The following is a 55,213-nucleotide window of genomic DNA, read 5'->3' on the forward strand; positions in this document are numbered from 1 at the left end:
GGGACCGCGTGGTTGCGGCGGACTGGGCCCGTGTGGCGATCGAGCAGCCCATCCAGGGCTCGGCCGCCAGGCCGTACGACGTGCTGGCTCTGGCAGGGGTGCCCTGCGCCGGCGCGCCGCCTGGCAGCCTCGCGGCGGCCGTGACGCTGCTGGCCCGCGATGAGCCAGGGCAGGCGCGCGCGGTGCTCGGACGCGCGGCCGGGGCCGCCGGGCCGGCGCATCACCGGTTGCTGGCCACCGCGCTGCTGGCCGTCGCCGAGCACGCCTGCGCGCGGTGGGACAAGGCGGCGGCCCATGCGGAGTACGCCTTCGCGCAGGCGGTGGCGCTCGGGCAGCGGTGGCTGCTGCCGTCCCTGGAGGTGGCCTGCGTGGCATCGCTGGCGGCCATGGGCGAGCACGTACGGGCGCTGACCCACGCCACGGAGGCCGCGGCCACAGCCCGACAGATGGGACACACGATGGGGGAACGGCAGGCCGGCCTGGCCATGGCGCTCCTGACCCCCGGCGAAGCGCTACCCGTACCACCCGTTCTGTCGGCGCCACACCTTCCGCTGGCGCGCCCCCTTCCGCCGCCGCCCTCAGGCGTATCCGGCACTTCTGCCACATCCGAGACGTCCGGGATGCCCGAGGCATCGCGTGCTTCCGGCGTGTCGGGGGTGCCCGGCTTGTCGGTGGTACTTGAAGCGTCCGGGGCGTCGGGAGCCGGGGGCGGTGGCGCAGGTGGAGGCGATTGGGGGTGGGGCGGAGGGCTGGACGTGTTCGTGCCGGACCCGCGGCCCGCCCAGATCGAGGCGCTGGTCGCGGACGGGCGGCTGGAGGAGGCGGAGCGGGCGCTGGCCGCGTTCGACAGCGAAGGGACACCGTACGACGGCGACGGGACGCACGGGCGCGGCGACAGGACGCAGCGGGGCAACGAAGAGCCGCTGTACAACGGCGACCCGGCGCGGCAGAGCAGCCAAGAGGGACGGCGCGATGGCGAAGAGGTGGGGTGGGGCAGCCGAGAGGTGTGGCGGGGTGAGGCCAGGCGTAAGGCTGAGCGGGCCCGGCTCGGTGGGTTGTTGCTGGCCGGACGGAATGCGCCGACCCAGGCCGAGGAGGCGTTCGTGCGGGCGCTCGCGCTGGTCGAAGCGGGAGTGAGCCCGCTGGAGGAAGCACGGGTGCTGCTCGACCTGGGCAGGCTGCTGCGCAGGACGGGCCGGCGCAAGGTGGCGGCCGAACGCCTGTCGGCGGCGCGGGCGATCTTCGAGCGGCTGGGTGCCCGTCCCCTGGCGGAGCGGTGTGGCAAGGAGCTGGAGGCGTGCGGGATGGAGCCGCCCGCCACGGCCCGTCTCGGCCTCACCCCGCAGGAGCTGAGCACCGCCACGCTGGTGGCCGGCGGCCTGACGAACCGGCAGATCGCCAGAGAGCTGCTCATCAGCGTCAAGACCGTCGAGTACCACATCGGCAAGATCTACACCAAGCTCGGGATCAGCTCCAGGGTGGCGCTGGCGGCGAAGCTGACGACCTGACCTGGCCCGGGGCCGGCCCAATACCAGCCCAAATCCGGCCCAAATCCGGCCCGAAGACGGGTCGGGACAGGCCGGGACTGGCTCGGCGACTGGCTCGGGAACGGCCCCGCGCCGGTCCCAACCCGGCCTCGGACCGGCCGGACCGGCCTCGGACCGGCCCCAAACTGGTCCGGGATCCGGCCCCGTCCGGTGATGGGAGAGTTACGGAGAGGGAGGTGACATCGCGGATCCGGATCGGCCACCCGGCCGATGCCTTGATCGGAACCGCATGATCATGAAAGAATTCTTCGACAGGTGTATATCCGGATGTTGGGGGTCTTCGCCCATGATCCGCGAGCCGATCGAGCGGCCTTAGGATGCCCGACGAGCTGGACGAGGCGTTCGAGCTCGGAAAGACATGTGCGACGGCCGCCGAATGCGGCAGGGACCTGCAGCGATGCGCGCAGATGTACACCGGGCTGTTCCCGCAGGCCGTCTTCGGCACGGAGTTCTTCCACGGCCTGACCCTGGCTCACGCGTTCAGCTCGCCCTGGGCCGGCGCCGGCCGGTTGCGGGTGGTCAACCGGGCGGCCCTGTGGGTGCTGGCCGTGGACCGGCACGTCGAGTACACCGCCACCACCCGCGCGCAGGTCGATCGCATGACGCGAGAATGCCTGTCCGTCGCCGAGGGGGCCGTGCCGCGCACGGCCCTCACGCGTTTCCTGGCCGACCTGCGCGACGAGATGACCACCGCAGGAGGGTTCGAGCGGCTGCAGCGGATCTGGCGCGACCAGCTCGCCGACATGCTGGTGGCGATGACCACGGCCTGGGAGTGGCGGGAGCGGCGCGCCGTCCCGACGCTCGCCCGCTACGTCGACAACGCCGACTGCCGGGGCTCCTGCTTCGTGGACCTGTCGCACTGGATCTACGCGGCCGACGACTGGTCGAAGGCGCACCTGGACGACCTGCGCACCGCGAGCAGGCAGGTGCAGCGCTACCTGCACCTGCTCGGCGACGTCGTCTCCTACCGCAGGGACATGAGCTGGGGCGATCTCAACGTGCTGGCGCTGGGCGTGGAGCGTACGGAGGTGACGGACGCGATGACGGAGCTGGCGGGCGAGGCGTGCGAACTCATCGAACGGCTCCGCCTGAACAGCCCGAAGACCGCCTCCTACCTGCGCAGACAGATCGGATTCAGCGCAGGTTTCACCGGTGTTTCGGGCTTTCGGCGGATGCCGTAACGGCCTCGTCTGAATCCATGACAGACAAACTTGACTCTAACCTTGTTAAGGCCGCGAATAACGGGGCGCTGGACGACAAACCGTGACATTTTGTTTCTTGTAAAAGATTGCGGCTTGAGTGGAAAATGTGGCGTTGCTAGGGTGTCTCCGATGCCAGGCATGTGGATCAGCCTTTTCAAAGCGCCTTGACAGGTACCACTGACCACGGCACCTCAGGGGCGGGGTTGCGCATGCGCGGGATAGGTACGGGCGGTGCTGGATGGAAGTCGGTCGCACAGACCGTTGGCGGCTGCCGACAGCGATCAAGATTCTGATCGCGGGCGGCTTCGGCGCGGGCAAGACCACGATGGTCGGCGCCGTGTCCGAAACACGGCCTCTGCGAACAGAGGAGGCCCTGACCCAGGTCGGCACGCACATCGACGACTTATCAGGCGTCGAACGCAAGCTCACCACCACCGTGGCCATGGACTTCGGCCGCATCACGATGCCCAACGACTACATGTTCTACCTGTTCGGCACCCCGGGCCAGGAGCGGTTCTGGTTCGTGTGGGACGAGCTGGCCATGGGGGCGCTGGGCGCCGTCGTGCTGGCCGACACCCGGCGCCTCGACGACTGCTTCCCGGCGGTCGACTACTTCGAGAAGCGCGGGCAGCCGTTCATCGTGGCGCTCAACTGCTTCGACGGCACCAGCCCCTTCACGGTCGGCGAGGTGCGCTCGGCGATCGGCCTGGAGCCGGACATCCCCATCGTGCGCTGCGACGCGCGCCGCAAGGACTCGGGCAGGGAGGTGCTCATCACGCTCGTCGAGCACGCGATGCGCAGAGGAGTCAGTCCCGTCGGGACCATGTCGTGACCATGACCGGCTACCTTTGACCGATGGAGGAGATCGACCGCCGGATCGTCACGCTGCTGGCCCGCGACGGCCGCATGAGCTTCACCGACCTGGCCAGGGAGACCGGGCTCTCGGTCTCAGCGGTTCACCAGCGCGTACGCCGGCTGGAGAAGCGGGGCGTGGTCCGCGGATACGCCGCGATCGTCGACCACGACGCGGTCGGCCTGCCGCTGACCGCCTTCGTGTCGATCAAGCCGATCGACCCGTCCGCGCCCGACGACGCCCCCGAGCGGCTGGCCCACCTGGCGGCCATCGAGGCGTGTCACAGCGTGGCCGGCGACGAGAGCTACATCCTCAAGGTGCGGGTGGCCTCGCCGGTGGCGCTGGAGGACCTGCTGCAGCAGATCCGCGCCTCGGCCAACGTCTCGACCCGCACCACGGTCGTGCTGAGCACCCCGTACGAGCACCGCGCCCCCGCCGTCGCCGGCGACCCCGGACCCGCCCCCGACGGCCAGGCCTGAGCGGCGACCGCTCAGCCCCCCACCCCGGCTACGCCGAACACCTCGTCGCGTACGGCGGCCAGAGCCAGCTCCAGGGCTCCGGCCAGCACCGGGTTGCCCTCGACGCTCGACAGGCGGACCGGGGGCCTGGGGATGGTGAGCGCGTGCAGCTCGTGCTCGACCAGCTCGCGCAGCGTCTCGCCGCCCGGCAGCACGACGCCGCCGGTCAGCACGATCAGCTCGGGGTCGACGACCGAGGTGATCGCCGCTAGGCCCACGGCCAGGCGGGCGGCGACGTCGCGCAGCCCGGCCCTGGCGTCGTCGGCCTGCTGCCCGGTGCCGGCCGCCGCCCGTACGGCGTTGGCGACGGCCTGGCGGAAGCCGCCGCCGCGCACGCCGTACGAGCGCAGCAGTTTCAGCACGGCGGCACCGCCGCTCAGCGCCTGGAAACCGTGGTTGGCGTAGCGGCCGGACTCGCGCGCCGTCGGCGCGCCGGGGATCGGCATGTAGCCCACCTCACCCGCCCCGCCCGTGGCGCCCCTGTGCATCCGCCCGTCCAGCACGATGGCGCAGCCGATGCCGCTGTCGGCCCACAGCAGCACGAAGTCGCGGTGCCCGCGGGCCGCGCCGTGCGCGCGCTCTGCCGCCGCGACCAGGTTGACGTTGTTCTCCACGGCCACGGGCACGCCGAGGCCGGAGCTGAGGGCGGGCACCAGGCCGGGCAGTTGCCAGCCCGGCACGTCCTTCGCGGCGGCGTACCCGAGTCGGCCGGTGGAGGGGTCGACGGCGGCCTGCACGCCGATCACGACGCGGCTCAGGGGGCCGGGCGGGTCGGTGCCGCGCAGCGCGGCCGACAGCCGCTCGACCAGGTCGCCACGCGGGCGGCCGGGGGTCGGCAGCACGTGCTCGCCGACCACCGTGCCGGTCAGGTCGGCCACCCTGGCTTCGATCCGCCCGGGGGTGACGTCGAGGGCGCCCACGTACGCCGCCGCGGGGTTGATCCGGTAGACCTCGGCCGTACGGCCGGGCAGCCCCTCCCTGACCCCGTCCAGCACGACGAGCCCCGCCCGCTGGAGCCGGAGCAGGAGCTGGGAGGCGGTGGGCTTGGACAGCCCCGTCAGCGCGCCGATCTCGGGACGGGTCAGGGGGCCCCGCTCGATGAGGGCGCGCAGGGCGGCGCGATCATTGATGGCGCGTAGCAGACTGGGAGTCCCCGGGACCGGGCCGCTCACGGCATGTCTCCTTCTTCGTCGTTAGGAAACTTTCCTAACTAAATGTGACGATAAAAAGAGCTGTGGCCGCAGGTCAAGGGGCGCGACCAAGACGTGACCGGGGCCAGGGAAAGCCCGGGGAAGGGGGAAAGTGATGAGAGTGCCTCGACAGGCATGCTAATGTCGTCGTTTGTCGTAACAACAAGCAGAATGGCCCGGAGTGTCCCATTAACCACATTAACGGTCAGGCGGCAACTCGTCAAACGGAGCTCGCCAGGGAGCAGACGTACGTCACCACCCTGTACGACCGCCTCGACACCCTGCGTGAACGAACCCAGCGGCAGCTCAAAGAGGTGCTCGCCGCCGGCGCCGTCGGCACGATGCAGAACATGTCCGAGCGCGACGCGTTCGCCGAGATGCACGCCACCCGCCTCGCCCGGCTCTGGGCCGTCGAGCGCGGCCTGGTCTTCGGCCGGCTCGATCACACCGACGAGGGCCGGCTCTACATCGGCAAGCTCGGCCTGACCGACGACGAGCAGCACCGCCTGCTCATCGACTGGCGGGCCCCCGTGGCGCAGCCGTTCTACCGCGCCACCCCGTCGGCGCCCATGGGCGTGACCAGGCGCCGCCACCTGCAGACCAAGGGCCGCGACGTCGTCGGCGTGGACGACGACCTGCTCGACCTCGACTCGCTCACCGACGACGACCGCGCCACGCTCAACGGTGAGGCCGCGCTGCTGGCCGCGCTCGACGAGCGGCGCACCGGCCGCATGCGCGACATCGTCGCCACCATCCAGTCCGAGCAGGACCGCGTCATCCGCAGCGACCTCAACGGCGTGCTCGTGGTCCAGGGCGGACCCGGCACCGGCAAGACCGTCGTGGCCCTGCACCGGGCCGCCTACCTGCTCTACACCCACCGCCAGCGGCTCGAACGCCGCGGCGTGCTCATCCTCGGGCCCAACCTCACCTTCCTGCGCTACATCGAGCAGGTCCTGCCCTCCCTCGGCGAGACCGACGTGCTGCTGTCCACCGTCGGCGAGCTCTACCCCGGCGTCACGGCCACCGCCAGGGAACGGCCCGAGGTGGCCGCGCTCAAGGGCGACCCGCGGATGGCCGACGTGATCGCCAAGGCCGTGCGCGACCGGCAGAAGATCCCCCGCCAGCCCATCGAGGTGACGCTCGGCCGGATCACGCTCACCATCGACCGCCCCATGCTGGAGGCGGCCAGGAACAAGGCCACCCGCTCGCGCCGCCCGCACAACCAGGCCCGCGCCGTCTTCGTCCGCTCGCTGCTCAACGCCCTGGCCAGGCAGCAGGCCCGCAAGATCGGCAAGGGGCTCATCGACGAGGAGGAGCTCGCCGACCTGCGCGAGGAGCTGCGCACCGAGCCGGTGATCAAGTCCGCGCTCAACCGGCTCTGGCCGTACCTGACGCCGCAGCGCCTCCTGCTCGGCCTGTACGGCTCCCCCGAACGCCTCGGCGCCGCCGGCTCCGCCCTGACCCCCGAGGAGCGCCGCCTCCTGCGCCGCGACGGCGCCCGCGCGGGGGAGTGGACCGAGTCCGACGTCCCCCTGCTCGACGAGGCCGCCGAACTGCTCGGCGAGATCGACGAGCACGTGCTGCGCGCCAGCGCGATGCAGGCGGAGGAGGAGCTGGCCGCCGCCCGCCAGGCCGAGCAGAGCGAGCGCGAGGCCGAGATCGCCTACGCCCGCGAGGTCCTGGAGCTGACGGGCCTGTCCGACGTCGTGGAGGCCGAACGGCTGGCCGAGCGCCAGCGCGGCGACGGCCCCTACCTCACCACCGCCGAACGCGCCGCCGCCGACCGCACCTGGGCCTACGGCCACGTGATCGTGGACGAGGCGCAGGAGCTGTCGCCGATGGCGTGGCGGGCCGTCATGCGGCGCTGCCCGACCCGGTCGATGACGATCGTCGGCGACATCGCCCAGACCGGCTCGGCCGCCGGGGCCCGTTCGTGGGAGGAGGTGCTCGACCCGTACGTGGCCGGGCGCTGGCGCCAGGAGCGGCTGAGCGTCAACTACCGCACCCCGGTCGAGCTGATGGCCGTGGCCGCCCGCGTCCTGGCCACCATCGACCCCGCCCTGCGCGCCCCCGACTCCGTGCGCGAGGTGGACGCGCGGCCGTGGGCCGCGCCGCTCTCCGCGCTGCCCGCCCTGGTCAAGGCGGAGACGGACGAGGGCGGCAAGGTCGCCGTGGTCGTGCCCGACGCGCTGCTGACCACCCTCGGCGAGCGGATCGCCGCGGCCGTGCCCGGCACCGTCGTCGTCTCGCCGGGCGCCGCCCGGGCCAAGGGCGCCGAGGCCCTGGACGCGCCCGTCGCGGTCATGGGCGTGACCGACGCCAAGGGGCTGGAGTTCGACTCCGTCATCGTGGCCGAGCCCGACCTCATCGCCGCCCAGTCGCCACGCGGTCCCAGCGACCTGTATGTTGCTCTCACGCGTGCGACACAGCGGCTCGGGGTCGTCCACGAGCGGCCGCTGTCGCCCGCGCTGCGGGACTTGCCAAGCCGCTCGCCGGTGCCCGCTAATGGGCTTTGACCGGCTTTACAGCCACCGGCCAAACATGTCCTACCTGCGAAAACTTGATGTTTCTGCTGATCGGGACACGGTTGACATCTGAGGTGGAGTCGGTAGTTTGCTGCGCAGTCCAGCACGGGACTTGGCCGGTTGGCCGTCTCTGACATCGCCGGATCCTGCGTCCGTGACGGAGTGTGACTTCGTCCACACAGCCAGGTGCAGGGCCGTCGGTCCGTCGAGTCGGGGCACCCCAACCGGGCGGGGGGTTGGACCCGGGACGGGTCCGGGAGCCCAGTAGACAACGGAATTCCGAGCTCGCCGCCGACGAGACGGGTCCGGTCCGAAGGGTTCCCGGGCCCTCTTCCCGTTCTCGTGCGCCGGACCGACATCGCGCCGGGTGATCCCGTTCAGCCACGGGATCACCCCGCCGCTCCGCTTCCGCCCTGAGCCGATAATCCGATCACCCGTGGCGCGCCGGACCTGAGCGCGGCCGCGGGGCGGTAGCGTTTTCGCCAGCAGGCATTGTGAGCGAGCTTCGTGAGCAGGGCTCGTGAGCGGGCTCTGTGAACAGGCTTCGTGACATGGCGAGGAGACCCCGGAGTGGTTCAGGAGACAACGAGCCCACCGCCCGCGGCCGGGCACGCCTCCGACGGGGCGGCGCGGCCGGGCGCGCGATGGGTGCTGCCGGGCCGGATCGCCGCGGCCGTCGCCGGCGGCCTGGCCCTCTTCGCGGCCTTCCCGCCGCTCGGCTGGTGGCCGTGTGCTCCCCTGGGCATCGCCCTCGTCATCGGCTCCCTGTACGGCACCCGCGCCAGGCGGGCGGCCTGGCTCGGCTACCTGGCCGCCGCCGTGTTCCTGCTGCCCGCCCTCGCCTGGGTGCGCACCATCGGCGACGACGTGTGGTTCATGCTGGTCGCCACCGAGTGCTTCTTCTACGCCGCCATGGCCGCGCTGGCCGCGCCCGTGTTCCGGCTGCGGGGCTGGCCGCTGTGGTTCGCCGGCCTGTGGGTGCTCATGGAGTGGGCCCGCAGCCTGGTGCCCATCGGCGGGTTCCCCTGGGCCCGGGTGGCCTTCAGCCAGGGCGAGACCCCGTACACGCCGTATGCCGCGCTGGGCGGCGTGCCGCTGGTGTCGTTCGCCGTCGCGCTGAGCGCCGGCCTGCTGGCGCAGGCCGTGCTGAGCCGCCGCGCCGCCCCGCCGGCCGTGCTGACCCGCCTGGCCGGCTCGTCGGCCGCCGTGCTCGGCAGGGCCGTTCCGGTCGCGCTGGCGCTGCTCGTTCCCGCTCTGACGTTCGCGCTGCCCAGGCCGGGTGACGAGGGCCGCAGCGTCAACGTCGGCATCGTGCAGGGCAACGTCCCGGGCCGGGGCATGTACGCGCTCGGCGACGAGCCCGCCGTCGTGCTGCGCAACCACGCCACCGAGACCAAGCGGCTGGCCCAGGCCGTACGCGACGGCAAACTCCTCAAGCCCGACATCGTCGTCCTGCCGGAAAACTCCACCGACATCGACCCCTACCGCGACGAATACGCCCGCCAGATCATCCAGGACGCCGTCTCCGACGTCGGCGTGCCCACACTCGTCGGGGCCGTCGTCGCGATCGGCAGCGACGAACGCGCCACCCGCAGCCTGGTCTGGGACCCGGTGACCGGGGCCGGTGCCTACTACGACAAGCAGAATCTGGTGCCGTTCGGCGAATACACGCCGTTCAAGGACCTCGTGCTGGCGCTGTGGGATCGGGCGAGCCTGGTCGGCAGGCAGTCGGTCCCCGGCGACAAACCGGGCGACCTGAAGATGGGGCCGGTCACGATCGGCGCGGTCAACTGCTACGAGGTCGCCTACGACGACACCGTGCGCGAGACCGTCCGCGCCGGCGGCACCCCGATCGTCGTGCAGACCAACAACGCCAGCTACGCCGAGTCCAACCTGCCGCCGCAGCAGCTCGCCATGTCGCAACTGCGCGCCGTCGAGCACAACCGGGCCGTCGTGACCGCCGCCACCACGGGAATCTCGGCATACGTGACACCTGACGGTAAGGTCTCCTGGCAGACTCGCGAACTTGTCCCTGACATGAACGTGGTCAAGGTGCCCGTCCGCACGCAGGAAACGATCGCCACCAAGGTGGGCGTCCTGCCCGAATGGGCACTGATGGTGATGGGAGCGGCGGCGGCCGGAGTCGCCGTGTGGCGAGGCAGGCGGCGAGGCGATCGGATGAGGAACGACGGATGATGGAGACTCTCGGCCGGGTGCTCGTCGTCGTGCCCACCTACAACGAGCGCGACAACCTGCCGGCGATCGTCGAACGGGTGCGCGCCGCCGTCCCCGAGGCCCACGTGCTCGTGGCCGACGACAACAGCCCCGACGGCACCGGCGAGGTCGCCGACGAGCTCGCCGACGCCGACGACCAGGTGCACGTCCTGCACCGGCCGGGCAAGCAGGGCCTCGGAGCCGCCTACATCGCCGGGTTCCGCTGGGGCTTGCAGGAGGGCTACGACGTCCTGGTCGAGATGGACGCCGACGGCTCCCACCAGCCCGAGGAGCTGCCCAAACTGCTGGAGGCGCTGGCCGACGGCGCCGACCTGGCCATCGGCTCGCGCTACGTGCCCGGCGGCAAGGTGGTCAACTGGCCGCAGCGGCGCGAGCTGCTGTCCAAAGGGGCCAACATCTACACCCGCGTCATGCTCGGCCTGCCCGTACGCGACGCGACCGCCGGCTTCCGCGCCTACCGCGCCGCCACGCTGGAGAAGGTGGGGCTGTCCGGGGTGGAGTCGCAGGGCTACTGCTTCCAGGTCGACCTGACCCTGCGCACGTCCCGGCACGGGCTGCGGGTGGTGGAGGTGCCCATCACGTTCGTGGAGCGGACGGTGGGCAAGAGCAAGATGAACGGCAAGGTCATGTCCGAGGCGCTGTGGCGGATCGGGCTGTGGGGCGTCACGGGGCTCCCCAAACGCCTCAAGGGCAACCCCAGATCCTGACGGCCTGATCGACGGCGACGCTGGACCACGGCGGCCGACTGCGGGCGCGGCCCGGGACCGGAGCCCGGACTGGAACCCGGGACTGGAAACCCTGGACTGGGTCCGGGATGTCCCTGATTCGTGGGCCATGCCGGAACGCTCGGCGGGTTCCGGGCGTTGTCACTGCTGTAAGGCGCGCGCGCGATGTGCGGAATCGAGGAAACGATGCGGCTGCTGCTCTTCCTGGCTTTCCTGGTCGTCCCGATCCTGGAGATCTGGCTGCTGATCCAGATCGGGTCGGTGATCGGCGGGCCCGCCACCATCGCCCTGCTCATCGCCGACAGCCTCCTGGGCGCCTGGCTGGTCCGCCGCGAGGGACGCCGGGCCTGGCGGGTGCTGCAGGACGCGATCAAGTCCGGCCGCATGCCCGACCGCGAGCTGGCCGACGGCGGCATCATCCTGGTGGGCGGCACCCTGCTGCTGACCCCGGGCTTCTTCCTCGACGTGTTCGGCTTCCTGTGCCTGATCCCGTTCACCCGGCCGATGATGCGCCGCCTGGGCGCGTACTTCTTCGAGCGCCGGATCAAGAAGATGGCCGCCTCCTCGCCGTACGCGGGACTCTTCCCGCCGTCCACCGGCTTCCCCGGCCAGGACGCGGGCCCGTACGCCGACAGAGACGCGCAGGCGGGCGCGCCGCAGGGCGGCCGGGTGGTGCACGGCGAGGTGATCCGCGAGGACCGCGACTCCGCGTCCTGAGGGCCTGTGGGACCCTTATGATCATCGGGTGCGTTCACGGGGTTTCTTATCGATCGTGCTCGTGATCAGCCTGACGGCCGGGTGTGGGGGACAGGCGGCTCCGCCATCCGCTGAGGCGGTGGCCCGGCTGGCGGAAGACTCGGCGGGAGTGCGGATCGCCAAGCGGGTCTGGCTGGACTACGGTCAGGCGATGCCCACACCTCGGGCTGAGGACGACCTCATCGTGCCGGTCGACATCGGCGAATACAGCGAGAGCCGGACCACCGGGGTCATGCGGCTCGGCGTGGATGCCTCCGACCTGACCACGACCTTCCACCGGACCAACGTCCCCGAAGAGCTGAAGGGCCTCGTACCGGACGATCTGTCGTCGATGACGACCAGGGCGATCTCGATCGGCGGCTCCGGCACCTACGAGCATCGGGCCGGCCGGAAGGACGTTCCGGCCGGCAAGACCTGGCTGCACCACAACGGGAGCGGATGCGGAGCGGCAGCGCGCGCCGTCGGATCACTCGACCTGCGGGCGATCCTGTCGCCCGAGGTGCTGCGGAAGCTCACGGCACCCGCTTCCTCTCCCGAAGAGGTCATCGACGGGGTCGCCACCGTCCTGCACGCCGGGAGCGCCCCGCAGAGCGAGTTCGGCGGGCAGGGCCCGGGCGATGACCCCGTCACCCTCGCGGTGCTGCGCGAGCGGTTCCGCTCGGTGGAGGTCTCATGGCGGTTGTGGGTCGGGCCGGACGGGCTTCCCCGCCGGCTCCGCCTTGAGGCGGCCATGCCCGCGGCCGGGAAGGGCATGCCCAAGACCTCCGTGACCGAGATCGACTTCACTGGCTGGGGAAGTGACATCGCCATCGTGCCCCCGCCAGGGGAGCAGGTGCACGAGACCGGCAGTTGCCTCGCCGCGGAACCCCGGTGACCTCCCGTCACGCCCTCCGCTCCGATAGGGAGGACTCAGGGGCACGGGTGGGTTTTCCCAGGCAAGACAAAACCCCCGGGCGGCCGGCCCGGGGGTTTCACCGTGAGAGTAGGTCAGGCGCTCTTGCGACGCTGAGCCCGCAGCACAGCAAGCCGCTCGTTGAGCACCTCTTCAAGATCTTCGATGGACCGCCGCTCCAGGAGCATGTCCCAGTGTGTCCGCGGGGGCTTGGTCTTCTTGGACTCCGGCTGCTCGCCGTCCACGCGGACCGCGGTCGCGCCGCACATGCGGCATTCCCAAGTCGCGGGAATCTCGGCCTCTGCGGCAAGCGGAACCTCGAAATGATGGCCCTTCGGACAGGTGTAGGACACCTCCTGGCGCGGGGCCAGATCCGTGTTACGGTCGTTCTCGTAGCTGGTTGCCCCGAGCCGGGTGCCACGAAGTGCGCGCTCGCCCATGTCTAAATGCCTCCTACAGGGCCCCCTTGCGTGGGGGGTCTGTCTCCCACGGTGTCTAACGCTTGGTACCGTGATGGGATTCCCACCTGCGGGGTGATCCAATCGCGGTTGGCGCCTCGGTTCTTCACATGATCGTCGATCAAGCCCGCACGCTGGGGTTTCGTGTCCGGTCCGCGGCTTTTCCCGCGATCAGCGGGCCCAAGGCGGGCTGTCGCCCATTTTCTGGTAGTAGCGCGCCAAATGGCTTTTGACCCGGTCTACTTCGTCGGCGGGCAGATCGATGCCGCCACGGGCGCCCTGCATGATGTTGCCCGCGGCCATCACGGCACGTGGTACAGCCTTCAGCCGACCGCCGATGACGTCGGCGATCAGCAGCTTGTAACTGCCGAAGTTCCCGGGCTTGTCGCCGTCGTACCAGACGTGGGCGTCCCGGTACGCGGCGTCCGGCTCGTCCTCGGCATCCGCCCAGTCACGCACCCGCTTCTCAGCCGCGTCACCGTCCCACTCACGGTCACGGTCGGCCAAGGGCAGATCTTGGAACCTGGTGACAGTCATGCCCTCCGACTACCCGGTCCGGGTCGGGCAAACGAAGTCCTCGAAAACCTTTGCCAACTCGCTGCCCCTCGGCCCGCAGGCCAGATGCCGACGCGGGTCGGGATATCTGTGCAGGTCAGACGCCCGCGCAGGCCGGGCGTTGGCGGGGCCGGAGGTGTGCGCGGCGGGGCGCTTGTGTGGGCGGGATGTTGGTGTAGGTGAGTCGCGCGGGTCAGCCGCGGGTGCGGGTCGGGCGGTCTGTGCAGTTCAGATGGCTGCGCAGGCCGGGCGCTGGCGCGGTTGGAAGTCTGCGAGGCCGGGCGCTCGTGGGGGCCGGACGCCGGTGTAGGTGAGTTGCCGGTGCGGGCGAGACGCCCGTGCGGGTCAGCAACCCGTGGGGGTCAGAGGCCGGTGTGGACCAGAGGCCGCACGTGGGTTGGACGCTTGCACCGGGTCGGACGCCCCAGGTTGGATGCCTGCCCGGGTCGGGCGCCCGCCCGGGGTGGGCACCCGGGCAGGGCTCACGCCGACACAGGGGGCGACTGGTGCGGGTCAGACGTCGGCCAGGAGGATTGCCGGGTTCTCCACGCAGTCGGCCACGTGGCGGAGGAAGCCGCCGGCGGTGCCGCCGTCGCAGACCCGGTGGTCGAAGGTGAAGGAGAGCTGGGTGATCTTGCGGGCGGTGACGACTCCACCGGTCACCCAGGGGCGGTCGATGATGCGGCCCACGCCCAGCAGGGCCGCCTCGGGGTGGTTGATGATCGGGGTGGAGCCGTCCACGCCGAAGACGCCGTAGTTGTTGAGCGTGAACGTGCCGCCGGTCAGCGCCTGCGGAGACAGCCTGCCCGCACGGGCCAGGGCCGTCAGCCTGGTCAGTTCGGCGGCGAGCTCGGCGGTCGTCATCAGGTGGGCGTCGCGGATCACCGGCACGACGAGGCCGCGGTCGGTCTGGGCGGCGAAGCCCAGGTTGACGTGACCGTACCGGACGATCTCGGACCGGTCGGTGTCCACGGAGGAGTTCAGCTCGGGGAAGCGGCGCAGACCGTCCACGCAGATGCGGGCCAGCAGGGCCAGCAGGCCGATGCCGAGGTCGGGACGGGACCGCTTGAGGGCGTCCCTGGCCGCCAGTAGGTCGGTGGCGTCCACGTCCACCCAGGTCGTGGCGTCGGGGATCTCGGCCCGGCTGCGACTCAGCTTCTCGGCCACGGCCCGCCGCAGGCCACGCAATGGGATTCGCTCGTCCACCAGCCCCCTTGTCCGGGAGCCCGGGACATCGTCGGCGGTGGCGGTGGCGGTGGCGGTGGCGGTGGCGGTGGGGACGGGAGCGGGGGCCTGCGGGGTCGTCCGCGCGGAGATGACATGCGCGGGGGAGGGTTGCGAGGGAACGGTTCGCGATGAAATGGCCTGCTCGCCGACGGTCTGCTCGGCGATGGCTTGTTCGATGTCGCGTCGCAGGATCACGGCGTGCGGGCCGGTGGGGGTGATGTCGGCCAGGTCGATGCCGTGGTCGCGGGCCATCCGGCGGACCAGCGGCGAGATCACCCGTGGCGCCTGGGACGCGGCCGCGAACGCCACCGACTCAGCCGCACCACGAAGGTCGGCGCGATGGTCGCCCCCGGGCCGGTCACTGATGGGACGGTCGCCCACAGGGCGGTCGGCGGCGGTGTGCGGGCTTGCGGGGTGCTTGGCTCGGCGGCTGCCGGTCGTGGGGTGGTCGTCGTTTGTGGGGTGGCCGGTCATCGCATGGGTGTTTGTCGGGTGGGGGGTGCGGCGGCGTCGGGTGCCTGGGGTGTGGCCGGTGCCGTAGCCGATCAGGACGTTGCCGGAGCCTGCCCGTTCCTCCTCCCGGTACTGCGCCGCCGCCCCGGCGCCCGGCTCAGGCTGGTCGGTGGTGGCTGTGGGTGGGCCGATCTCGATCAGGGGGAGGCCCACCGACAGGACGGTGCCGGGGGCGGCGTGCAGGGCCAGGACGGTGCCCGCGTACGGGACCGGCACGTCCACCGCGGCCTTCGCGGTCTCGACCTCCACCACGATCTGGTCGACCTCGACCGTGTCCCCGACGGAGACCTTCCACTCGAGGATCTCGGCCTCGGTCAGCCCCTCGCCGAGGTCCGGCAGGTGGAACACCTGCCGCGCGGCCGTCGCCGTCATGACGCCGCCTCTTCGCGTCGAAGGTGCAGCACGTCCGGCCGGTCGTCGAACTGCAGCCGGTCCACCGTGTCCAGGACGCGATCGACGTCCGGCAGGTGCGAGTGCTCAAGTTTCGGCGGCGGGTACGGGATGTCGAAACCCGTGACCCGCAGCACCGGCGCGGCCAGGGAGTGGAAGCAGCGCTCCTGGACGCGGGCCGCGATCTCGGCGCCCACCCCGGCGAACCCCTGCGCCTCCTGGATCACCACGCACCGCCCGGTCCTGCGTACGGACGCCATGACGCTCTCGTCGTCGAACGGGACGATCGTCCGCAGATCCACCACCTCCAGGGACCGGCCTTCCGCGGCCGCCGCCTCGGCGGCCTGCAGCGCCACCGGCACGCCGGGGCCGTAGGCGACGAGCGTGGCGTCGCTGCCCGCGCGCCGCACGACCGCCCGCCCGAACCCCGGCGCGCGCCGCTCACCGGGTGTGAAGCTGGATTTGGACCAGTACAGCCGCTTCGGCTCCATGAAGATCACCGGGTCGGGGTCGGCGATGGCGTCGCGGAGCAGCCAGTACGCATCCTCGACCGTGGCGGGCGTGACGACCTTCAGCCCGGGGGTGTGGGCGTAGTACGCCTCGCTGGAGTCGCAGTGGTGCTCGACCCCGCCGATGCCGCCCGCGAACGGGATGCGGATCACCATGGGCAGTGACAGCAGGCCCCGGGTGCGGTTACGGGTCTTGGCCACGTGCGAGACGATCTGCTCGAAGGCCGGATAGGCGAAGGCATCGAACTGCATCTCGACCACGGGACGGAACCCGCCCATCGCCATGCCCACGGCCAGCCCCACGATCCCGGACTCGGCGAGCGGGGTGTCGAAGCACCGTTCCTCGCCGAACTCCCTGGTCAGGCCGTCGGTGACGCGGAAGACCCCGCCCAGCGGGCCGACGTCCTCGCCGAAGACCAGCACCCGCTCGTCCTCGCGCATCGCGTCCCGCAGGGCGGCGTTCAACGCCTGCCCCATCGACATCGACGTGGACGCGGAGGTACGCATCGACGGTTCCGGCTCCGGCTTCGGCTTCTGCGTAGGCGTCGATGGCGTGGGCGTCGATCGCGCCGGCCGCGGGCCCGGTGCGGGCTCGGGCACCGATACGGACACTGCATCGGACATTGCATCGGACATGGCGGTCATGTCACTCCTCCGGGGCGCTCAGCTCGGCCGCGAGCAGCGCGCGCTGCTCGCGCAGCTGCGGCGTCGGGGCGGCGAAGACGTGGTCGAACAGCTCGAACGGGTCCGTCTCCGGCTCCGCGTTCATCCGGTCGCGGACGCGGGCCGCGTACTCCTCGGCGGCCTCGTGCGCCGCCTCGACGCCGGCCGCGTCGAGCAGCCCCCGGCCGCGCAGGTACGTCTCCAGCCGGGCCAGGGGATCGGCCGCCTCCCACCGCGCGACCTCCTCGGCGTCGCGGTAGCGGGTGGCGTCGTCGGCGTTCGTGTGGGACTCGATCCGGTACGTGTGCGCCTCGACCAGGAACGGCCCGCCGCCCTCGCGCGCATGCCGGACCGCCTCGGTCAGCACGGACAGGACCGCGACGAGGTCGTTGCCGTCCACCTGCTCGGAGCGGACCCCGTACCCGACGCCCTTGTACGCGAGCGCGGGAGCGGCGCTCTGCCGGGCCAGCGGCACCGAGATGGCGTACTTGTTGTTCTGCACGAAGAACACGACGGGGGAGCGCAGGACGGCCGCGTAGTTGAGCGCCTCGTGGAAGTCGCCCTCGCTGGTGCCGCCGTCGCCGATGAAGGCCATGGCGACCGCGTCCTCGCCCCTGCGCCGCAGCGCCTCCGCCATGCCGACCGCGTGGATCGTCTGGGTGGCCAGCGGCGTGCACTGGGGTGCGACGCGTACGGCCGCGGGGTCGTAGCCGCAGTGCCAGTCGCCGCGCAGCAGCGTGAGCACCTCGACGGGGTCGAGGCCGCGCGCGACCAGCGCCACGCAGTCGCGGTAGGTGGGGAACAGCCAGTCGTCCGCGCGCAGGGCGAGCACGCCGGCGATCTGGCAGGCCTCCTGCCCCCTGCTGGACGGGTAGACGGCGAGCCGGCCCTGCTTGGTCAGCGCGGTCGCCTGGCGGTCGAAGCGACGGCCCAGGACCATGCGGCGGTAGGCGTCCACGAGCAGGTCGTCCGCGGGCGCCCGGTAGTCGGCTCGGTGTTCGGCCCGATGGCCGCCCTGGTCGCCTGCCTGGTCGCCGGTGGGAGGGCCGGCGGCGGAGCCGTCCTCGGCGACGAAGCGTACGGGGACGGGCTCGGGGAGAAGACCGTCGGCCACCTGATGACGGGACATGGCGACGCTCGCTTTCGCTGGACGTTTGACAAGAGAAGCGTCCGCGTCACGCACCATCTGTTCAAGACATCAGGCGCAATAGGCGACAAATGGCCTCAAGAGGGCATTTATGAGGCCAAATGTCGATCCACTAGCGGGTTGGTCGGGGGAACGCCGGACGTTTTGCCGGAGTTCGCACCAGGCCGCTCGGGGCATGCCCCGCAACGCCCCCGCCGGCCCCCGGCGAGCGCCCCAAGCTCACCCCCGGCCCTTGCCCCATTCCGCGCCCCGCCCCCGGGCCTCGTCGAACACGAGCCACGTCCGCGTCGCCCGCACGCCCGGGATGTCCTGGATGCGTTCCAGCACCATGTGTCGCAACGCCGCGTTGTCCGGCGTCCTGACCAGCACCAGGATGTCGTAGTCGCCGCCGACCATGGCGAAGTGCTCCACGTACGCGATCTCACGCAGCGCCGCCGAAACCCCCCGCCAGGAGTTCTGCTCGATGGTCACCGAGACGTACGCGCTGGTGCCCAGGCCCGCCTTCGCCGGCGCGATCTCGGCCGTGAAGCCGGTGATCACGCCGTCGTCGATGAGCCTGGTCAGGCGCGCGTACGCGCTGGCCCGGGAGATGTGGACGTGCTCGGCCAGCGTCCGCACCGACATGCGGCCGTCACGCAGCAGTTCGGCGATGATCGCCCGGTCCACCTCGTCCAGCGGCGCCGCGGAACGTCCCGGCCAGCCCTCGCCGGGGCTCTCGCGCTCGGCGGGTGGCGCGGGCCCGTTCACCGCGTGTCCTCCTCCCAGGTCTTGGCCACCAGGGTGAGGACGTCGTACGTGGCGACCGCCTGGCCCTCCTGGTTGCTCACCACGGCGTCCCAGCGGACCTCGCCGTAGTCGGCCCCGGTGCGCGGCGTGATCTGCTTGACCGTCAGCGTCACCGCGATGGCGTCGCCCGCCTTGACGGGGGTGAGGAAGCGCAGCGCGTCCACGCCGAAGTTCGCCAGCACGGGCCCGGGCGCCGGGTCCACGAAGAGCCCGGCGGCCAGCGAGACGACCAGGTAGCCGTGCGCGACGATGCCGCCGAACAGCGGGTTGCGCGCGGCCGCCGCGGCGTCGGTGTGGGCGTAGAAGGTGTCGCCGGTGAACTCGGCGAAGTGCTCGATGTCGGCCAGCGAGACCGTGCGCGGCGCCGAGGCGATCGTGTCGCCGATCCGCAGCTCGGCCAGCGACTTGCGGAAGGGGTGCACGCCGGAGTCGGCGCGGGCGGCGCCGGTCGTCCAGCGTCCGGTGACCGCGGTGAGCAGGTCGGGCGAGGCCTGTACGGCGGTGCGCTGCATGTGGTGCAGCACCCCGCGGATTCCGCCCAGTTCCTCGCCGCCGCCGGCCCGCCCGGGACCGCCGTGGACGAGGACGGGCAGGGGAGAGCCGTGCCCGGTGGACTCCTTGGCGTCGTCCCGGTCGAGGACGAGCACCCGCCCGTGCCACGGCGCGAGCCCGAGCACGACGCTCCTGGCGACCTCGGGGTCGTGGGTGACCACGGAGGCGACCAGGCTGCCCCGGCCCCGCGCGGCCAGCGCGACCGCCTCGTCCAGGCCGTTGTAGGAGAGCACGGTGCTGACCGGGCCGAACGGCTCGACGTCGTGCGGCTCGGTGGCGCCGGGCCGCGCCCGCAGCACCAGCGGGGTCATGAACGCGCCCCTGGTCGCGTCCCCGTCCAGCAGGGGAGCGCCGGCGGGGTCGCCGACCACCACGTCGGAACTCGCCCGCAGCGCCTCGACGGCCTTGCGCACCTCCTCGCGCTGGCCGAGGCCGGCCAGCGCGCCCATGCGCACGTCGGGGTTGCGCGGGTCTCCCACGCTCACCTTCGCCAGGCGCGCGGCCAGCGCCTCCACCACCTCGCCCGTCAGCGCGGACGGTACGAGCACGCGGCGGATGGCGGTGCACTTCTGCCCCGCCTTGACCGTCATCTCGGTGACGACGCCCTTGACGAACAGGTCGAACTCGGGATCGTCAGGGCGCACGTCGGGGCCGAGGATCGAGCAGTTGAGCGAGTCGGCCTCGACGCCGAGGACGACGCCGCCGTCCAGCACGTTCGGATGGCGGCGCAGGATGCCGGCGGTGTGGGCCGAGCCGGTGAAGGCCACGGAGTCCTGCACGGTCAGCTCGTCGAGCAGGCCGCCCGCGCTGCCCGCGACGAGCTGGAGCGTGCCTTCGGGCAGGATCCCCGACGCCACGATCAGCCGGACGGCGCGCTCGGTGAGGTAGGCGGTCTGGCTGGCCGGCTTGACGATCGAGGGCAGCCCGGCCAGGAAGGCGGGGGCCAGCTTCTCCAGCATGCCCCAGACGGGGAAGTTGAACGCGTTGATCTGCACGGCCACGCCCGGCCTGGAGGCGTAGAGGTGCTGGCCGACGAACGTGCCGCCCTTGCCCAGCAGCTCCAGGCCGCCGTCCAGGTAGACCGTGTCGTTCGGCAGCTCGCGCACGCCCTTGCTCGCGTAGCTGAACAGGGTGCCGATGCCGCCGTCGACGTCGATCGCGGTGTCGCGGGTGGTGGCGCCGGTGCGCAGCGACAGGGCGTACAGCTCGTCCTTCTGCTCCAGCAGGTGCTTGGCCAGCGCCTTGAGCAGCGCGGCCCGCTCGTGGAAGGTCAGGGCTCGCAGCGCGGGCCCGCCGGTCTCGCGGGCGTGGCGGACCATCGCCGCGACGTCCAGCCCCCGGCTGGAGATGCGCGCGACCTCCTCGCCCGTGGCGGCGTCGAGCAGCGGCTCCCCGTCGTCGGCCGGGCGGAACCACCGTCCGGCGGCATAGCTCTCCAGCAGCGTGCTCACACTGTCTCCTCTCCCCGGGCGTGACCTGTTGCGCGGGCACCCCTCCCTGTGCGACCTTATTACTGACCGAGCGATAAGTAAATGAGCCGGAGGGTCTCGGAGGAAACATGACGACCACCCCAGCGGACCCGGCCCTGGAGGCCCGGCTGCAGGCCGGTTTCGACGCGACCATCGCCCGCCACGACCGCATCGAGCCCCGGGACTGGATGCCGGACGCCTACCGCAGGACCCTCATCCGCCAGATCGCCCAGCACGCCCACTCCGAGATCATCGGCATGCAGCCCGAGGGCAACTGGATCAGCCGCGCGCCGTCGCTGCGCCGCAAGGCGATTCTGCTGGCCAAGGTGCAGGACGAGGCGGGGCACGGGCTCTATCTTTACTCCGCGTGCGAGACCCTGGGCGTCTCCCGCGCCGAGCTGACCGATCTGCTGCTGTCCGGCCGGCAGAAGTACTCCTCGATCTTCAACTATCCGGCGCTGTCGTACGCCGACGTCGGCACCATCGGCTGGCTGGTGGACGGGGCCGCCATCTGCAACCAGGTGCCGCTCTGCCGTACCTCGTACGGCCCGTACGGGCGCGCCATGATCCGCATCTGCAAGGAGGAGTCCTTCCACCAGCGGCAGGGCTACGAGCTGCTGATGACGATGATGCGCGGCACCGACGCCCAGCGCGCCATGGTGCAGGAGTCGGTCGACCGGTTCTGGTGGCCGGTGCTGATGATGTTCGGCCCGCCGGACGCGCAGTCGCCCAACAGCGCACGGTCGATGGCGTGGGGCATCAAGCGCAACTCCAACGACGAGCTGCGGCAGAAGTTCGTGGACATGACCGTCCCGCAGGCCGAGGCGCTCGGCGTCACGCTGCCCGACCCCGATCTGCGCTGGAACGAGGAACGCGGCCACTACGACTTCGGCGAGCCCGACTGGGAGGAGTTCGCCGCGATCCTGCGCGGGGACGGGCCGTGCAACGCGCAGCGGATGGCCCACCGCCGGGCCGCGCACGAGGACGGGGCCTGGGCCCGCGAGGCCGCCACCGCATTCGCCGAGCGCGCGGCTCTTGCGGAGGGGGTCCGATGAGCGGCGATCGGCGGGAGTGGCCGCTGTACGAGGTGTTCGTCCGGGGCAAGCGCGGCCTCAACCACGTGCACGTGGGGTCGCTGCACGCGCCGGACGACGCGATGGCGCTGCGGCACGCCCGGGACGTCTACACGCGGCGGAACGAGGGGGTCAGCATCTGGGTCGTACGGGCGGACGCCATCGCCGCGTCCAGCCCGGACGAGAAGGACCCGCTGTTCGCGCCGAACGGCGACAAGGTGTACCGGCATCCGACGTTCTATGACATTCCCGGCGACGTCCCGCACATGTGAGCCTTCACGATCGGAACCACCCATCATGAGCGACAAATCTGTGACCGGCGAACCTGGGACCGGCGAACCTGGGACCGGCGAACCCAGGGGCGTCCGACCTGTGCCGGGCGGACCTGTGAACGACGGACCCTTGAGTGACGAGCACGGCAGCGTCTTCGACGGACTGCTCGGCGGCGACTCGTCCCAGTGGGCTTTCGGCACCGACTTCGAGGACCCGCTGGCCGGCGTCGACACCACCACGCCCGACGGCGTGGACCCCGCCGACCTGGCCGCGTACTGCCTCATGCTCGGCGACGACGCCCTGATCATGTCGCAGCGCCTGTCCGAGTGGTGCAGCCGCGCCCCCGACCTGGAGGAGGACATCGCGCTGGCGAACATGGCGCTCGACCTCCTCGGGCAGGCGCGCCTGCTGCTGGCGCGGGCTGCCGCCGCCGATCCCGGTGTCGTGCCGGTCCTGCCCGAGGGCTCGCCGGTGCCGCCGGAGGACGCGCTGGCCTTCTTCCGCGACGACCGGGACTTCCGCAACGTCCGCCTGGCCGAGGTGGACAACGGCGATTTCGCGCACGTCGTCGTCCGCCTGCTGCTGTTCTCGGCGGCCCGGCTCGCGCTGCTCGAACGGCTGCGCGCCAGCCGGGACCACGTGCTGGCCGCCGTGGCGGCGAAGGGCGTCAAGGAGGTCGCCTACCACCGCGACTGGGCCGGGCGCTGGTTCCTCACGCTCGCCCTCGGCACCGAGGAGTCCCACCGCAGGCTCCTGACGGCCCTGGACGAGCTGTGGCCGCTGCTGGCCGAGCTGACCGGGACACATCCCCTCGAACGCTCCCTGGCCCACGCCGGGGTCGCCGCCGACACCTCGTCCCTGCCCGGCGAGGTGGACGCCGTTCTCGGCCAGGTACTCGCCACGAGCGGCGTCCCCCGTCCGGAACGGGCCCCGCTGGCCGGCGTCGGCGGGCGGACGGGCCGCGACGGCCTGCACACCGAGGCCCTGAGCCGGCTGCTCGCCGAGATGCAGGTGGTCGCCCGCGCCCACCCGAGCGGACGCTGGTGAACACCACCCACGGCCCCGCCAGTCCGGTCGGCCGGGACGCCGTCCGAAGCGCCGTTCAGGTCGCCAGGGAGGTGGCCGGGCAGGTGCGCGATCCCGAGATGCCCATGCTCACCCTCGCCGACCTCGGCGTCCTGCGCGGCGTCGAGCTGGTACGGGACGAGGCCGGCGCGGAGGTCGTCGTGGCCTCGATCACGCCGACCTACACCGGCTGCCCCGCCATGGCGACCATGCGCGACGACCTCGTCCACCGGCTCAACGACGCCGGGTTCGGCCGGGTCGAGGTGCGGATCGTGCTCGACCCGCCGTGGTCCAGCGACTGGATCTCCGAACGCGGCCGCGCCGCCCTGCACGAGGCCGGCATGTCGGCGCCCGGCCCCGCCCCCAGGCGGAGCGCGGGACCGGTCGCGCTCACCCTCGGCCCGCCGCGCACCGCGCCGCCCTGCCCGCGCTGCGGCTCGGCGGCCACCCGGCTCACCTCCGAGTTCGGCGCCACCGCCTGCAAGGCCCTCTACCGCTGCACCGGCTGCCTCGAACCGTTCGAGCACGTCAAGGAGATCTGAGCATGACCACGCTCGCGCCAGGCCCGGCCCGTTCCCGGGCCGCCGTCTTCCACCCGCTGGCCGTGTCGGCGGTGGACCGCCTGTGCGAGGACGCCGCCGCGATCACGTTCGACGTCCCCGGCGAGCTGCGCGACGCGTACGCCTTCAGCGCCGGCCAGTCCCTCACCCTGCGCCGCGTGATCGACGGACAGGAACACCGCCGCTCCTACTCGATCTGCGCCCCCGCCGGCGCCGCACCGCGCATCGGCGTCCGCGAAATCCCCGGCGGGCTGTTCTCCTCCTGGCTCGTCCACGAGGTGCGGCCGGGCACCCGGATCGACGTCCAGCCGCCCACCGGCTCCTGGCGGGCCGACCCCGGCACAGGCGAGCGGCACCTGTGCGTCGCCGCCGGCTCCGGCATCACCCCCATGCTGTCGGTCGCCGCGACCGTCCTCACCCACCCCGCCGCGCAGGTCTCGCTCCTGTACGGCAACCGTACGAGCCGCACCGTGATGTTCGCCGAGGAACTCGGCGACCTGAAGAACCGCTACGGCCCCCGGCTCCAGGTCGTGCACACACTCTCGCGCGAGCCGCGCGACGTCGAGCTGCTGTCCGGCCGGCTCGACGGCGACCGGCTGCGCCGCCTGCTCACCGCGCTCGTGCCGGTCGAGGTGTTCGACCACGTGTGGTTGTGCGGGCCGCTGCGCATGATCGAGGAGGCCCGCGCGGTGCTCGCCGAGCTGGGCGTGCCCGCGGAACGCGTCCACGTCGAGCTCTTCTACGCCGACGCGCCGCCGCCCCCGCCGAGACGCACCGGCGGCGGGATCCCGGCCGGGGCCACCACGGAGCTGACGACCGTACTGGACGGGCTGCGGACCACCTCGACCGTCTCCCGAGACACGCCGATCCTCGACGCCGCCCAGGCCACCCGCGCCGACCTGCCCTTCGCCTGCAAGGGCGGGGTGTGCGGGACGTGTCGCGCGGTGGTGCGTTCCGGAGAGGTGGACATGCGGCGCAACTACGCGCTCGAACCGTCCGAGGTGGCCGCCGGATTCGTCCTGACCTGCCAGACGTACCCGGTGGGGGAGAACGTGACCGTCGACTACGACGCCTGACCCCCGCACCGCTCACCGATCCGGACACCGACCGCCATTACCGAACGCCGACTGGCCCCGACCCGCCCGCGACCGACCACAGGAGCCGCCACGTGCCCGAACACTCCGCCGTCCCGTCGTCAAGCCTGCTCGTCGAGGAGGGCGAGGACCGGGTCGTGTGGCGGCTCAACCGGCCCGAGGTGCGCAACGCCATCGACCGCGAGCTCGTCGCCGCGCTGCACGAGGCGTGCGCCGCCGTCGAGGACGACCCGAAAGTCGTTCTGATCATCGGCGAGGGCGGCACGTTCGCGGCCGGCGCGGACATCGCCCAGCTCCGCGAGCGCGGCCGTGACGACGCGCTGCGCGGCATCAACTCCAAGATCTTCGAACGGGTGCACCGGCTGCCGATGCCGGTCATCGGCCTGCTCGACGGGTACGCCCTGGGCGGCGGCGCCGAGCTCGCCTACGCCTGCGACTTCCGCATCGGCACGCCGCGTACCAAGATCGGCAACCCGGAGACGGGCCTCGGCATCATCGCCGCGGCCGGTGCGGCGTGGCGGCTGGCCGCGCTCGTGGGGGAGCCGCTGGCCAAGGAGATCCTGCTCGCGGGCCGCGTGCTGACGGCCGCCGAGGCGCACGCCGTACGGCTGCTCAACGAGATCGTCGAGCCCGAGGACCTGCTCACCGCCGGCCACCGGCTCGCCGACCGCATCACCGCCCAGGCACCGTTGGCGACCAGGCTGATGAAGTCCGTCTTCCACGCGCCCAGGGACGCGCACCCGTTCGTGGACGATGTGGCACAGGCCGTGCTGTTCGAGACAGAAGACAAACAGGCCCGCATGACCGCGTTCCTGGACCGCCGCCAACGCAGAAGCCGTACCGACGAGGGCCGCTGACCAGTAGGGGAGCCGTACAGACGAGCACCCTTGACCGGTTCAGGAGCCGCACTACCGCATCAGCGACCGCTTTGACCGGTTCGGCGGGTATCCGGCCGCGACACCGGCTCAAATCTCGTGTTTGGCCAGGCCGTCGAAGGCGATGGCGGTGATCGCGTCGGCGACCAGCGCCAGATCGTACGCGCCATCCGGCCGATACCACTCGACCAGCGAGTTGACCATGCCGAACAGCAGCCGGCTCACCAGCCCAGGCGGCACGCTGTCACGCAGCGCGCCCTCGGCGACGGCGTCGGCCACGAGCGCGGCCAGCCGGTCGTCCAGCCAGCGCCGCCGTTCCAAAGCCGCCAGCTCGATCTCGCTGTTGCCACGCACCCGCAGCAGCAGCGTGACAGACGGCTGGTGCGCCACCAGCACCTCGACGCTGCGCCGCAGCACCTCGCGCAGCCGCTGGTACGCGCTGACCCCGGCCTGCTCCCGCGACGCCTCGGTGACGACGGCGGTCAGCTCGTCGAGTGCGTCGTCCAGCGCCTGGGCGAGCAGTTGCTCCTTGCTCGTGACGTGGTGGTAGATGGCGGCCTTGGTCAGCCCCAGCTCCTTGGCCAGGTCGCCCATGCTGGTGGCGTCGTAGCCGCGGCGGTTGAACAGCTCGACCGCGGCACGCAGGATCGCCTGCTGGTCGTAGCCCGGACGGCCCCGCCGGCGGCGCGGAGCCGGCTCGGCATGCTCAGTCCTGGTCACGAAAGCAGCATCTCACGCGCCCGACCCCACCCCGCCCGCCGCTCCGGCCACGACCGTCCCCGTTCCGTCACGCTCGGGTACGGGGAGCCGCACGGAACCGGTGCGGCCGCATCACCGAGCGCTCCGTCATGATCACGCGGAAGCGGGCGCTGAATGGTCTTCAGCCGCGGTGGGAGGGAGCTGGGGATCACGGGCTCGGATGGAGGCCGGAGCTCAGATGGCCGAGGATGAGGCGCGCCACTTCGTGCGGGGCCTCCAGGTGCATGTCGTGGCCGGTGGCCAGGTCGGCGAGGGAGAGCAGCGGAGTCTGCGCGGCGGCCGTCTTCAGTTCGCGAGCGAAGCCGCGGACGTAGGCGTCGAAGGCCACCGAGACGGCCGGGGGCAACATCGCACTCAGGTCCGAGCCGCTGGAGGAGACGACGAGGAGGGGACAGCGGGCCGCCCGGTAGACGGCGATGAGGTCGAGCGCGTCCATCTGCGCGATGAAGTGAGTCATCTCCGGATCGCCCGCCGTCTGTTCGGCGAGGAACGCGCGCATGGTCTGCTCGGCACCGACCGGGTCGACTCCGTCGAAAGGCCCGGTGGGATTGGTGTGCCCGTCCAGATTGACCGCGAGCGGGCACTCGGGGTGCTCTGAGGCCCACAGGGCCGCGACGATGCCGCCCAGCGAGTGCCCGACCACGGCGGGATGCTCCAAGTCGTGGTCGTTGATCGCCTCACCTACGGACTCGACGGCTCCAGCCCAAGACCACGAGCCCAGATCCGGCAAATCGACCGCCACCGTGCGCAGCCCCGCCGCCTCCAGCAACGGCGCGGCGAGCCGCCAGTCCGTGGACCTCCGCCCACCACCGGGCAAGAGAAGAATCTCCGTCATCGTGGCACTCTCCCGGCCCGGCGGCCGCCACCGCAACCCGATCCCGCCCCTCGGCTGCCGCATGCCGGCCTTGGCCGGCAGCCGCTCATGCCGGGCCACTTCCTCACGGCCGTCATAGACCACCAGCTCCGAGGCACACGACGGCTCCCTTACGGGCTGCAGCCCCCCGATACTCTCACCGCAACCATCGAGCGCTGTCATTTCTCATCGACACACCCCAGCGCTCAGCGCCTCCGCTGTCACGGGACAGCTGACCCACAAACGCTGCCGCAACTCGCCTACAGAACCACCTGTTTGGGCTTCGTGCCGGGTGCCCTGGTCACAGCGTGATCGCGATGTCGGTGTTCGGCCGATGACGTGCTGCTCGCGGCCCGATCGCCGCGCTCTTTGGTCTACCTGCCGATGCGCGCCACGCCGTCCGCCCCTGGGGTCAACCTCGACTGGGACAAGGAGGAGAGGTGCCCGGACCGGCCGCTTGATCTGGTGCTCGTCCACCACTCGCTGCAGTTCCCGCCCTCCCGCTGGAAACAGGTACGAAAGCGGATCACCGCTGAAACCCTTCGTGCGAAATACGGACGGCGAGCATGCCGGACAACGACCTACCCGCCGACGAGGAGATCGACTACCGGGCCCTGAACTACCAGGAGAACAAGGTCACGCTCCACCAGCGCGTGCACGCCGAGACGCTGTTTCTGACCGGCAGCACGGCGGCGTTCCGGCAGCCGGCCCGCCACTTCTTCGCCGTGGCGAAGGAAGGGCCGCCCGCCGCCGCGACCTCGCTGTACATCTCGGGCGGCTGCAACATCACGTCTGCCGGCTGTTCCATTGGCCGCATCTGAAGCCAGGCAGCGGGCAGGACATCCATGTGGAGTACGCCCCGCGATGGACGGTCTGACCGGCGAATTCAGGTTGAGCAATCACGTGGGGCCTTTCGACCGTCGACAAGGAATCCGAGCGCGTGCCCTGTCGTCGCGTCGATGTGGTCAGGGATCTCGGCATGACGGTCACCGACCGTCGGTGTCCCAGTGGGCTCGAACATGAGAATCGCGGCGCCGGTGGGCGCGGACGGCTTGTGCTCCGTGCCACGGGGGACGGTGAACACCGCGCCCGCAGGGAGCCGGACCACACGCTCCCCACTGGGCTCACGCAAGGCGATGTGCAACTCCCCATCGAGAACCAGGAAGAACTCGTCAGTGTCGTCATGGACGTGCCAGATGTGCTCGCCCTCGACCTTGGCGATGCGTACGTCGTAGTCGTTGACGCGCGTGACTATGCGAGGGCTCCACAGGGCGTCGAAGGAGGCGAGGGCCTTACTGAGGGCGACGGGTTCGATACTCATGCGTAAATCCTGGCGCATGGGGCGTACTCAGTGTGAGTGCTAGGAATAGCACATGACGCAAGGATCCTCGCACGCTGCCGGCCCGCACCGGGTCGTCGTGATCGTGGACGAGAACTCCAACCCCTTCGAGCTGGGCTGCGCGACCGAGATCTTCGGCCTGCGCAGGCCCGAGCTCGGATGCGATCTCTACGACTTTCGCCTGTGTTCCCCCGAGCCGCGCACCCTGATGAGGGACGGGTTCTTCACCCTCACGGGCGTCACCGGCCTGGAAGCGGCTGAGTCGGCAGATACGTTGATCGTCCCGAACCGTCCCGACGTCGAGGTGCCCCGCAGAACCGCCGTGCTCGATGCCATCCGGCGGGCGCACGCGCGCGGCGCCCGCCTGGTCGGCTTCTGCAGCGGTGCTTTCACTTTGGCCGAGGCCGGGGTCCTCGACGGGCGCCGGGCCACCGCGCACTGGCAGTGGGCGGATTCCTTCCGGGCCCGCTTCCCTTCCGTCCGGCTCGAAACAGACGTGTTGTTCGTGGACGACGGCGACATTCTCACGGCCGCGGGAAGCGCAGCCGCGCTCGACCTCGGCCTGCACATCGTCCGCGGCGATCACGGCGCGGAAGTCGCCAATTCAGTGAGCCGACGGCTGGTCTTCGCCGCCCACCGCGACGGCGGGCAACGGCAGTTCGTGGAGCGGCCCGTGCCCGCGGTGCCGGACGAGTCCTTGGCGCCTGTCCTCGCCTGGGCACAGGAGCATCTGGACGCCCCGCTCACGGTGTCCGACCTCGCAGCGCGCGCCTCGGTCAGTCCGGCCACCCTGCATCGCCGTTTCCACGCGCAGATGGGCACCACACCGCTGGCGTGGCTCACAGGGGAACGACTCGCCCTGGCATGCCGGCTGATCGAGCGGGGCGAGTCGCGCTTCGAGACGGTCGCGCGGCACAGCGGGCTGGGCACCGCTGCCAACTTGCGCGCACTGATGCGTCGCAAGATCGGGCTCACTCCGTTGGAGTACCGGCACCGATTCGGCCCGGGGACAGGCAAGGGATCGACCTGACCTCCTCACAGGCCACAACAAGCCATGACTCAACGTATGCCGTCGCCGGCGGCGAACAGACCGCCTGACCCCGGCAATGGCGGCGCCCAGTCGCGCCAGCAAGGCATTCGCACAACGCGCGGAATTTACACCGCGAATATACGGTCCGCGTCCGGGAACATACCGTCCGTGTCGGGACGTGCCGATGTGAAGCTTCGACCGAAGCGAAGACGGACTTGCCTTTGAGTTCGAACCGCATACGCTCTGCGAGGGAATGATCGTGTCAGAACGCGGAGAGCCTACGAAGGAAGAGAAGATCCGGGATGCGCTCAGTGCCGCCCCGCGCTTCATCGCGGAGACGGCCACGGTTCTGGATTCGGACATGAAGACAGTCCTCAGGGAAGGGTCGCCCGACTGGATCTGCGTGCCGACTCCCCCCGGTCAACCGGCTCCCGGCCCCATGTGCCTTGACCCGACCTGGATGCAGTTCGTCCAGGAGGTCATGCAGGGCAAGACCCCAACGATCGACCGTATCGGGATCTCCTACATGCTGATGGGAGAGACTGGTGCGGACTTCGATGATGTCTTCGCCACACAGCCCCCAGCAGGCAAGGACTGGTATCGCGCCGGACCCCACGAGATGTTCTGCTTTCCCAAGGGCACTGGACACATCTTGAAGGGAATCGGACACGACCCGTCCTCGGGACAGCCTTATGTACGGCCGGTTCGAGGAGCTGAGCCCATGCTCGTCGTCCCGGTCGCCAAGCCGGGCGAGACAGCCTGCGGATGTCGAAGCGACTGCCCCTGTTGCCGGAACAACTCGGCTACACCTGATTCCGAGTCCTCGGCTTGAGGCATTCATAAGGGCATAGGGGTAGCGTCGGCCACCATCGCAGCGACCACCACACGAACCGGACCGCGGGTGAGACTCCGGCGGCTACCCGACTGCGGTCCGCAGAGAATGACGTGGAGATGGCTGCCCTGCCCCGACCCGGCATGCCTTCCACGGCGACTGGGACTATGCCCTGCGCCATCGGTTGTGTGGCCCTGGTCGACGGGCCACAGGGTGACGTCGTACGGGTGCCGCTTGTCGAAGTAGCCGATGGCGCCATTTTGATCAATCCGCGGGAATCAAGATCCCCTTGGCTGTCATCCACGAACGTCCGCAGCATGGGAATGTCCTGGGCTCGATCCGCGTGTTCAGCCAGATGACGGAGCCGACCCGGTAACCGCGTTGGTCAAGGCCTGCCGGCACTTCGCCACCCACATCGGCCTGCTCGCCGACCAGCTCGGCTCGGTGCGGCTGAGCGCCGACGACGCCGAGCACGTCACCGACGCTGTGCACCAGGTGTTCGACGCGGCCGGGCTGACCATCGGTCTGCAACGCCACATCGGTGAGGACCAGCGCGCCTTCCAGCCGGATTCCGGCCCGCGCGCCGTGTGCTTCCGTGGATGCTGGAAGCCTGGAACACGAAGTGGATCTTCGCCGGGGTGGCGTGACGGTCTTGCGGTCTGCGGCTACGCGCGCCCGGATCTGTGCAGGAGGGACGGCCATCAACGGTCACCGTCCCTCCCTTGCGCGACCACAGCACATCGTCATGGAACGCCGAGACATTTCGTGGGACGTGCCCGGGGTCGAGGCTTGGCTCGACTGGGAGTAGCGGCTGAGCTCCGTGCGCGAAGCGCCCCATTGTGATGACCTTTTGCGCCGAGGCGGGACTGCCCGAGCGGAGCGAGGACCGCTCGGGCAAGGTCTCGGCTGGCGGTTAGGTCAGGTGGCGGGTGAAGAAGCTCAGCGTGCTGTCCAGTTCGTACGCCGGCAGGATGTCCGCGTGCTTGCCCGGGTTGGCGTGCAGGGTCTTCTCGGCTGAGCCCAGAGCGTCGAACAGGGCCAGGCTCTGGGACCGTGGTACTCGTTCGTCGTCCCACTGCACCAGGAACTCCACGGGTACGGTGATCTGGGCCGCGAGTTCGGCCGTGGCAGCGGCTCCGCCGAGTCCGAGTACTGCGGCGCGGATGCGGGGTTCGGCGGCGACGAACGGGACGCCGAGGCCGCAACCGAGTGAGACGCCCCAGTAGCCGGCCGGGCCGGGGCCGACGTGGTCCAGGTGCTGGACCGCGTCCAGCATGGCCTGCCATTCCGGTACGGTCTGCCGGGCTACGAGGGCCTGGAACTCGGCGATCAGCGCGGCCAGGTCCTCGCCGGCCGCCACCCGTGCCTGGTTCTCGGTATTGATGCGGTCGAGTTCCGGGTCAACCGGCCGGTCGCCGTGGCCGGGCACGTCGGCCGCGACCACCGCGAAGCCGCGCTCGCGGACGAAGCGGTGCGCGCGGGTCAGGACGCCGGGGGTTTTCTTGTGCTGGCCGCCGCCGTGGCCCATCACGATGAGGGGACGGGGGCCCGTGGCGCCTTCCGGCGTCCAGAGCACGCCGGGGACGTCGCCGAGGGTGAAGAGTTGTTCGCGGACGCCGTCGGACGACGTCTCGGAGTTGATGCGCATGAACGTGGAAAGCCTTTCGGGATGCCCGCGGGCTCTCCCTAGGCCGTGGGAGAGAGGGAGGCCCGGCATGTCACAGCGTTGATGGGACTCACCTCCTCGGTTCGCACTGGCTCACGGCGGTGGCCAAGGTATCACAGGAGGGCGATCATCGTCCCGCCCGGCGGGCGAAGCGTTCGGGCGGCGATGCGGTAACGCGGCGATGCGGTAACGCGGCGATGTGGTCGGGCGGCGGTGTTGTGGCGGCGGAGCGGTCGGGCGGCGGGGCGGCTACGTGGTCAGGTGGCGGTGCGTGTGGCGGCGGTGTGATCAGGCGGCGGTGAAGGAGGTGGGGGACGGGCGGGTGTCGGCGGTGTTGAGCGACTCGCGCAGCCCGGTCAGCACGCCGCGCAGGATGCGGGAGACGTGCATCTGGGAGATGCCGAACTCCTCGGCGATCTCGGCCTGGGTCAGGTTGCCGTAGAAGCGCAGCAGCAGGATGTGGCGTTCGCGATCGGGCAGGGCCGCGACGAGCGGCCGGACGGCCGCCGCGTCGATCACGGTGTCCAGCGTGGTGTCGCGGTCGGGGATGAGGTCGCCCAGGCAGGCCCGGCCGCCGCCGGAGTCGTCGCCGACCGGCGCGTCCAGGGACAGGGTGCTGTACGCGGCCGAGGCGTCCATGCTGCGCAGCACCTCCTCCTGCGACAGCTCCATTCTGGTGGCCAGGTCGGCCGTGGTCGGTGTGCGGCCCAACTCCTGGGTCAGGTCGGCGGTGGCTCGCTTGAGCTCGGCGCGGCGCTCCTGGAACAGACGCGGCACCCGAATGGCCCACGTACGGTCTCTGAAGTGCCGCTTGACCTCGCCCGACACGGTGATCGCCGCGTACCCGCGGAACTCGTGGCCGAGGCTCGTGTCGAAGCCGTTGATGGCCTTGACCAGGCCGAGGTAGGCGGCCTGGCGCAGGTCGTCGACCGGCTCGCCGCGGGCGGAGTAGCGGCGGGTGACCTCGGTGACCAGCCACTGGTGCATCTCCACCAGCCGTTCGCGGACCTGGGCGCGGCGCCGGGCGCCGACGTCCGGCCGGTTCAGCTCGTCGAGGAGTTCTTCTGCGGTCATGCACTCAAGCGCGGGGGGTTGGACGGCCATGGTGTGTCGTGTCCCTGCCTGTACGGCGTGCCGCCCGGCCCGAAGGGGTCCGTCCAGGGGCGCGCCTCGACTGTGTCGCGAGACGAAGCCCTCTGCTGGACCTCTTCACTCACCCGCTGACCGGGGAGAGCCGTGCCAGTCCTTCCCGAAGGTGACAAATCCGGACCTGGGCACGGATTTTCTGATTTTTCAGCTTCTGGGGACTGGGCTGACGTTCCCTTCCCGGTCCCGCTCGGGGGTCCTGGGCTGACGTTTCGCTCCCTGCTCCGGGCTCACAGTCCTGCCTGGGTCCCGGCTGAGGTTTCGGTTCGGCCGAATGGTTTACGCGGCCGGCCGTGACGCGACCGAGCGCTACCCAGGTGATCGTTACGCGGCCGGCGGTGATGCCGCCGACGAGGTCGCCCATCTGGAGGCGCCGCACTTCCAGGCGTGCCACCTGGGCACCCCGATGCGCTACGAGCCCGCGTACGGCTGGCGGGCGAGCGCCACGACCGGGCGGCGGGAAGGCGGAACGACCGGGCGGCGGGAGGGCCGTACGACGTCACCGTCGCCGGCGGGGACGACGGTGTCTGCGTCGTGACCTGCGCCGACGCGTACGCGGCCGGGCCGGTCCGCACGAGGGCCCGTGTCTCCGCGCTCGCCCGCGCCGGCATGACCGCCGACCCCCGGCCGGACGGCGTGCTTCACGTCCGGGTGACGCCGGCGCGCTGACGTCCCGCGAGCGAGCCCGACCGCCACAGGACCGCCGCCAACCACACCCCGCCCACCAGGATGAGCGCGCCGTGGACGACCCGCAGCGGGTAAGGCCCGAAGAACTGCGGGATGAACAGCGCGAACCCCGCCGCCAGCGGCACGCCGCTCCACCGCAGCAGCGTACCCGAGCGCCAGATCGAGACCGCCGCCATGACGGTCCCGACGCCGAGCAGCACCAGCCCGACGGCGAACATGGTGACCGCGACGGGCCCGTACCGGAACTCCTCGGCCAGTTCCATCAGCGCCGGCGCGCCGTCGCGCAGGGAGCGCTGGGCGATGACGTTCAGCCCGAAGTCCTCGGCCCCGTAGTACGGCAGCGTCAGGCCCGCCCCGATCCACGTCACCACGGCGGCCCGCAGCGAGAGCCGGTCTCCGAGCACCTGGTGCAGCCCGAGCACGCCCAGGCCGAGCAGGATGAAGCCGATCATCGCGGCCGCATGCCCGGTCACCCACGCGGTGGAGGCCATGGCGGCGGCGTCGTCGGTGGAGGGGCGGATCGCCGGATAGAGGAGGAAGAGCAGCCCACTGGAGGCGTAGGCGGCGGCGGTCAGCCGAGGGGTGGTCATCGGTGCTCCCTTGAAGGTGCGTCGCTCTGCTATGAGAGCAATGCTCTCGTCAAGGGAACGTCGCTGTCAAGAGCGGTGCTCTCGTTCTGGAGAGCTGTTCCTGTCGAGGTGGGAGGGCCGTTCCTGTCGAGGTGGGGTCAGCAGTGGGACGAGGGTCCTGTCGCCGAGGCGGGTGATCGCGGCCAGCGGCTTGACCGCGGCCCCGACCAGCAGCGCCAGGCCGGGCCGGCCGGACTCCCTGGCCAGGCCGGGGCCGAGTGCGGCCATCATCGCGGTGAGCGCGGGCAGCGGCCTGATCCACATGGTGAGCTCCTCGATCAGCCCCTCCTCGTCGAACCGCAGGACGGCCGTCTCGTGCATCGTCATGCGCCCGACCCGCGCGGTGGCCGTCACCGCCCGCGTGTGCTCGTCGCCTATGTCGCTCTGGTAGCGGAGGTCGGAGACGGTGTCCAGGACGACGGAGAACAGCCGGTTCACCTGCTCCCTGCCCCGGAACGCGGCCCGGCCGCTGAGCGGGGAGTGGAAGGCGACGTCGGCGGCGAGCGTGGCCGTCAGGGCGTCGAGGTCGTGCTCCTCGCCGGCCCGCCGGTACGCCAGCGCCGGTGAGTCCTGAATGTGAACTGTCATGGGTTCACTTTATCAACCCACTATCTTGGGGTCATGAACAGGTTCGGTGAGATGCACTGCTCCATCGCCCAGGCCGTCGGCGTCGTCGGCGAGCCGTGGACGCCGCTGATCCTGCGTGACCTGTTCCTCGGCCTGTGCCGGTTCGACGACCTGGCGGAGGACCTCGGGATCTCGCGCAACCTGCTGACCCGCCGCCTGGAGCACCTGGTGACGTCGGGGGTGGTGGAGAAGCGGCGCTACCAGGAGCGCCCGCCGCGCCACGAGTACGTGCTGTCGCGGGCCGGGCGTGACATCGTGCCCGCGCTGATGACGCTGATGGCCTGGGGCGACCGGTGGGCCACCCCGCCCGGCGGGCCGCCCGCGCTGCTGGTGCACGACTGCGGCGAGCAGTTCACGCCCGTCGTCACGTGCCCGCACTGCGGGGGCGCGGCCACGGCGGACACGGTGACGGCCGTCCGCGGCCCAGGGGCGGCTCAAGGGCCGGGAACGATGCTCCTGTCCGCGGGAGTCGCCGAAACCACAAAAACCGCAAAAACCGCCGAAGCCGCCGAGGCCGGCGAAGCCACCGACTGAGCCCAGGTCGACAGCCCAGGTCGACAGTGCCCAGGCCGACAAGTGCCCGCCCGGCTGAGGCCGGCCGGGCGCTCGGGACGCGGCTCAGCCGGCCCGGGACACCAGGTCAGACCCGCCCCGGCACCTCGTTGCCCGCCGCCCGGATGGCCTTCGGCAGGTTCGTCATGGCCAGCAGCACGAACCCGAGCACGAAGAAGATGACCATCGACAGGATGGCGATCCGGTAACTGTTCGTGAGCTGCAGCGTGATCGTGATCGTGAGCGAGCCGATGAACGCCGACCCCTTGTCACTGATCTGCAGCAGACTGAAGTATTCGGCCTCCCGCCCCTTGGGGATCACCTGCGAGAACAGCGAGCGCGACAGCGCCTGCGTGCCCCCCAGCACGATCGCGATCGCGAACGCCATCAGGTAGAACTGCAGCGCCTGCCCCTCGGCCACGAACATGGCCATCGCCACGATCGCCGTCCACACCACCAGGCTGGCCAGAACGGTGCGCTTCGTCCCGATGCCGCGCGCCAACCACCCGAGCAGCAGCGCCCCGAAGAACGCCACGAACTGCACCATGAGGATCGCCGTGATCTGCACCGTCTGGTCCAGTTTGAGCGCCTCGGAGGCGAAGGCGGCGCTGTTGCCGATGACCGTCTGCACGCCGTCGTTGTAGACCAGGTACGCGACCAGGAACAGCAGCGTCAGCGGATAGCGGCGCAGCTCCGACAGCGTACGGCCGAGCTGGCGGAAGCTGCCGCCGACCGAGCGCAGCGCCGTGCTCTCGTGCGCGGGCACCGGCCGGTTGCGCAGCCGCAGCAGCGGGAAGATCGTGAACGTGGCCCACCACAGGCCCGCCGACATCATGCAGATCCGCACCGCCATGCCCTGGGTCAGGCCGAGGCTCTCGTGCTGCAGGAAGAGCACCAGGTTGAGCGCCAGCAGCAGGCCGCCGCCCAGATAGCCGATCGCCCAGCCCCGCGACGACACCCTGTCCCGCTCCTCCGGGGTGGAGATCTGCGGCAGGAACGAGTCGTAGACGACGACAGAGGCGCCGTAGGCCACGTTGGCCAGGATGAACAGCACCCCGCCCAGCAGGTAGCGGTCGCCCTCGACGAAGAACAGCGACATCGCGGCCAGCGCGCCGAGGTAGGCGAAGACGCCGAGCATCTCCCGCTTGCGGCCGGTGTGGTCGGCCAGCGCGCCCACGATGGGCAGGAACACGATCTGCAGGAACACCGCGACCGTGGTGATCAGCCCGAAGTACGCGGCCGGCCGGATGTCGGCGCCCAGCACGTCGACGTACCCCAGGCCCGGATTGTCCGCCACGAGCTGGTCGAAGGTGTCGACGCAGGTCGCGGCGGCCACGCCGGGGAAGTCCTTGGCGCAGGCGGCGGTCTTGGCGACCGGGATCAGGTAGGGGCCGAGGAAGACCGAGATGATCGTGGTGTAGAAGGCGGAGTTGGCCCAGTCGTAGAGGTACCAGCCGCGCTGCTCACGCCGGCGGGCCGCCGGGGAGTCGTCGAGGTCCGCGGGGGGTGCGGGTACGGGCATGATGTCGTGTGGCTCCTATGCGGGCGGCCGGGGGCCGGGGGAAGGGGACTCTCTCAGGCGGCCATGCTGCCGGGATGCCACTGGCCGCGCCGTTCGAGCACGCCGCGCAGGCCGGTGACGTTGTCGGTCATGATGCCGTCCACGCCCAGGTCGAGCAGGTGCTCCATGCGGGCGGGGTCGTTGACGGTCCACACGTGCACCTGCATGCCGATGGCGTGCGCCGTGCTGATCAGGCGCCGGGTGGTGACCCGCAGCCCGCGGAAGCCCACCGGCACCTGCGCGCACGGCACTCCGGCGCGCGACAGGCGGGCCAGCAGGCGGCCATAGCCGGAGGTGGCGGCGGCGGCCCGCAGAGCGGCCACGCCGCGCGGGCCGAGCGCCGAGCACACCTCCCTGCCCAGCGCCGCCCTGGCCAGCGCGAGGCGCTCGTCGGAGAACGAGGTCAGGCAGATCCGGTCGTAGGCGTTGGTCCGCCTGATCGCCTCGGCCAGCGGGGCGATGGCGGCCGCCTCCTTGACGTCGATGTTGAACCGGATCTCCGGCCAGGTGCCGAGCAGGTCCTCCAGCAGCGGGATCTCGTGCACCCCGCCGATGCGGGCTCTCCTGACCGCCTGGTAGGGCAGCTCGGAGATGCGGCCACGCCCGTCGGTCACGCGGTCGAGCGTGTGGTCGTGGAAGGCCACGAGCACGCCGTCGGCGGTGGCGTGCGCGTCGGTCTCCAGATGGGTGTAACCGAGCGCGACCGCCCGCTCGAAGGCGGCGGCGGAGTTCTCCGCGCCTTCCGCCGCTCCGCCGCGGTGGGCGAAGGCCAGCGGCCCTGGATGGTCGAGGAAGGCGAATCGGCGGCTCAGCACGACTGGAAGTATGCCCTTCCCTGATGAACGGTGAGGTTACGAATCGGGGAGATTCTGCCACTCCTGGCGGCGCGCCTCGGCCAGCGCGATGGCCGCTGCCACCGCCACGTTGAACGACCCCACCCGGCCGACCTGCGGGATGTAGCAGGCGCCGTCGACGGCGTCGAGCAGGGCGGGGGAGCAGCCGTGGTCCTCGCTGCCGACCACCAGGCACACGTCGCGGTCGAGGTCGGCCCGGTGCAGCGGCCTCGCCTCCGCGGTCAGCTCGATGGCCAGCACGGTGTAGCCCTCTTCCCTGGCGGCCTTGACCGCCTCGGTGGCCGGCACCGCCTCGTGCCAGGTGACCAGGCGCTCGGTGCCGAGCGCGGTCTTGCCCGCCTTGGGGTTGGTGGGCGGGGTGGCGTTGCCCGCCAGCCAGATCTCGTTCACGCCGAACGCGGCGGCGCTGCGGAAGATCGAGCCGACGTTGAACGGGCCGGTGACCGACTCGACGATGAGGCCGAGGCGGTTGCCGGTGTTCCTGCGCCAGGTGCGGTTGAGCCGCTTGACGTCGGTGGGGCGCAGTTGCCTTCTCAACGGGTCACCTTCAGTATCCGGTAGGCGGCCCGGCTGGCCTCGCGTGAGGCCTGCCACCCCTGCTCGCCGAGCCAGCGCTGCAGGGAGTCGGAGCCGAGGTGTTTCTGGACGACCAGGTAGGCCACGCCGTCGGGCGTCAGCCGGGTCAGCCACCTGGTGAGCATCTCGTGCAGGGCCGGCTTGCCGATGCGGATCGCGGGGTTGGACCAGATGGCCCGGAACCGCACGTCGTCCGGCATGTCGTCGGCGTGCATCGATCTTACTTTGTAAAGGCCGGCGGCCTTGGCGTTCCGCTCGGTCAGCTCCAGGCTACGCCGGTTCACGTCCACGGCCCACACGCTCGCCTCCGGCGCCCGGGAGGCCATGGTGAGCGCGATCGGCCCGTAGCCGCAGCCCAGGTCGAGCAGGTCGCCCTCCTGGGGCGGCGGCGGCACGCTCTCCAGCAGCGCGCGGGTGCCGACGTCGACCCGTTCCGGCGAGAACACGCCGCTGTCGGTCTCCAGCCGCAGATGCAGGTCGGGCAGGACGAGATCGACCCGCCCCGGCCTGCTCGCCGCTCCCGGCTCCTCGGAGAAGTAGTGCGCCACGTCGCCAAACGTTACGGGATCCGTGAACCGAACAGGACCGCGGCGCCCGCCACCAGCACTCCGGCCAGGATCGCGGCCACGATGAACCACTGCGTGATCTCCTGGTTGACCAGCTTGTAGCCGAGCGAGGTGCCGATCTGCTCGTAGACCTCGCGCAGCTCGCTGCCGGACTCGGCGGTGTAGGCGCGGCCGCTGGTGCCGTCGGACAGTGACTGCAGGGTCTGCTTGTTGACCGGGACGTTCACGGGCCTGCCGTCGATGGAGACGGTGCCCTCCTGGGTGCCGTACGCGATCGTGGAGACCGGTACGCGGGCCTGCTGGGCGGCCTCGATGGCCTCGTTGACCGACCGCCCCGAGGTGTTGTCGCCGTCGGACAGCAGCACGATGGCGGCCGGCGGCGGGTCCGTGGCGGCCTGCTGGTCGAAGGAGCGCAGCGAGTCGAGCGCGTTGAAGACGGCCTCGCCGATCGCGGTGCCGGGGCGGGTGGTGAGGTTGCCGATGGCGGTCACCACGGCCTGGTGGTCGGTGGTGGGGGAGATGACGACGTTGGCCGAGCGGGCGAAGGAGACGACGCCCACGTTGAAGCGGTCGGGCAGCTCCTTGGCGAACGCCTGGGCGGCGGCCTTGGCGGCGCTGATGCGGTCGGGCTGGACGTCGTCGGCGTCCATGGACAGGGACACGTCGAGGGCGATCATGATGGTGGCGCGGTCGCGGGGGACGCGTACCTCGTCGGCGGGCTTGGCGGCGCCGACGACGAGCAGCGACATCATGAGCAGGAACAGGCCGGGGGCGACGTGGCGGCGCCAGCCGGGGCCCGCGGGGGCGACGAGGTCGAGCAGGGCCAGGTTGGTGAAGCGCACGGTGTAGCGGCGGCGGGCGAACATCGACAGGACGTAGCCGGCCGCCAGCAGCAGCACCAGGACGAACAGCCACAACCAGCCCGCGGCGAGGAATGTCATGCGGAGGGCCTCCGGTGGGCTAGGTGGCTCGTGCGCCGCTGGCGGAGCACGAACTGCGCGAAGTCGAACACCCAGTCGCGGTCGGTGCGCAGGACGAGGTGGGCGATGCCGGCGCGGCGCAGGGCCAGGCGGGTGCCCTCGCGCTGGAGGGCGGCCGCCTCCGCGTACGCGTGCCGGATTTTTGGCGAGAGGTGCACTTCGCGTACTTTCCCGGTCTCGGGGTCGGCGAACGCGACCCGGCCGACGTCGGGCAGCTCCAGCTCGCGCGGGTCGATGATCTCGACCGCCAGCACCTGGTGGCGGGCCGCGAGCCGTCTGATGGGGCGCTCCCACGGCCGTTCGGCGTCGGGGTCGAGGTCGGGCTGCGCGTCGAGGAAGTCGGAGACGATCACCCGCATGCCGCGCCGCCTGCGGGTGGCCGACAGCACCTCGATGCCCTCGGCCAGGTCGGGCGGGTCCTCGACGATCCGGCCTCTGGGGGCGTCCATGAGGGAGTGCAGCAGCCCGTACAGGGCGGGGCGGCCGGTGCGGGCGGGCATGCGGTGCACGTACTCGTCGTGCAGGACGAGCGCGCCGAAGCGGTCGCCCATCCGGCTGGACAGGAACCCGAGCGCGCCGACGGCGGCCACGACCAGGTCGCGCTTGTCGCTGTCGGCGGTGCCGAAGTCCATGCTGGGGGACAGGTCGGCCAGCGCCCAGGTCTCCAGCTCGCGGTCGGCGATGAGGTCGCGCACGTGGGGGATGGTGGTGCGGGCGGTGACCGCCCAGTCCATGCGGCGCACGTCGTCCTCGCCGGGCACGTAGACGCGGCTGTCGCCGGCCTCGCTGCCGGTGCCGGGCAGCAGCCCCTGGTGGGCGCCGTGCAGCAGCCCGTCGAGGCGGCGGGTGACGGTCAGTTCGAGCCGCCGCAGGGCTTGCTCAGCGGTGGTGGTCAACGGTTCTGGTTCCAGACGACGAGGGGCGGGGGTACGGCGTGCAGGATCTGCTTGACGACCTGCTCGGGGTCGACGCCGTCGGCCAGGGCGTCGAAGGTGAGCATGAGCCGGTGGGACATGACGTCCACGGCGACGTCGCGTACGTCGTCGGGCAGCAGGTAGTCGCGGCCGCGCAGCAGGGCCAGGGCCCGCCCGGCCGAGACCAGGCCCAGGGTGGCGCGGGGGCTGACGCCGATCTCGATGGTCTCGGTGAGGTCGGCCAGCCCGTACTCGGCGGGGGCCCGGGTGGACATGACCAGCCGCACGACGTAGTCGGCGACGAGCTGGTGCACCGAGACCTGCTCGGCCGCCTGCTGCAGCGCCAGCAGCCGGGCGGGGTCGAGCACCCGCTCGGGGACCGGCGGGGTGACGCTCATGCGGTGCAGGATCTCCAGCTCCTCGTGGGCGCTGGGATGCGGCACCCGCACCCGGAACAGGAACCGGTCGCGCTGCACCTCGGGCAGGGGGTAGACGCCCTCGGACTCGATCGGGTTCTGGGTGGCCAGCACGATGAACGGCCTGGGCAGCGGGTGGGTGACGCCGGCCAGGGTGACCTGGCGCTCGGCCATCACCTCCAGCAGCGCCGACTGGACCTTGGCGGGGGCGCGGTTGATCTCGTCGGCCAGCAGGAAGTTGACGAACACGGGGCCGAGCTCGACATCGAACTTCTCGTTGGAGGGGTGGAAGACGCGGGTGCCGACGATGTCGCTCGGCACGAGGTCGGGGGTGAACTGGATCCGGGCGAACGTGCCGCCCACGACGGTGGCCAGGGTGGAGGCGGCGAGCGTCTTGGCGACGCCCGGCACCCCTTCGAGCAGGCAGTGCCCGCGCGCGAGCAGGGCCACGACGAGTCTTTCGACCATGTGGTCCTGTCCGACGATGACACGCCGGACCTCGTCGAGACTCTGACGCAGCAGTGCCGCGTCGTTTCCGCCTGGCAACTCTTCGGCGACGCTCATGACGCCATTCCACCAAACGCGCCGCAAACGTGCACGACGCCACGTCTGTGCTTTCATGGCAAACGTGGCAAGTCCCCTGCAGTACGGTGATCCGCCCGGGCTCGGTCCCTACGTGGTGCAGGCGCGCCTGCACGCGGCTCCCGCCGGGTTCGTCTACCTGGCGCAGTCGCCCGACGGGCGTGCCGTGTCGCTGGCCGTGCTGACCAGGGGGGCCGCGTACGACGCCGCGGCGCGCGACCGGTTCGTCACCGCGATCAGGGAGGCCGGCGGGCGGGAGCGTTCCGGGCTGCGCGGCCGGCTGGGGCGTCCTGGGCGCTCGCGGGGCGCGGTGCTGGACGGCGCGCCGGAGGTGCTGGCCTATGAGGGCGGGCGGGCGCCGTGGGTGGCGGTGCCTTACGCGCCGGGGCAGCCGGGGGCCGAGTGGTTCCTTGAGCCGGTCATGGTGGGCGGGACGTTCATCGGGGCGGCCCATGGGCCCGACTTCGTCCCGTACTGGCTGACCGACCGCGCGCCCGCGCTGCCCGGTCCCGGGCGCCCGCCGCGGCCGCTGACCGAGACGCGCAAGCGGGTGCTGCTGGCGGCGCTGACCCTGGTGCTGCTGCTCCTGCTGGTGACGGCCATCCTGCTGGTGATGCTGTTCGGGCGGCGCGACAGCGAGCCGCAGCCGAGGCAGTTGCCGCCCACGGTGTTCGTGCCGACGCCGCCGCCGACGCCGGAGACGCCGATGCCGCAGCCCTCGCCGTCGCAGTCGCCCTCGCCGAGCCAGAGCGGGCCGAGCACGCCTGGCCGTTCGCCCGGGGAGGATCCGGGGGACGAGGCGCCGCTGTGACGGCTCGGTTAATGGGTTTGAGTCTCACGTAACGTGAGGCTTTAGCGTCGCCGGCATGGAATTCATCGTTCACGACACGCTGACGGCGATGGCCGAGCTGCTGGAGCAGCCGCTGGAGCGGCGGCCCGGCCTGCTGCGGGAGGTGCTGGCGCCCATCCGCGAGGTGATCCCGATGCCCGGCGACATCGTCGACATCCACCAGCAGGGTGGCGGCTTCCTGGTCGACACCGACGACCCGCGCTACCTGCCCGCCGTCCGGCGCATGATCGAGACCGACGTGCTCGGGCAGGTGCGCCGGGAGCTGGAACGGGCCTCCGAGCGGCTGCACGCGGCCAAGCAGGCCGACTCGCTGCAGATCATGTTCATGATGGGCAACCCGGACAACGAGCACCTGATGACGACGGCCGGCGGCTACTACGGCATGGGTGGCGCGCCCGGCTGGCTCTACCTGCTGGCCTGGCCGTCGGAGGAGGTGCTCGGGCGGATCTGCCACCTGGCGGTGCACGAGTTCCACCACAACGTGCGCTACACCAACGTCGAGTGGAACCCGGCCACGGTGACCGTCGGCGAGCACGTGGTGGCCGAGGGGCTGGCCGAGGCGTTCGTCAGGGAACTGTCGGGGGCCGAGGCGATGGGGCCGTGGTCGTCGATGGTGACGGGGGAGGAGTTCGACCGGGCGTACGAGCTGATCATGGCGGACTTCGATCTGGCCGGGATGCAGCACACGTCGGCGTACGTGCTGGGTGACAGCGCCATGCGGCGCTTCGGGCAGGAACCGCGCGGCATTCCCGACATGTCGGGATATGCGGTGGGCCTGAACCTGGTGGACCGGGCGCTGGCCGCCACCGGGCTGAGCGCGGCGGAGGCGACCGTCCTGCCCGTCGCCGAGCTCATGCGGCGCGGCGGCATCCGTCCCTGACCGGACGCGTCACCCCTGCTCGGACGGGGAGACGAAGCCCGACTCGTAGGCGGCGATCACGGCCTGCGTGCGGTCGCGGGCGCCCAGTTTGGCCAGCACGTTGCCCACGTGCGTCTTGACCGTCTCCTGGCTGACGACCAGGTCCGTCGCGATCTCGTGGTTGGACAGGCCCTTGGCCATCAGGCGCAGCACGTCGCCCTCGCGGCCGGTCAGCCGGTCGATGCCGGGCGCGCGGCCGGGGGATCGGCTCGGGGCGCGGCGGCCCGCCAGCCGCCTGATCGCGGCGGGGAACAGCAGCGACTCGCCCGACGCGACCAGTCGTACGGCCTGGACCAGGTCGTCCGGTCGCGTGCGTTTGAGCAGGAAGCCGCTGGCGCCGGCCAGCAGCGCGTCGTAGACGTGATCGTCGTTCTCGAACGTGGTCACCACCAGCACCTTGGGCGGCTCGTCGAGCGCCATCAGCCGTTCGGTGGCGCGGATGCCGTCGAGGGCGGGCATGCGCACGTCCATGAGGACGACGTCGGGTCGCTCGCGGCGGACCACGGGCACCACCGCGGCGCCGTCGGCGGCCTCGCCGACCACGGTGAGGTCCGGCTCGGCGTCGAGGATGACGCGCAGACCGGCCCGGATGAGGGCCTCGTCGTCGGCGATCACGACTCTGAGTGTCATGCGCTCGACCGTAGCGGGAGGCGGGCGGTGACCTGCCATCCGCCTTCCGTGGGGCCCGCCTGGAGGTCGCCGCGCAGCAGCCGTACTCGCTCGCGCATGCCCGCCACGCCTCTGCCTCCGGTCAGGGACGTGCCGGCGCGGCGGCCGTCGTTGGCGACCTCCAGGCACAGCTTGCCGTCCTCGACGGCGGCGGTCAGGCGCACGGGGCCGTGGCCGTGCCTGATCGCGTTGGTCAGGGCTTCTTGCAGGATCCGGTACGCCTCCCGCGACACCATGGCCGGCACTCCCGACAGATCGCCCACGTCCTGGCGCACCTCGGCCCCCGAGGCGTCCACGAGCGCGCCGAGATCGGCCAGCGTCGCCTGCGGCCCGCGCCGGCCCGCCTCCCCGTCAAGCGCGCCCTCGCCCAGCGCCTCGTGACGCAGGACGCCGAGGACGTGGTCCAAGTCCTCCAGGGCGGCGCGGGCCGAGTGCTCGATCGCGGCCAGCGCGGTCCTGGCCGTGCCGGGGTCGCGGTCGAGCACCTTTCCCGCGGCGGCGGCCTGCAAGGTGACGACGCTGAGCGCGTGCCCCACCGAGTCGTGCAGCTCGCGGGCCAGCCGGTTGCGCTCGGCCAGCGTCCTGGCCCGCTCCTCGGCGGCGGCCAGCCGTTCGGCGGGGGTGGGGCCGAGCAGTACGGGCGCCAGCCTGGCCAGCAGCTCACCCGCGCCCGCCGCGAGGACGACCAGCGCCGCCAGCAGCGCCAGCCCGGCCAGCGCCCAGCCCACGGCGGGCCAGCCGGGGCCGACGTCCATGCCGAGCATCCTCGTTCCCCCGGTGAACGGCAGCACGAGCGTGAACATCGTGAACGGCACGATCGCCAGCGTGCAGCCGCTGACCACGCCCCCGACGCCCAGGTGCAGCGTGAACCAGGCGGCGGTGCGCCGCCGTTCCTGCCAGGACCTGCCCGCCTGCCGCGGCGGCGTCTCCACCCGCGCCCCGAGCAGGCCCTGCGCCGCGTTGAGCTCCAGCGCCCGCACCGGCAGGAACAGCCCGGTCACGGCCACCACGGGCAGCATCGCGACGAACACGCCCACCTCAAGGGGCAGCAGCACGTCGGCCGGCCGGCCGTGCACCAGGCCCGAGAGCAGCACCCCGACCATCATGTACGGCATCAGCAGCGCCCCGCCCAGGACGAGGCACGCCCACCGGCGGGGCAGGTTCCTTCTCACGCCAGCGATTGTAGTTCGAGGCGAATTCGCGGTCAGGAGAGGGCTTTCCGCAATTCGGGGGACTGGAGCCGCCATTTCCGTCGTGATGTCGCGTGGAAAGAATGCCACGCGAAATGGCGTCCTTCATGGCGGGAGGTGGTGCCCGGCCTGGCTTGACCAGCTCGTTGTTCCCTGCTCGAAGGGCGCGCTACTGTCCGCCGCTGGAAAGTCGGCGGCGACAATTCGCTTTTACCGGTGGCCGAGGGCCGGCACGCGGCACAACGCCGACCTGAATTCCGGAAAAGCGTGACGGGGGTGATCGGCAGGAGAAGGGCGTGCCAGGTGGATCCCGCACGGATGCAGCACCCGTCCCCTTTGGTGAAGTTCGCCGGATTTATGGGGATATCGTCATCGTCGGCCCCGACGACGTCACCCTCCAGCTCACGATGCTCGAACGCGCCTGAGCCCCCCCACGAACGGAGACCCCGTCATGACCGGACAGCAGCCCTGGCAGTGGGACGAGCCCACCTGGCGCGGCCACGTCGAGCGGGTGCGGGCCGGCCGGAGCCTGCGCCCCCGCACCTGGCCCGGCGGCGCCCGCGTCGCCGTGGCCCTCTCCTTCGACTCCGACCATGAGACGCTCCCCCTGCGCGACGGCGAGACCCGGCCGGGCCGGCTCTCCCAGGGCGAATACGGCTCCCGCGCCGCCGCCCCGCGCATCCTGCGCCTGCTGGAACGCCACCGCATCCCCGCCTCGTTCTTCGTGCCGGCCGTCTCGGCACTGCTGCACCCCGGCGAAGTGCGCGACTACGTCGCCGCCGGCCACGAGGTCGCCCTGCACGGCTGGATCCACGAACGCAACCTGCTGCTCACCCCGGCCGACGAGCGCGAGCTGGCCTTGCGCGCCGCCGACACCCTGGAACGGCTCTCCGGCACTCGCCCCGTGGGCCTGCGCACCCCGTCGTGGGACTTCTCCGACCACACCCTCGCCATCACCCGCGAGCTGGGCCTGCGCTACGACTCCTCGCTCATGGCCGACGACGAGCCGTACGAGCTGCTGGCCGAGGGTGAGCCGACCGGCGTGGTGGAGATCCCGGTCGAGTGGATCAGGGACGACGCGCCGTACCTGACGATGGACCGTCAACCGGGGAGCCGGCCGCACACGCCGCCCCGGCAGCTGGCCGGGATCTGGCGCGACGAGTTCGACGCCGCCTTCGAAGAGGGCGGCCTGTTCCAGCTCACCATGCACCCGCACGTCATCGGTCACCGCTCCCGGATGGCCGCGCTGAGCGAGCTGGTCGAGCACATCTCCGCGCACGACGGCGTCTGGTACGCCACCCATGCCCAGGTCGCCGAGTACGTCTGGGAGCACGCCTGACCCGCGCCGAGGATCACAGCTTTATTGCAGTGTGCAAGGTTCGTTTCATGCGTCATGCTGAGTGCGGTTGAGAATGGTCAGTCACCGGCCGCCGAGGGATGTGAGACATGGGCCTTTCCGGAGAGGAAAGCCGCGCACTCGAGGAGATGGACGCGCGCCTGTCGAGGGAGGATCCCGAACTCGACGCGTTGCTGTCCGGATCCTCCGCGCGCAGGCGGGGGCCTCACGGGCGGGACGGCGCTCTCCAGGTGTGGCTCATGCTGATGCTGCTGACCTGTGCCGTCTTCATGATGGGCATCGTGCTGATGCTGTCGTCGGGGGAATACGTCTGCGCCGACGCGCAGTCCCGTTCCTGCGAGAATCCCGCTGACGCCGAGGTGCGGCTGCAGCGGTAGCCGCGTCAGGTGGCGGGCGGGGAGGGGAAGCTCGCCGGGGTGGTCAGGCCGGTGCTCTCCAGCAGGCGCTGGTGGTTGAGCACCGCGCTGTTGCACTGCTCGGCGAAGCGGCGGATCAGCGTGTTCTGGGTGCTGCCGCGGACCGCGCCGATCAGGCCGAAGATCTGGCCGTGGGCCAGACGCAGCCATTTGACGTACGTGGCGTCGTACTGCGCCCCCGACTTGCTGGAAATGTCGGACATCCAGGACTGCTGCTGCGTCGTGGGCTTCACCGGCAGCTTGATCTCCAGCTTCGCGGCCACCTCCCGTACCTGGCGGTCGAGGGTGTGGTGCTGGGACGCGATCGTCTTGCTCGCCTCGCGGACCTTGGTGATACTGGCCCGCTGCACCGCGTCCTGCGCGATGGGCATCTCCCACAGGCTGGCCAGCCGCACCTTGCGGACGAGCTCCTGGTCGGCCTCCGACAGGGGACCCCATTCCGTCTGCCGGGTCGCGGCCTGCTTCTCCTCCTCGGCGTTCTCGGCGTTCTCGGCGGGAGAGGAGGCCGGGTCGTCAGGCTCCGCGGTGATGCCGGCGGTGGCGGTGCTGATGGCGGCCACGTCCGAGACGGGCGTCGGCGTGTAGGTGGCGCAGGCGCTCGTCGAGCAGAGCAGGCCGAGACCACAGACGATGGTTACGCGACGGCTTCGGCGGATTCGCATGCACCGCCACCTCTTCCGGGAGTCGGGGATGGGGCCGTCCTGCGGCGCTGGTCACCAAGAGATACGTGGGAGAGATGAGCCTCGTTCATAGCAATATGCAAAAGTTGCACAGTGCAACCCGGAGCGCCCCGAGCGCTAGCGGCCCCGCGCCGCGCCGACCCGTTCCAGCACCTCCCGCAGCTCTCGCGGCGAAGCGCGGCGGCAGTTCCACATCACCCGGGCGTCGTCGCCGTGCCATCGCGGGACGACGTGGGCGTGGAAGTGGAAGACCTCCTGCCCCGCCGCCTGCCCGGTGGCGTGCGTGACGGACATCCCGTCCGGGGCCAGCGCCACCCGCAGCAGGGCGCTCACGCGATGCGCCAGCCGGGCCACTTCGGTGAAGGCGGCCTCCGGCAGGTCCCACAGGTCCCGGGCGTGCTCGCGCGGTACGACCAGCGTGTGGCCGGGGGCGGCGGGGGCGATGGTCAGGAACGCCACCGCGTGCTCGTCCTCCAGCACCCGGTAGGCGGGAGCGCGGTCAGCGGTGATCTCGCAGAAGACGCAGTTCTCCTCCATCCGTACGATGATCGCAGCCGTCTTCCAGGAGGGCGACCGCGTTCACCACCTCGGGGAAGGCGTCGATGAAGGCGTCCACGCGGTGCGGGCCGAAGTCCGCGCGCCGGCGCAGGCCGCTCTGCATGCAGGCGGCGAAGCGCAGGCCCGCGCCGTTGGCGGCCTGGGCGTCGCCGGGGGAGTCGCCCACGTACAGGCACTGGCGGGGGTCCAGGCCGGTGGCGGCCAGCAGTTCGTCGAAGGCGCGGGCGTCGGGCTTGCCGAAGCGGACGTTGCCGGCGTGGTAGACGGCGGCGATCCGCCCGGCCAGCGCGTGGCCGGGCGCCATCAGGTGCTCCATCTCCGCCTCGGTGCGCGAGGTCAGCAGCATGAGGGCGCGGCCGGCGGCGGCGAGCTCGTCGAGGGCCCTGAGGTTCTCCGGCGCGACGACGTCCAGCCGGCCGGCCGCCACGTACTGCCTGAGCACCTGCGGATAGACGGCGGCGAAGGCGTCGAGGTCGAGGCCGGGCGAGCGCTGCGGCATCGCCTGGAGCAGAGGCTGCCCCCACGTGGCCACGTGGGCGTCCCGGGACATCGGCTCCCGGCTGAGGCGGGCGAGCACGTCGTTCTCCAGTTCGAAGCAGGCGGCCTCGGTGAGGCAGAGCGTGTCGTCGACATCGAGCACCACAGCGCGGATCACAGGGCCAAGATAGCGACTCGCGCTTTTCCGGCCACGAGCGGGGGAAATTGCGTGCGCGGCTAGTCGCAGATATAAATAGAAGGCGTGTGCAAGTAAATGACAACTGGCTTCAGACGAGGAGCATCTCCGTGGCCTCCCTGTTCACCCCTTACGACCTCAGGGCGCTGACCATCCCCAACCGGATCTGGATGGCCCCGATGTGCCAGTACAGTGCCGCGCCCGAGGGGGAGACGGCCGGCGCGCCCACCGACTGGCACCTCGTCCACCTGGGCGCCCGCGCCTCCGGCGGCACCGGGCTGGTCATGACCGAGGCCACCGCCGTCAGCCCTGAAGGCCGCATCTCACCCTACGACCTCGGCATCTGGAACGATTTTCAGGTGGACGCCTTCCGCCGCATCACCGCGTTCCTGAAGACGCAGGGCTCGGTCCCGGCCATCCAGCTCGCCCACGCCGGGCGCAAGGCGTCCACCGAACGCACCTGGGTCGACCAGGGCCGCCCGCTCAAGCCCGGCGAGCCGCACGCCTGGACCCCGATCGGCCCCAGCGCCGTCCCCTTCGGCCCGGAGTCGGCGACGCCGCGCAAACTCACCGCGGACGGCATCGGCGCGGTCGTCGGGCAGTTCGCCGAGGCCGCCCGGCGGGCGCTCGCGGCCGGGTTCGAGGTCGCCGAGATCCACGGCGCCCACGGCTACCTCATCCACGAGTTCCTCTCCCCGCACAGCAACCACCGCACCGACGGGTACGGCGGCTCGTTCGAGAACCGGATCCGCCTCGCCCTGGAGGTCGTGGACGCCGTCCGCGCGGTGTGGCCCGAGGACCTGCCCGTGGTCTTCCGCGTCTCCGCCACCGACTGGCTCACCGAGAACCCCGAGGACGGGCGCGACGGCTGGACGGCCGACGACACCGTACGCTTCGCCAAGCACCTTCACGCCCGCGGCGTCGACCTGCTGGACGTCTCCAGCGGCGGCAACGCCCCCGGCGCCAAGGTGGTGACCGGCCCCGGCTACCAGGTGCCCTTCGCCCAGCGGGTCCGCGACGAGGTCGGCATGCCCGTGGCGGCGGTCGGGCTGATCACCGAGCCCGCCCAGGCCGAGGAGATCGTCGCCTCGGGCCGGGCGGACGCGGTGCTGCTCGGCCGCGAGCTCCTGCGCGACCCGTACTGGGCCCGCCGCGCCGCCGGGGAGCTCGGCGGCGAGGTCGCCGCCCCCGCCCAGTACCACCGCGCCTGACGCCGGGCCGTCAGCCCACGAACGTGTGGGTGCCCGCCCCCACCTCCCGCGGTTCCGCCCCCGGCAGCTCCACCAGCGCCGACGTGCCCGGCGGCACGGTGGCCGTGACCGTCAGCGTGCCGCCGTCCAAGGTCCAGGAGACCGCGGCCGGCCCGTACGGCGTGTCGAGCCGGGCCGAGGCGTGCGTCAGCCCGCCCCCGGGACGCGGCGCGACGCGCAGGCGCCGGTAGCCGGGCTCGGCCGGGGCCAGGCCGGCCACCGTGCGGTGCAGGAAATCGGCCACCGCGCCCAGGGCGTAGTGGTTGAAGGAGGTCATCTCGCCCGGGTTGACGCGGCCGTCGGGAAGCATGCTGTCCCAGCGTTCCCAGACGGTGGTGGCGCCCATGGTCACCGGATACAGCCACGACGGGCACTCGCGCTGCGTCAGCAGGGCATAGGCCGTGTCGTAGGCGCCGACGGAGCACAGGGCGTCGCAGACGAGCGGGGTGCCGACGAAGCCGGTGCCGATGCGGTGGCCGTCGGCGGCGACCAGCTCGACCAGCCGCCGCCCGGCCCGTTCGCGCTGCCCGGGCCCGTCGAGCAGGTCCAGGTGCAGGGCGAGGGCGTAGGCGGTCTGGGTGTCGCAGGCCAGCCGGCCCGACGGGGTGACGAACTCGCGGCGGAAGGCCGCCCGCACCTCGTCGGCGAGGGCGGTGTAGCGGGCGGCGTCGCCGGCGTGGCCGAGCAGCTCCGCCGCGCGGGCGAGGACGCGGGCCGACCAGGCGTGGCAGGCGGTGGCGACGAGCGCGTGGTCGGTACGGGCCCGGCCGGGGTGGTCCGGGGGAGCGGCGGGGTCGAGCCAGTCGCCGAACTGGAAGCCCTCGTCCCACAGATGGTCGTGGGTGAGGGTGGCGATCTGGTCCACCCACGCGGTCATGCTCGCGTACTGGGCGGCCAGCACGCCCAGGTCGCCGGTGCGCTCGTAGAGCACCCATGGGACGAGCACGGCCGCGTCGCCCCAGGCGGCGGCGGGCGTGAGGCCGGGCTTCAGCTCCACCCACGGCACGTAGTGCGGCACGGTGCCCGCTTCCGACTGGTCGGCCGCCAGGTCGGCGAGCCACGACGTCAGCGGCCCCGCGCAGGCGTAGAGGAACGCGGCGGCAGGGGCGAAGACCTGGATGTCGCCGGTCCAGCCGAGCCGCTCGTCGCGCTGCGGGCAGTCGGTGGGCAGGCCGACGTAGTTGCCGCGCATGCTCCACCGCACGTTGTCGTGCAGCCGGTTGAGCAGCGGGTCGGAGCACGCGAAGTCGCCGATGGCGCGCATGTCGGTGTGGCAGACGACCGCCTCGACGTCGCCGGGGTCCAGCTCGCCCGGCCAGTCGTCGATCTGGGCGTAGCGGAAGCCGTGCGTGGTGAAGCGCGGCTCGTACGTCTCAGGGCCGTCGCCGCGCAGCGTGTACCGGTCGAGCGCGGCGGCGCCGCGCAGCGGCCGCACCGCGAGCGCGCCGTCCTCCAGGACCTCGGCGTGGCGCAGGGTGATCGTGTGCCCGGCGGGGCCCTGGACGCGCACGCGCAGGCGGCCGGCGAGGTTCTGGCCGAAGTCGAGGATGGTCTCCCCGGACGGGCCGGTCAGGATCGCGGCCGGGCGCAGCGTCTCGGTCCTGCGGATGGGCGGGCCGGTGGGGGCGACGAGCCGGGCGGCGTCGTGGGGGAGCACGTCGGCGGGCAGCCAGGAGGAGTCGTCGAAGCCGGGCTCCGACCAGCCGGCCGGGAGCAGGCGGGCGTCGTGGTGCTCGCCGTCGTACAGGCTCGCGGCCGTGACGGGACCGGCCGCGCAGCGCCAGGAGCCGTCGGTGGCCACCACGTCCGTGGTGCCGTCGGCGTAGGTGATCTCCAGTTGCGCGATCAGCGCGGTGCGGTCGCCGTACACGCCGCTCCTGCCGCCGTTGAAGCCGAGGCGGCCCCGGTACCAGCCGTCGGCCAGGGTGGCGCCGAGGGCGTTGCCGCCCTCGCGCAGCAGGCCGGTCACGTCGTGGGTGCGGTAGAGCAGCCGGTGGCCGTAAGTGCTCCAGCCGGGGGCGAGCACGTCGTCGCCGACCACGCGGCCGTTGAGCTCGATCTCGTACGTGCCGTGCGCGGTGACGTACAGGCGGGCCCGCTCGACCGGGCCGCGGACGGCGAAGCCGCGGCGCAGCAGCGGCGCGGGCCCGTCGGGCTCGCCCAGCAGCTCAAGGGGCGGCGCGGCGGCGCACGCCCGCCAGTCGGCCGGATCCAGCAGCCCGGCCTCCGCGTAGGACCAGTCGCTCCACGCGCCGGCCGAGCCGTCGGCGCCGTGGACGCGCACCCGCGCGCCGCGCCGCTCGCGCGACCTCAGCGGCGCGCCCGGCCAGGGCACGAGCACCGAGTCCTGCGACTCGACCCGGCCGGTGGCGGTGCCGTCGCTCAGCTCGATCTCGTACGCCGCCTGCCGCCACCCGGGCAGCTCGGTGGTCACGGTCCAGGACAGGCGGGGCGCGGGTTCGCCGATGCCGAGAAGGTCGTCGTGGTGTTCGAACGTGGGTGTGCTGACGTGTGGCAAGGCGCTCCTTAGCCCTTGACGGCGCCGGCGGTCATACCGGCGACGATCTTGCGGTTGAAGAAGACGAACAGCAGCAGCGGCGGGATCGTGATGAGCACGATGTCCATGAACAAAAGGTTCCACTGGGTGTTGTACTGGCTCTGGAAGTTGTAGAGCGTGACCTGCACGGTGGCGTTCTCGTCGCCGGGCAGCAGATAGAGCGGGTTGACGAAGTCGTTGAAGATGTTCACCGAGCTGACCAGGACGACGGTGATGGTGACCGGCCGCAGCAGCGGGAAGACGACGCGGAAGAACAGCCGCAGGCCGCCGCAGCCGTCGATCTGGGCGGCCTCGTCCAGCTCGCGCGGGATCGCCGCGATGAACGCCCGGAACAGCAGCATCGCGAACGACAGGTGGAAGGCCACCTCGGCCAGGATCATCCCCGGCAGCGTCTTGAACAGACCGAGCGCCTGCAGCAGCCAGATGGTCGGCACGACCGCCGGCGGGATGATCAGCCCCGACAGCACGAGGAAGCCGGCCACCCTGGACACCCGGCCCGGACGGCGCTGCAGCACGAACGCGGCCATCGAGGCGAAGACGACCAGCAGCGCCACGGAGGCGACGGTGATCACGGTGCTGTTGACGTAGGCGCGCAGCAGCACGTAGTCGCGCGCCTCCACCACGGCGACGAAGTTCTCGACGATCGGCCAGCTCGTCGGCCAGGCGAAGTCGAGGTCGGTGGCCTGCGTCTGGTCCTTGACCGCGGTCAGCAGCATGAACGCGAACGGGACCAGGAAGATCACCGTGGCCAGGACCAGCGTGAGCGTCTCCGCGCCCAGCCGGCGAAGCGCCCTCATGCGGCCACCTGCCTCTTGCCGAGGAAATGGTTGAGCGGCACGGCGATGACCGTGACGACGAGGAAGAGCAGCACGTTGCCCGCGGTGGACAGGCCGAAGAAGCCGGCCTGGTACTGCTTGTAGATGATCGAGGCGATGGTGTCGCTGGTGAAGCCGGGCCCGCCGCGGGTCATCGTCCAGATGAGGTCGAACGAGCGCAGCCCGCCGATGAACGACAGGATGATCACCGAGTACGTGGCCGGCCGGCTCAGCGGCAGCGTGATGTGCCGGAAGCGGTGCCAGGCGCCGCCCCCGTCCACCGCCACGGCCTGGTAGTACTCGGCCGGGATCGACATGATGCCGGCGATGTAGATGACGGTGGCCAGGCCCACGCCCTTCCACACGTCCACCAGCGCCACCGACAGCAGCGCCGTGGGGGCGTCGCCGAGCCAGTCGCGCCCGTCCACGCCCACCACGGCCAGGGCCTCGTTCACCAGGCCCGTGTCCGGCTTGAGCAGCATGCTGAAGGTGATGCCCACGGCGACCGTGGAGACCAGCGTCGGGAAGAACACCACCGAGCGCAGGAAGCCGCGCAGCCGCAGCCGCGAGGTGAGCAGCACGCCCAGCAGCAGCCCGAGGACGACCTTCAGCCCGCTGGTGAGCACCGCGTAGAACAGCGTGTTGCCGAAGCCGATGCTGAGGTTCTGCTCGGCCAGGAAGTCGCGGAAGTTGTCCAGGCCGACGAACGTGCTGTCGAACAACGTCCACCGGGTGAGCGCGAAGTAGAAGGCCATGGCCGTCGGCACCAGGAAGACGACCCCGAAGACGACGGCGGCGGGCAGGTACAGCGCGTACGGGTAGGCCGCGTCGCGGCGGCGCGAGGCGCGGCCGGGGGCCCTGGCCGGGCCGGACCCCGTACGGGGTCCGGCGTGCTGGCTGGTCACCACCCCGCGAGACCCAGCTGCTTGGCCTGCTTCTCCACGTCCTTGTCGTACTGGGCGGCCCCCTCGGCGGGCGGCGTCAGCCCGGAGCCGACCGCGACGGTGATCTGCTCCAGTGACGGGCCCTTGACCGGCGAGACGAACTCCAGCGCCGGC

Annotated in this window: 57 protein-coding genes (2 of these 57 cut by a window edge); 25 read left to right on the forward strand and 32 right to left on the reverse strand. The window is 71.5% G+C overall.

The genetic code is table 11. The features are described 5' to 3' along the window. The 4 genes from AB0C27_RS13325 to AB0C27_RS13340 form a co-directional block, all read left to right on the forward strand. Positions 1–1,508 carry the 3' portion of an AAA family ATPase gene (locus AB0C27_RS13325; RefSeq protein WP_357842429.1) on the forward strand. Its footprint begins 2,356 nt before the window's first position, so 1,508 of the gene's 3,864 nt are visible here — the last part of the coding sequence; its start codon lies beyond the left edge, outside the window; the stop codon is at positions 1,506–1,508. 356 nt (positions 1,509–1,864) lie between these two features. Next, positions 1,865–2,728, forward strand: a complete 864-nt coding sequence (locus AB0C27_RS13330) for a terpene synthase family protein (protein WP_357842432.1) — start codon at positions 1,865–1,867, stop codon at positions 2,726–2,728. Between the two features lie 259 nt (positions 2,729–2,987). After that, complete coding sequence (locus tag AB0C27_RS13335) at positions 2,988–3,581, forward strand: ATP/GTP-binding protein (RefSeq protein ID WP_357842435.1); 594 nt, start codon at positions 2,988–2,990, stop codon at positions 3,579–3,581. Positions 3,582–3,604: 23 nt separating this feature from the next. Then, positions 3,605–4,081, forward strand: coding sequence for an Lrp/AsnC family transcriptional regulator (locus tag AB0C27_RS13340; protein ID WP_357842438.1), 477 nt, complete (start codon positions 3,605–3,607; stop codon positions 4,079–4,081). An 11-nt stretch (positions 4,082–4,092) separates the two neighbouring features. Here AB0C27_RS13340 and AB0C27_RS13345 read toward each other — a convergent pair whose 3' ends face one another. Continuing rightward, positions 4,093–5,292, reverse strand: coding sequence for an ROK family transcriptional regulator (locus AB0C27_RS13345; protein ID WP_357842441.1), 1,200 nt, complete (start codon positions 5,290–5,292; stop codon positions 4,093–4,095). A gap of 368 nt (positions 5,293–5,660) precedes the next feature. Here AB0C27_RS13345 and AB0C27_RS13350 point away from each other — a divergent pair, with 368 nt between their 5' ends. The 5 genes from AB0C27_RS13350 (at position 5,661) to AB0C27_RS13370 (ending at position 12,425) form a co-directional block, all read left to right on the forward strand. Continuing rightward, the gene (locus tag AB0C27_RS13350; protein WP_357842444.1) at positions 5,661–7,826 is read left to right on the forward strand and encodes an ATP-binding domain-containing protein; all 2,166 of its coding nucleotides are present in this window, start codon (positions 5,661–5,663) and stop codon (positions 7,824–7,826) included. 579 nt (positions 7,827–8,405) lie between these two features. Further along, on the forward strand, positions 8,406–10,031 hold the full coding sequence (lnt, locus tag AB0C27_RS13355; RefSeq protein WP_357842447.1) for an apolipoprotein N-acyltransferase: 1,626 nt from the start codon (positions 8,406–8,408) through the stop codon (positions 10,029–10,031). Next, positions 10,028–10,777 carry a polyprenol monophosphomannose synthase gene (locus tag AB0C27_RS13360; RefSeq protein ID WP_357842450.1) on the forward strand — a complete coding sequence of 250 codons (750 nt, stop codon included), beginning with the start codon at positions 10,028–10,030 and terminating at the stop codon, positions 10,775–10,777. Before lnt ends, AB0C27_RS13360 begins: the two co-directional genes overlap by 4 nt. 183 nt (positions 10,778–10,960) lie before the next feature. Then, positions 10,961–11,512, forward strand: a complete 552-nt coding sequence (locus AB0C27_RS13365; protein ID WP_357842453.1) for an FxsA family protein — start codon at positions 10,961–10,963, stop codon at positions 11,510–11,512. Positions 11,513–11,540: 28 nt separating this feature from the next. Then, the gene (locus AB0C27_RS13370) at positions 11,541–12,425 is read left to right on the forward strand and encodes a hypothetical protein (protein ID WP_357842455.1); all 885 of its coding nucleotides are present in this window, start codon (positions 11,541–11,543) and stop codon (positions 12,423–12,425) included. 113 nt (positions 12,426–12,538) lie between these two features. Here the strand turns inward: AB0C27_RS13370 and AB0C27_RS13375 are convergent, their stop codons facing one another. The 7 genes from AB0C27_RS13375 to paaZ all read right to left on the reverse strand — a co-directional run bounded on the left by AB0C27_RS13375 (position 12,539) and on the right by paaZ (position 20,694). Next, positions 12,539–12,883, reverse strand: coding sequence for an RNA polymerase-binding protein RbpA (locus AB0C27_RS13375; RefSeq protein ID WP_090931221.1), 345 nt, complete (start codon positions 12,881–12,883; stop codon positions 12,539–12,541). Between the two features lie 189 nt (positions 12,884–13,072). Next, positions 13,073–13,408 (reverse strand): hypothetical protein, encoded by a 336-nt coding sequence (locus tag AB0C27_RS13380; RefSeq protein ID WP_357842459.1) that lies wholly within the window; start codon positions 13,406–13,408, stop codon positions 13,073–13,075. A gap of 561 nt (positions 13,409–13,969) precedes the next feature. After that, complete coding sequence (locus AB0C27_RS13385; protein ID WP_357842461.1) at positions 13,970–15,568, reverse strand: dihydrolipoamide acetyltransferase family protein; 1,599 nt, start codon at positions 15,566–15,568, stop codon at positions 13,970–13,972. Continuing rightward, entirely contained in the window at positions 15,565–16,602 is a 1,038-nt protein-coding gene (locus tag AB0C27_RS13390; RefSeq protein WP_357842464.1) for an alpha-ketoacid dehydrogenase subunit beta, read from the reverse strand. Before AB0C27_RS13390 ends, AB0C27_RS13385 begins: the two co-directional genes overlap by 4 nt. Before the next feature lie 139 nt (positions 16,603–16,741). Beyond that, a complete protein-coding gene (gene pdhA, locus AB0C27_RS13395; protein ID WP_357842467.1) occupies positions 16,742–17,887 on the reverse strand; it encodes a pyruvate dehydrogenase (acetyl-transferring) E1 component subunit alpha in 1,146 nt (381 codons plus the stop codon). A 237-nt stretch (positions 17,888–18,124) separates the two neighbouring features. Then, positions 18,125–18,580 carry an Lrp/AsnC family transcriptional regulator gene (locus AB0C27_RS13400; protein ID WP_346110952.1) on the reverse strand — a complete coding sequence of 152 codons (456 nt, stop codon included), beginning with the start codon at positions 18,578–18,580 and terminating at the stop codon, positions 18,125–18,127. A gap of 68 nt (positions 18,581–18,648) precedes the next feature. After that, the gene (gene paaZ, locus AB0C27_RS13405) at positions 18,649–20,694 is read right to left on the reverse strand and encodes a phenylacetic acid degradation bifunctional protein PaaZ (protein ID WP_357842470.1); all 2,046 of its coding nucleotides are present in this window, start codon (positions 20,692–20,694) and stop codon (positions 18,649–18,651) included. Between the two features lie 107 nt (positions 20,695–20,801). Here paaZ and paaA point away from each other — a divergent pair, with 107 nt between their 5' ends. The 6 genes from paaA to AB0C27_RS13435 all read left to right on the forward strand — a co-directional run bounded on the left by paaA (position 20,802) and on the right by AB0C27_RS13435 (position 25,634). Further along, positions 20,802–21,767 carry a 1,2-phenylacetyl-CoA epoxidase subunit PaaA gene (paaA, locus tag AB0C27_RS13410; protein WP_357842473.1) on the forward strand — a complete coding sequence of 322 codons (966 nt, stop codon included), beginning with the start codon at positions 20,802–20,804 and terminating at the stop codon, positions 21,765–21,767. Beyond that, on the forward strand, positions 21,764–22,057 hold the full coding sequence (gene paaB, locus AB0C27_RS13415; RefSeq protein ID WP_346110892.1) for a 1,2-phenylacetyl-CoA epoxidase subunit PaaB: 294 nt from the start codon (positions 21,764–21,766) through the stop codon (positions 22,055–22,057). The genes paaA and paaB overlap by 4 nt, the downstream gene beginning before the upstream one ends. Positions 22,058–22,187: 130 nt before the next feature. Continuing rightward, positions 22,188–23,105 carry a 1,2-phenylacetyl-CoA epoxidase subunit PaaC gene (gene paaC, locus AB0C27_RS13420; RefSeq protein WP_357842477.1) on the forward strand — a complete coding sequence of 306 codons (918 nt, stop codon included), beginning with the start codon at positions 22,188–22,190 and terminating at the stop codon, positions 23,103–23,105. Between the two features lie 71 nt (positions 23,106–23,176). Beyond that, positions 23,177–23,665 (forward strand): 1,2-phenylacetyl-CoA epoxidase subunit PaaD, encoded by a 489-nt coding sequence (paaD, locus tag AB0C27_RS13425; RefSeq protein WP_357843094.1) that lies wholly within the window; start codon positions 23,177–23,179, stop codon positions 23,663–23,665. A 2-nt stretch (positions 23,666–23,667) separates the two neighbouring features. Beyond that, complete coding sequence (gene paaE, locus AB0C27_RS13430) at positions 23,668–24,759, forward strand: 1,2-phenylacetyl-CoA epoxidase subunit PaaE (RefSeq protein WP_357842480.1); 1,092 nt, start codon at positions 23,668–23,670, stop codon at positions 24,757–24,759. A 92-nt stretch (positions 24,760–24,851) separates the two neighbouring features. Further along, positions 24,852–25,634, forward strand: coding sequence for an enoyl-CoA hydratase/isomerase family protein (locus AB0C27_RS13435; protein ID WP_357842483.1), 783 nt, complete (start codon positions 24,852–24,854; stop codon positions 25,632–25,634). Positions 25,635–25,742: 108 nt separating this feature from the next. Here the strand turns inward: AB0C27_RS13435 and AB0C27_RS13440 are convergent, their stop codons facing one another. Together AB0C27_RS13440 and AB0C27_RS13445 are read right to left on the reverse strand one after the other, a co-directional pair. Further along, on the reverse strand, positions 25,743–26,372 hold the full coding sequence (locus AB0C27_RS13440; protein WP_357842486.1) for a TetR/AcrR family transcriptional regulator: 630 nt from the start codon (positions 26,370–26,372) through the stop codon (positions 25,743–25,745). Positions 26,373–26,559: 187 nt separating this feature from the next. Further along, positions 26,560–27,246: an alpha/beta hydrolase gene (locus AB0C27_RS13445; RefSeq protein WP_357842489.1), complete on the reverse strand. Its 687-nt coding sequence runs from the start codon at positions 27,244–27,246 to the stop codon at positions 26,560–26,562. Positions 27,247–27,830: 584 nt separating this feature from the next. Here AB0C27_RS13445 and AB0C27_RS13450 point away from each other — a divergent pair. Then, complete coding sequence (locus AB0C27_RS13450; protein ID WP_357842492.1) at positions 27,831–28,085, forward strand: hypothetical protein; 255 nt, start codon at positions 27,831–27,833, stop codon at positions 28,083–28,085. Positions 28,086–28,150: 65 nt separating this feature from the next. Here AB0C27_RS13450 and AB0C27_RS13455 read toward each other — a convergent pair whose 3' ends face one another. Continuing rightward, positions 28,151–28,585: a cupin domain-containing protein gene (locus AB0C27_RS13455; protein ID WP_357842495.1), complete on the reverse strand. Its 435-nt coding sequence runs from the start codon at positions 28,583–28,585 to the stop codon at positions 28,151–28,153. A gap of 52 nt (positions 28,586–28,637) precedes the next feature. Between AB0C27_RS13455 and AB0C27_RS13460 the strand changes: the two genes are divergently transcribed. Together AB0C27_RS13460 and AB0C27_RS13465 are read left to right on the forward strand one after the other, a co-directional pair. Continuing rightward, the gene (locus AB0C27_RS13460; RefSeq protein ID WP_357842497.1) at positions 28,638–29,633 is read left to right on the forward strand and encodes a helix-turn-helix domain-containing protein; all 996 of its coding nucleotides are present in this window, start codon (positions 28,638–28,640) and stop codon (positions 29,631–29,633) included. A 253-nt stretch (positions 29,634–29,886) separates the two neighbouring features. After that, on the forward strand, positions 29,887–30,465 hold the full coding sequence (locus tag AB0C27_RS13465; protein ID WP_357842500.1) for a hypothetical protein: 579 nt from the start codon (positions 29,887–29,889) through the stop codon (positions 30,463–30,465). A 264-nt stretch (positions 30,466–30,729) separates the two neighbouring features. Here AB0C27_RS13465 and AB0C27_RS13470 read toward each other — a convergent pair whose 3' ends face one another. From AB0C27_RS13470 to AB0C27_RS13480, 3 genes are all read right to left on the reverse strand, one after another. Then, positions 30,730–31,167 carry a hypothetical protein gene (locus AB0C27_RS13470; protein ID WP_357842504.1) on the reverse strand — a complete coding sequence of 146 codons (438 nt, stop codon included), beginning with the start codon at positions 31,165–31,167 and terminating at the stop codon, positions 30,730–30,732. Between the two features lie 211 nt (positions 31,168–31,378). Beyond that, positions 31,379–32,113 (reverse strand): alpha/beta hydrolase, encoded by a 735-nt coding sequence (locus AB0C27_RS13475; protein WP_357842507.1) that lies wholly within the window; start codon positions 32,111–32,113, stop codon positions 31,379–31,381. Positions 32,114–32,419: 306 nt separating this feature from the next. Continuing rightward, positions 32,420–33,205 carry a SigB/SigF/SigG family RNA polymerase sigma factor gene (locus AB0C27_RS13480; RefSeq protein WP_357842510.1) on the reverse strand — a complete coding sequence of 262 codons (786 nt, stop codon included), beginning with the start codon at positions 33,203–33,205 and terminating at the stop codon, positions 32,420–32,422. Positions 33,206–33,664: 459 nt separating this feature from the next. On the opposite strand from AB0C27_RS13480, the gene AB0C27_RS13485 reads away from it, so the two are divergent. Continuing rightward, complete coding sequence (locus AB0C27_RS13485; protein WP_357842513.1) at positions 33,665–33,946, forward strand: hypothetical protein; 282 nt, start codon at positions 33,665–33,667, stop codon at positions 33,944–33,946. Here AB0C27_RS13485 and AB0C27_RS13490 read toward each other — a convergent pair. Both AB0C27_RS13490 and AB0C27_RS13495 read right to left on the reverse strand, forming a co-directional pair. After that, on the reverse strand, positions 33,919–34,554 hold the full coding sequence (locus AB0C27_RS13490; protein WP_357842517.1) for a hypothetical protein: 636 nt from the start codon (positions 34,552–34,554) through the stop codon (positions 33,919–33,921). The two genes, AB0C27_RS13485 and AB0C27_RS13490, sit on opposite strands and share 28 nt — an antisense overlap. A gap of 66 nt (positions 34,555–34,620) precedes the next feature. Beyond that, the gene (locus tag AB0C27_RS13495; protein WP_357842519.1) at positions 34,621–35,181 is read right to left on the reverse strand and encodes a nuclear transport factor 2 family protein; all 561 of its coding nucleotides are present in this window, start codon (positions 35,179–35,181) and stop codon (positions 34,621–34,623) included. A 33-nt stretch (positions 35,182–35,214) separates the two neighbouring features. Here AB0C27_RS13495 and AB0C27_RS13500 point away from each other — a divergent pair, with 33 nt between their 5' ends. Continuing rightward, entirely contained in the window at positions 35,215–35,754 is a 540-nt protein-coding gene (locus tag AB0C27_RS13500; RefSeq protein ID WP_357842522.1) for a helix-turn-helix domain-containing protein, read from the forward strand. 106 nt (positions 35,755–35,860) lie between these two features. Here the strand turns inward: AB0C27_RS13500 and AB0C27_RS13505 are convergent, their stop codons facing one another. From AB0C27_RS13505 to AB0C27_RS13535, 7 genes are read right to left on the reverse strand one after another with little or no spacing between them, the layout of a single operon-like run. Beyond that, positions 35,861–37,294, reverse strand: coding sequence for an MFS transporter (locus tag AB0C27_RS13505; protein WP_357842525.1), 1,434 nt, complete (start codon positions 37,292–37,294; stop codon positions 35,861–35,863). Between the two features lie 53 nt (positions 37,295–37,347). Beyond that, complete coding sequence (locus AB0C27_RS13510) at positions 37,348–38,145, reverse strand: glycerophosphodiester phosphodiesterase family protein (protein ID WP_357843097.1); 798 nt, start codon at positions 38,143–38,145, stop codon at positions 37,348–37,350. A gap of 39 nt (positions 38,146–38,184) precedes the next feature. Further along, on the reverse strand, positions 38,185–38,724 hold the full coding sequence (locus AB0C27_RS13515) for a TrmH family RNA methyltransferase (protein ID WP_357842528.1): 540 nt from the start codon (positions 38,722–38,724) through the stop codon (positions 38,185–38,187). After that, positions 38,721–39,311, reverse strand: a complete 591-nt coding sequence (locus tag AB0C27_RS13520; protein ID WP_357842531.1) for a methyltransferase — start codon at positions 39,309–39,311, stop codon at positions 38,721–38,723. The genes AB0C27_RS13515 and AB0C27_RS13520 overlap by 4 nt, the downstream gene beginning before the upstream one ends. Positions 39,312–39,322: 11 nt before the next feature. Further along, positions 39,323–40,270 carry a VWA domain-containing protein gene (locus AB0C27_RS13525; protein ID WP_357842534.1) on the reverse strand — a complete coding sequence of 316 codons (948 nt, stop codon included), beginning with the start codon at positions 40,268–40,270 and terminating at the stop codon, positions 39,323–39,325. Further along, positions 40,267–41,205: a DUF58 domain-containing protein gene (locus tag AB0C27_RS13530; protein WP_357842537.1), complete on the reverse strand. Its 939-nt coding sequence runs from the start codon at positions 41,203–41,205 to the stop codon at positions 40,267–40,269. The genes AB0C27_RS13525 and AB0C27_RS13530 overlap by 4 nt, the downstream gene beginning before the upstream one ends. Then, a complete protein-coding gene (locus tag AB0C27_RS13535) occupies positions 41,202–42,203 on the reverse strand; it encodes a MoxR family ATPase (protein WP_357842540.1) in 1,002 nt (333 codons plus the stop codon). Before AB0C27_RS13535 ends, AB0C27_RS13530 begins: the two co-directional genes overlap by 4 nt. A 55-nt stretch (positions 42,204–42,258) precedes the next feature. On the opposite strand from AB0C27_RS13535, the gene AB0C27_RS13540 reads away from it, so the two are divergent. After that, on the forward strand, positions 42,259–43,032 hold the full coding sequence (locus AB0C27_RS13540; RefSeq protein ID WP_357842542.1) for a hypothetical protein: 774 nt from the start codon (positions 42,259–42,261) through the stop codon (positions 43,030–43,032). Positions 43,033–43,087: 55 nt separating this feature from the next. Next, positions 43,088–43,951 carry a DUF2268 domain-containing putative Zn-dependent protease gene (locus tag AB0C27_RS13545; protein ID WP_357842545.1) on the forward strand — a complete coding sequence of 288 codons (864 nt, stop codon included), beginning with the start codon at positions 43,088–43,090 and terminating at the stop codon, positions 43,949–43,951. A 9-nt stretch (positions 43,952–43,960) separates the two neighbouring features. On the opposite strand, the gene AB0C27_RS13550 is transcribed toward AB0C27_RS13545, so the two are convergent. Continuing rightward, positions 43,961–44,620 carry a response regulator transcription factor gene (locus AB0C27_RS13550; protein WP_357842548.1) on the reverse strand — a complete coding sequence of 220 codons (660 nt, stop codon included), beginning with the start codon at positions 44,618–44,620 and terminating at the stop codon, positions 43,961–43,963. Beyond that, positions 44,617–45,831 carry a histidine kinase gene (locus tag AB0C27_RS13555; protein ID WP_357842551.1) on the reverse strand — a complete coding sequence of 405 codons (1,215 nt, stop codon included), beginning with the start codon at positions 45,829–45,831 and terminating at the stop codon, positions 44,617–44,619. Before AB0C27_RS13555 ends, AB0C27_RS13550 begins: the two co-directional genes overlap by 4 nt. A 469-nt stretch (positions 45,832–46,300) precedes the next feature. On the opposite strand from AB0C27_RS13555, the gene AB0C27_RS13560 reads away from it, so the two are divergent. Together AB0C27_RS13560 and AB0C27_RS13565 are read left to right on the forward strand one after the other, a co-directional pair. Continuing rightward, the gene (locus AB0C27_RS13560) at positions 46,301–47,188 is read left to right on the forward strand and encodes a polysaccharide deacetylase (protein WP_357842554.1); all 888 of its coding nucleotides are present in this window, start codon (positions 46,301–46,303) and stop codon (positions 47,186–47,188) included. Between the two features lie 107 nt (positions 47,189–47,295). After that, a complete protein-coding gene (locus tag AB0C27_RS13565) occupies positions 47,296–47,583 on the forward strand; it encodes a DUF3040 domain-containing protein (RefSeq protein ID WP_357842557.1) in 288 nt (95 codons plus the stop codon). Positions 47,584–47,588: 5 nt separating this feature from the next. Here the strand turns inward: AB0C27_RS13565 and AB0C27_RS13570 are convergent, their stop codons facing one another. From AB0C27_RS13570 to AB0C27_RS13580, 3 genes are all read right to left on the reverse strand, one after another. Beyond that, complete coding sequence (locus AB0C27_RS13570) at positions 47,589–48,284, reverse strand: DUF4142 domain-containing protein (RefSeq protein WP_357842560.1); 696 nt, start codon at positions 48,282–48,284, stop codon at positions 47,589–47,591. Positions 48,285–48,419: 135 nt separating this feature from the next. Beyond that, the gene (locus AB0C27_RS13575; RefSeq protein ID WP_357842563.1) at positions 48,420–48,839 is read right to left on the reverse strand and encodes an HIT domain-containing protein; all 420 of its coding nucleotides are present in this window, start codon (positions 48,837–48,839) and stop codon (positions 48,420–48,422) included. Beyond that, on the reverse strand, positions 48,802–49,515 hold the full coding sequence (locus tag AB0C27_RS13580) for an HAD hydrolase-like protein (protein WP_357842566.1): 714 nt from the start codon (positions 49,513–49,515) through the stop codon (positions 48,802–48,804). Before AB0C27_RS13580 ends, AB0C27_RS13575 begins: the two co-directional genes overlap by 38 nt. A 128-nt stretch (positions 49,516–49,643) precedes the next feature. Here AB0C27_RS13580 and AB0C27_RS13585 point away from each other — a divergent pair, with 128 nt between their 5' ends. Further along, positions 49,644–50,744, forward strand: coding sequence for an NADH:flavin oxidoreductase/NADH oxidase (locus AB0C27_RS13585; RefSeq protein ID WP_357842568.1), 1,101 nt, complete (start codon positions 49,644–49,646; stop codon positions 50,742–50,744). A 10-nt stretch (positions 50,745–50,754) separates the two neighbouring features. On the opposite strand, the gene AB0C27_RS13590 is transcribed toward AB0C27_RS13585, so the two are convergent. The 4 genes in view from AB0C27_RS13590 to AB0C27_RS13605 are tightly spaced (at most 8 nt apart) and all read right to left on the reverse strand, a layout consistent with a single transcriptional unit that may run on beyond the window. Further along, positions 50,755–53,301, reverse strand: a complete 2,547-nt coding sequence (locus AB0C27_RS13590; protein WP_357842571.1) for a glycoside hydrolase family 78 protein — start codon at positions 53,299–53,301, stop codon at positions 50,755–50,757. Between the two features lie 8 nt (positions 53,302–53,309). Next, complete coding sequence (locus AB0C27_RS13595) at positions 53,310–54,137, reverse strand: carbohydrate ABC transporter permease (protein ID WP_357842574.1); 828 nt, start codon at positions 54,135–54,137, stop codon at positions 53,310–53,312. Then, positions 54,134–55,060: a sugar ABC transporter permease gene (locus AB0C27_RS13600; protein ID WP_357842577.1), complete on the reverse strand. Its 927-nt coding sequence runs from the start codon at positions 55,058–55,060 to the stop codon at positions 54,134–54,136. The genes AB0C27_RS13595 and AB0C27_RS13600 overlap by 4 nt, the downstream gene beginning before the upstream one ends. Further along, a protein-coding gene (locus tag AB0C27_RS13605) for an extracellular solute-binding protein (protein WP_357842580.1) crosses the window boundary here: on the reverse strand, positions 55,057–55,213 show its 3' portion. 1,157 nt of this gene lie beyond the right edge of the window; 157 of the gene's 1,314 nt are visible here — the last part of the coding sequence; its start codon lies beyond the right edge, outside the window; the stop codon is at positions 55,057–55,059. Before AB0C27_RS13605 ends, AB0C27_RS13600 begins: the two co-directional genes overlap by 4 nt.

The organism is Nonomuraea sp. NPDC048882 (assembly GCF_040649755.1).
GTDB lineage: Bacteria > Actinomycetota > Actinomycetes > Streptosporangiales > Streptosporangiaceae > Nonomuraea > Nonomuraea maheshkhaliensis.

Coding starts and splice junctions, on each gene's coding strand:
- AB0C27_RS13545 (WP_357842545.1), top strand. CDS start 43,088: ATGGAATTCATCGTTCACGACACGCTGACGGCGATGGCCGAGCTGCTG.
- pdhA (WP_357842467.1), bottom strand. CDS start 17,887: ATGTCCCGTCATCAGGTGGCCGACGGTCTTCTCCCCGAGCCCGTCCCC.
- AB0C27_RS13560 (WP_357842554.1), top strand. CDS start 46,301: ATGACCGGACAGCAGCCCTGGCAGTGGGACGAGCCCACCTGGCGCGGC.
- paaE (WP_357842480.1), top strand. CDS start 23,668: ATGACCACGCTCGCGCCAGGCCCGGCCCGTTCCCGGGCCGCCGTCTTC.
- paaB (WP_346110892.1), top strand. CDS start 21,764: ATGAGCGGCGATCGGCGGGAGTGGCCGCTGTACGAGGTGTTCGTCCGG.
- AB0C27_RS13480 (WP_357842510.1), bottom strand. CDS start 33,205: ATGACCGCAGAAGAACTCCTCGACGAGCTGAACCGGCCGGACGTCGGC.
- AB0C27_RS13385 (WP_357842461.1), bottom strand. CDS start 15,568: ATGACGGCGACGGCCGCGCGGCAGGTGTTCCACCTGCCGGACCTCGGC.
- AB0C27_RS13575 (WP_357842563.1), bottom strand. CDS start 48,839: ATGGAGGAGAACTGCGTCTTCTGCGAGATCACCGCTGACCGCGCTCCC.
- AB0C27_RS13565 (WP_357842557.1), top strand. CDS start 47,296: ATGGGCCTTTCCGGAGAGGAAAGCCGCGCACTCGAGGAGATGGACGCG.
- AB0C27_RS13460 (WP_357842497.1), top strand. CDS start 28,638: ATGACGCAAGGATCCTCGCACGCTGCCGGCCCGCACCGGGTCGTCGTG.
- AB0C27_RS13500 (WP_357842522.1), top strand. CDS start 35,215: ATGAACAGGTTCGGTGAGATGCACTGCTCCATCGCCCAGGCCGTCGGC.
- paaA (WP_357842473.1), top strand. CDS start 20,802: ATGACGACCACCCCAGCGGACCCGGCCCTGGAGGCCCGGCTGCAGGCC.
- AB0C27_RS13360 (WP_357842450.1), top strand. CDS start 10,028: ATGATGGAGACTCTCGGCCGGGTGCTCGTCGTCGTGCCCACCTACAAC.
- AB0C27_RS13505 (WP_357842525.1), bottom strand. CDS start 37,294: ATGCCCGTACCCGCACCCCCCGCGGACCTCGACGACTCCCCGGCGGCC.
- AB0C27_RS13595 (WP_357842574.1), bottom strand. CDS start 54,137: ATGAGGGCGCTTCGCCGGCTGGGCGCGGAGACGCTCACGCTGGTCCTG.
- AB0C27_RS13335 (WP_357842435.1), top strand. CDS start 2,988: ATGGAAGTCGGTCGCACAGACCGTTGGCGGCTGCCGACAGCGATCAAG.
- AB0C27_RS13330 (WP_357842432.1), top strand. CDS start 1,865: ATGCCCGACGAGCTGGACGAGGCGTTCGAGCTCGGAAAGACATGTGCG.
- AB0C27_RS13445 (WP_357842489.1), bottom strand. CDS start 27,246: ATGACGGAGATTCTTCTCTTGCCCGGTGGTGGGCGGAGGTCCACGGAC.
- AB0C27_RS13375 (WP_090931221.1), bottom strand. CDS start 12,883: ATGGGCGAGCGCGCACTTCGTGGCACCCGGCTCGGGGCAACCAGCTAC.
- AB0C27_RS13350 (WP_357842444.1), top strand. CDS start 5,661: ATGTCCGAGCGCGACGCGTTCGCCGAGATGCACGCCACCCGCCTCGCC.
- AB0C27_RS13340 (WP_357842438.1), top strand. CDS start 3,605: ATGGAGGAGATCGACCGCCGGATCGTCACGCTGCTGGCCCGCGACGGC.
- AB0C27_RS13570 (WP_357842560.1), bottom strand. CDS start 48,284: ATGCGAATCCGCCGAAGCCGTCGCGTAACCATCGTCTGTGGTCTCGGC.
- AB0C27_RS13525 (WP_357842534.1), bottom strand. CDS start 40,270: ATGACATTCCTCGCCGCGGGCTGGTTGTGGCTGTTCGTCCTGGTGCTG.
- AB0C27_RS13450 (WP_357842492.1), top strand. CDS start 27,831: ATGCCGGACAACGACCTACCCGCCGACGAGGAGATCGACTACCGGGCC.
- AB0C27_RS13455 (WP_357842495.1), bottom strand. CDS start 28,585: ATGAGTATCGAACCCGTCGCCCTCAGTAAGGCCCTCGCCTCCTTCGAC.
- AB0C27_RS13365 (WP_357842453.1), top strand. CDS start 10,961: ATGTGCGGAATCGAGGAAACGATGCGGCTGCTGCTCTTCCTGGCTTTC.
- AB0C27_RS13390 (WP_357842464.1), bottom strand. CDS start 16,602: ATGCGTACCTCCGCGTCCACGTCGATGTCGATGGGGCAGGCGTTGAAC.
- AB0C27_RS13540 (WP_357842542.1), top strand. CDS start 42,259: ATGGCAAACGTGGCAAGTCCCCTGCAGTACGGTGATCCGCCCGGGCTC.
- AB0C27_RS13495 (WP_357842519.1), bottom strand. CDS start 35,181: ATGACAGTTCACATTCAGGACTCACCGGCGCTGGCGTACCGGCGGGCC.
- AB0C27_RS13535 (WP_357842540.1), bottom strand. CDS start 42,203: ATGAGCGTCGCCGAAGAGTTGCCAGGCGGAAACGACGCGGCACTGCTG.
- AB0C27_RS13470 (WP_357842504.1), bottom strand. CDS start 31,167: ATGGCCGTCCCTCCTGCACAGATCCGGGCGCGCGTAGCCGCAGACCGC.
- AB0C27_RS13465 (WP_357842500.1), top strand. CDS start 29,887: ATGATCGTGTCAGAACGCGGAGAGCCTACGAAGGAAGAGAAGATCCGG.
- AB0C27_RS13490 (WP_357842517.1), bottom strand. CDS start 34,554: ATGACCACCCCTCGGCTGACCGCCGCCGCCTACGCCTCCAGTGGGCTG.
- AB0C27_RS13550 (WP_357842548.1), bottom strand. CDS start 44,620: ATGACACTCAGAGTCGTGATCGCCGACGACGAGGCCCTCATCCGGGCC.
- AB0C27_RS13475 (WP_357842507.1), bottom strand. CDS start 32,113: ATGCGCATCAACTCCGAGACGTCGTCCGACGGCGTCCGCGAACAACTC.